53 protein-coding genes and 1 pseudogene (2 of these 54 only partly in view) are annotated in these 57,671 nt (G+C 40.6%); 18 read left to right on the top strand and 36 right to left on the bottom strand.

Annotation, left to right across the window (positions count from 1 at the left end):
• Window positions 1–784: pseudogene (locus ACMFNG_RS04030) on the top strand (radical SAM protein) (its annotated part extends 20 nt beyond the left edge of the window); the annotation flags it as partial.
• Here the strand turns inward: ACMFNG_RS04030 and lysX are convergent.
• The 6 genes from lysX to ACMFNG_RS04000 form a co-directional block, all read right to left on the bottom strand.
• Entirely contained in the window at window positions 781–1,602 is an 822-nt protein-coding gene (gene lysX / locus ACMFNG_RS04025; RefSeq protein ID WP_014835083.1) for a lysine biosynthesis protein LysX, read from the bottom strand. The pseudogene ACMFNG_RS04030 and the gene lysX sit on opposite strands and share 4 nt — an antisense overlap.
• On the bottom strand, window positions 1,571–2,950 hold the full coding sequence (argH, locus tag ACMFNG_RS04020; protein WP_011011321.1) for an argininosuccinate lyase: 1,380 nt from the start codon (window positions 2,948–2,950) through the stop codon (window positions 1,571–1,573). The genes lysX and argH overlap by 32 nt, the downstream gene beginning before the upstream one ends.
• A 13-nt stretch (window positions 2,951–2,963) precedes the next feature.
• Window positions 2,964–4,196: an argininosuccinate synthase gene (locus ACMFNG_RS04015; protein WP_011011320.1), complete on the bottom strand. Its 1,233-nt coding sequence runs from the start codon at window positions 4,194–4,196 to the stop codon at window positions 2,964–2,966.
• An 88-nt stretch (window positions 4,197–4,284) separates the two neighbouring features.
• Window positions 4,285–5,112 carry a hypothetical protein gene (locus ACMFNG_RS04010; RefSeq protein ID WP_011011319.1) on the bottom strand — a complete coding sequence of 276 codons (828 nt, stop codon included), beginning with the start codon at window positions 5,110–5,112 and terminating at the stop codon, window positions 4,285–4,287.
• Window positions 5,109–6,617, bottom strand: coding sequence for a glutamate synthase-related protein (locus ACMFNG_RS04005; protein ID WP_011011318.1), 1,509 nt, complete (start codon window positions 6,615–6,617; stop codon window positions 5,109–5,111). The genes ACMFNG_RS04010 and ACMFNG_RS04005 overlap by 4 nt, the downstream gene beginning before the upstream one ends.
• Window positions 6,614–7,723 (bottom strand): class II glutamine amidotransferase, encoded by a 1,110-nt coding sequence (locus ACMFNG_RS04000; RefSeq protein WP_011011317.1) that lies wholly within the window; start codon window positions 7,721–7,723, stop codon window positions 6,614–6,616. Before ACMFNG_RS04000 ends, ACMFNG_RS04005 begins: the two co-directional genes overlap by 4 nt.
• 356 nt (window positions 7,724–8,079) lie before the next feature.
• Between ACMFNG_RS04000 and gltA the strand changes: the two genes are divergently transcribed.
• From gltA to ACMFNG_RS03975, 5 genes are read left to right on the top strand one after another with little or no spacing between them, the layout of a single operon-like run.
• Window positions 8,080–9,213 carry a citrate synthase gene (gene gltA, locus ACMFNG_RS03995; RefSeq protein WP_011011316.1) on the top strand — a complete coding sequence of 378 codons (1,134 nt, stop codon included), beginning with the start codon at window positions 8,080–8,082 and terminating at the stop codon, window positions 9,211–9,213.
• Window positions 9,214–9,218: 5 nt separating this feature from the next.
• Window positions 9,219–10,421, top strand: a complete 1,203-nt coding sequence (locus tag ACMFNG_RS03990; protein WP_011011315.1) for an NADP-dependent isocitrate dehydrogenase — start codon at window positions 9,219–9,221, stop codon at window positions 10,419–10,421.
• 4 nt (window positions 10,422–10,425) lie between these two features.
• Window positions 10,426–12,921, top strand: a complete 2,496-nt coding sequence (acnA, locus tag ACMFNG_RS03985) for an aconitate hydratase AcnA (protein WP_011011314.1) — start codon at window positions 10,426–10,428, stop codon at window positions 12,919–12,921.
• A 42-nt stretch (window positions 12,922–12,963) separates the two neighbouring features.
• The gene (locus tag ACMFNG_RS03980; protein WP_011011313.1) at window positions 12,964–14,406 is read left to right on the top strand and encodes a bifunctional ADP-dependent NAD(P)H-hydrate dehydratase/NAD(P)H-hydrate epimerase; all 1,443 of its coding nucleotides are present in this window, start codon (window positions 12,964–12,966) and stop codon (window positions 14,404–14,406) included.
• Between the two features lie 3 nt (window positions 14,407–14,409).
• Window positions 14,410–14,580 (top strand): hypothetical protein, encoded by a 171-nt coding sequence (locus tag ACMFNG_RS03975; RefSeq protein ID WP_014835082.1) that lies wholly within the window; start codon window positions 14,410–14,412, stop codon window positions 14,578–14,580.
• Here the strand turns inward: ACMFNG_RS03975 and purL are convergent.
• The 10 genes from purL to ACMFNG_RS03925 form a co-directional block, all read right to left on the bottom strand.
• Window positions 14,570–16,684, bottom strand: coding sequence for a phosphoribosylformylglycinamidine synthase subunit PurL (gene purL / locus ACMFNG_RS03970; RefSeq protein ID WP_011011312.1), 2,115 nt, complete (start codon window positions 16,682–16,684; stop codon window positions 14,570–14,572). The genes ACMFNG_RS03975 and purL overlap by 11 nt on opposite strands.
• Window positions 16,685–16,792: 108 nt before the next feature.
• Window positions 16,793–17,464, bottom strand: coding sequence for a phosphoribosylformylglycinamidine synthase I (gene purQ, locus ACMFNG_RS03965; RefSeq protein ID WP_014835081.1), 672 nt, complete (start codon window positions 17,462–17,464; stop codon window positions 16,793–16,795).
• Window positions 17,465–17,469: 5 nt separating this feature from the next.
• Window positions 17,470–17,709 (bottom strand): phosphoribosylformylglycinamidine synthase subunit PurS, encoded by a 240-nt coding sequence (gene purS, locus ACMFNG_RS03960; protein ID WP_011011310.1) that lies wholly within the window; start codon window positions 17,707–17,709, stop codon window positions 17,470–17,472.
• Between the two features lie 67 nt (window positions 17,710–17,776).
• Window positions 17,777–18,346 carry a glucose-6-phosphate isomerase gene (pgiA, locus tag ACMFNG_RS03955; protein WP_011011309.1) on the bottom strand — a complete coding sequence of 190 codons (570 nt, stop codon included), beginning with the start codon at window positions 18,344–18,346 and terminating at the stop codon, window positions 17,777–17,779.
• Window positions 18,339–18,845 (bottom strand): hypothetical protein, encoded by a 507-nt coding sequence (locus ACMFNG_RS03950; RefSeq protein ID WP_014835080.1) that lies wholly within the window; start codon window positions 18,843–18,845, stop codon window positions 18,339–18,341. Before ACMFNG_RS03950 ends, pgiA begins: the two co-directional genes overlap by 8 nt.
• An 11-nt stretch (window positions 18,846–18,856) precedes the next feature.
• A complete protein-coding gene (locus ACMFNG_RS03945; protein WP_011011307.1) occupies window positions 18,857–19,864 on the bottom strand; it encodes an ABC transporter ATP-binding protein in 1,008 nt (335 codons plus the stop codon).
• A gap of 10 nt (window positions 19,865–19,874) precedes the next feature.
• Window positions 19,875–20,834 carry an ABC transporter ATP-binding protein gene (locus ACMFNG_RS03940; protein ID WP_011011306.1) on the bottom strand — a complete coding sequence of 320 codons (960 nt, stop codon included), beginning with the start codon at window positions 20,832–20,834 and terminating at the stop codon, window positions 19,875–19,877.
• A 10-nt stretch (window positions 20,835–20,844) separates the two neighbouring features.
• A complete protein-coding gene (locus tag ACMFNG_RS03935; protein ID WP_011011305.1) occupies window positions 20,845–22,269 on the bottom strand; it encodes an ABC transporter permease in 1,425 nt (474 codons plus the stop codon).
• Window positions 22,270–22,279: 10 nt separating this feature from the next.
• Entirely contained in the window at window positions 22,280–23,329 is a 1,050-nt protein-coding gene (locus tag ACMFNG_RS03930) for an ABC transporter permease (RefSeq protein WP_011011304.1), read from the bottom strand.
• A gap of 187 nt (window positions 23,330–23,516) precedes the next feature.
• The gene (locus tag ACMFNG_RS03925; protein ID WP_430515217.1) at window positions 23,517–26,006 is read right to left on the bottom strand and encodes an ABC transporter substrate-binding protein; all 2,490 of its coding nucleotides are present in this window, start codon (window positions 26,004–26,006) and stop codon (window positions 23,517–23,519) included.
• A gap of 312 nt (window positions 26,007–26,318) precedes the next feature.
• Between ACMFNG_RS03925 and ACMFNG_RS03920 the strand changes: the two genes are divergently transcribed.
• From ACMFNG_RS03920 to ACMFNG_RS03905, 4 genes are all read left to right on the top strand, one after another.
• Window positions 26,319–27,563: a dihydroorotase gene (locus ACMFNG_RS03920; protein ID WP_014835451.1), complete on the top strand. Its 1,245-nt coding sequence runs from the start codon at window positions 26,319–26,321 to the stop codon at window positions 27,561–27,563.
• On the top strand, window positions 27,511–28,254 hold the full coding sequence (locus tag ACMFNG_RS03915) for a dihydroorotate dehydrogenase electron transfer subunit (protein ID WP_011011301.1): 744 nt from the start codon (window positions 27,511–27,513) through the stop codon (window positions 28,252–28,254). The genes ACMFNG_RS03920 and ACMFNG_RS03915 overlap by 53 nt, the downstream gene beginning before the upstream one ends.
• 10 nt (window positions 28,255–28,264) lie before the next feature.
• A complete protein-coding gene (locus ACMFNG_RS03910) occupies window positions 28,265–29,173 on the top strand; it encodes a radical SAM protein (RefSeq protein ID WP_011011300.1) in 909 nt (302 codons plus the stop codon).
• Window positions 29,174–29,238: 65 nt separating this feature from the next.
• Window positions 29,239–30,066 (top strand): 7-cyano-7-deazaguanine synthase, encoded by an 828-nt coding sequence (locus tag ACMFNG_RS03905; RefSeq protein ID WP_011011299.1) that lies wholly within the window; start codon window positions 29,239–29,241, stop codon window positions 30,064–30,066.
• Here the strand turns inward: ACMFNG_RS03905 and ACMFNG_RS03900 are convergent.
• The 13 genes from ACMFNG_RS03900 to ACMFNG_RS03840 form a co-directional block, all read right to left on the bottom strand.
• Window positions 30,041–31,255 (bottom strand): alanyl-tRNA editing protein, encoded by a 1,215-nt coding sequence (locus tag ACMFNG_RS03900; protein WP_011011298.1) that lies wholly within the window; start codon window positions 31,253–31,255, stop codon window positions 30,041–30,043. The two genes, ACMFNG_RS03905 and ACMFNG_RS03900, sit on opposite strands and share 26 nt — an antisense overlap.
• 30 nt (window positions 31,256–31,285) lie before the next feature.
• Window positions 31,286–31,930 carry a V-type ATP synthase subunit D gene (locus tag ACMFNG_RS03895; RefSeq protein WP_011011297.1) on the bottom strand — a complete coding sequence of 215 codons (645 nt, stop codon included), beginning with the start codon at window positions 31,928–31,930 and terminating at the stop codon, window positions 31,286–31,288.
• Between the two features lie 30 nt (window positions 31,931–31,960).
• Window positions 31,961–33,349 carry an ATP synthase subunit B gene (locus ACMFNG_RS03890; RefSeq protein WP_011011296.1) on the bottom strand — a complete coding sequence of 463 codons (1,389 nt, stop codon included), beginning with the start codon at window positions 33,347–33,349 and terminating at the stop codon, window positions 31,961–31,963.
• 5 nt (window positions 33,350–33,354) lie between these two features.
• Window positions 33,355–36,396: a V-type ATP synthase subunit A gene (locus ACMFNG_RS03885; RefSeq protein WP_011011295.1), complete on the bottom strand. Its 3,042-nt coding sequence runs from the start codon at window positions 36,394–36,396 to the stop codon at window positions 33,355–33,357.
• A gap of 6 nt (window positions 36,397–36,402) precedes the next feature.
• Entirely contained in the window at window positions 36,403–36,714 is a 312-nt protein-coding gene (locus tag ACMFNG_RS03880) for a V-type ATP synthase subunit F (protein ID WP_011011294.1), read from the bottom strand.
• A complete protein-coding gene (locus tag ACMFNG_RS03875; protein WP_011011293.1) occupies window positions 36,711–37,823 on the bottom strand; it encodes a V-type ATP synthase subunit C in 1,113 nt (370 codons plus the stop codon). Before ACMFNG_RS03875 ends, ACMFNG_RS03880 begins: the two co-directional genes overlap by 4 nt.
• Window positions 37,824–37,829: 6 nt before the next feature.
• Window positions 37,830–38,426: a V-type ATP synthase subunit E gene (locus ACMFNG_RS03870; RefSeq protein WP_014835453.1), complete on the bottom strand. Its 597-nt coding sequence runs from the start codon at window positions 38,424–38,426 to the stop codon at window positions 37,830–37,832.
• Window positions 38,427–38,460: 34 nt separating this feature from the next.
• Entirely contained in the window at window positions 38,461–38,940 is a 480-nt protein-coding gene (locus tag ACMFNG_RS03865; RefSeq protein WP_011011291.1) for a V-type ATP synthase subunit K, read from the bottom strand.
• Between the two features lies 1 nt (window position 38,941).
• A complete protein-coding gene (locus ACMFNG_RS03860) occupies window positions 38,942–40,933 on the bottom strand; it encodes a V-type ATP synthase subunit I (protein ID WP_011011290.1) in 1,992 nt (663 codons plus the stop codon).
• 1 nt (window position 40,934) lies between these two features.
• Window positions 40,935–41,246, bottom strand: a complete 312-nt coding sequence (locus tag ACMFNG_RS03855; protein ID WP_014835454.1) for a V-type ATP synthase subunit H — start codon at window positions 41,244–41,246, stop codon at window positions 40,935–40,937.
• 92 nt (window positions 41,247–41,338) lie between these two features.
• A complete protein-coding gene (locus tag ACMFNG_RS03850) occupies window positions 41,339–42,031 on the bottom strand; it encodes a potassium channel family protein (protein ID WP_011011288.1) in 693 nt (230 codons plus the stop codon).
• Window positions 42,032–42,036: 5 nt separating this feature from the next.
• Entirely contained in the window at window positions 42,037–43,554 is a 1,518-nt protein-coding gene (locus ACMFNG_RS03845; RefSeq protein ID WP_011011287.1) for a preprotein translocase subunit SecD, read from the bottom strand.
• Window positions 43,551–44,390: a protein translocase subunit SecF gene (locus tag ACMFNG_RS03840; RefSeq protein WP_237718498.1), complete on the bottom strand. Its 840-nt coding sequence runs from the start codon at window positions 44,388–44,390 to the stop codon at window positions 43,551–43,553. The genes ACMFNG_RS03845 and ACMFNG_RS03840 overlap by 4 nt, the downstream gene beginning before the upstream one ends.
• Window positions 44,391–44,540: 150 nt before the next feature.
• Between ACMFNG_RS03840 and ACMFNG_RS03835 the strand changes: the two genes are divergently transcribed.
• Both ACMFNG_RS03835 and ACMFNG_RS03830 read left to right on the top strand, forming a co-directional pair.
• Window positions 44,541–45,515 (top strand): bifunctional N(6)-L-threonylcarbamoyladenine synthase/serine/threonine protein kinase, encoded by a 975-nt coding sequence (locus ACMFNG_RS03835; protein ID WP_011011285.1) that lies wholly within the window; start codon window positions 44,541–44,543, stop codon window positions 45,513–45,515.
• Complete coding sequence (locus ACMFNG_RS03830; protein WP_430515216.1) at window positions 45,509–46,237, top strand: DUF835 domain-containing protein; 729 nt, start codon at window positions 45,509–45,511, stop codon at window positions 46,235–46,237. The genes ACMFNG_RS03835 and ACMFNG_RS03830 overlap by 7 nt, the downstream gene beginning before the upstream one ends.
• Here ACMFNG_RS03830 and ACMFNG_RS03825 read toward each other — a convergent pair.
• The 3 genes from ACMFNG_RS03825 to ACMFNG_RS03815 are packed head-to-tail and all read right to left on the bottom strand — an operon-like array spanning window position 46,234 to window position 48,889.
• The gene (locus ACMFNG_RS03825) at window positions 46,234–47,232 is read right to left on the bottom strand and encodes a lysylphosphatidylglycerol synthase transmembrane domain-containing protein (protein ID WP_011011283.1); all 999 of its coding nucleotides are present in this window, start codon (window positions 47,230–47,232) and stop codon (window positions 46,234–46,236) included. The two genes, ACMFNG_RS03830 and ACMFNG_RS03825, sit on opposite strands and share 4 nt — an antisense overlap.
• Window positions 47,229–48,389: an RsmB/NOP family class I SAM-dependent RNA methyltransferase gene (locus ACMFNG_RS03820; RefSeq protein WP_011011282.1), complete on the bottom strand. Its 1,161-nt coding sequence runs from the start codon at window positions 48,387–48,389 to the stop codon at window positions 47,229–47,231. The genes ACMFNG_RS03825 and ACMFNG_RS03820 overlap by 4 nt, the downstream gene beginning before the upstream one ends.
• Window positions 48,386–48,889 carry a DUF3201 domain-containing protein gene (locus ACMFNG_RS03815; protein ID WP_011011281.1) on the bottom strand — a complete coding sequence of 168 codons (504 nt, stop codon included), beginning with the start codon at window positions 48,887–48,889 and terminating at the stop codon, window positions 48,386–48,388. The genes ACMFNG_RS03820 and ACMFNG_RS03815 overlap by 4 nt, the downstream gene beginning before the upstream one ends.
• 67 nt (window positions 48,890–48,956) lie before the next feature.
• Between ACMFNG_RS03815 and ACMFNG_RS03810 the strand changes: the two genes are divergently transcribed.
• Genes ACMFNG_RS03810 through ACMFNG_RS03800 form a run of 3 tightly spaced genes read left to right on the top strand, consistent with a single transcriptional unit; the run spans window position 48,957 to window position 51,294 of the window.
• Window positions 48,957–50,090, top strand: a complete 1,134-nt coding sequence (locus ACMFNG_RS03810; RefSeq protein WP_014835456.1) for a site-2 protease family protein — start codon at window positions 48,957–48,959, stop codon at window positions 50,088–50,090.
• Window positions 50,090–50,605: a TIGR00725 family protein gene (locus ACMFNG_RS03805; protein WP_014835457.1), complete on the top strand. Its 516-nt coding sequence runs from the start codon at window positions 50,090–50,092 to the stop codon at window positions 50,603–50,605. Before ACMFNG_RS03810 ends, ACMFNG_RS03805 begins: the two co-directional genes overlap by 1 nt.
• Window positions 50,602–51,294 (top strand): HAD family hydrolase, encoded by a 693-nt coding sequence (locus ACMFNG_RS03800; protein ID WP_011011278.1) that lies wholly within the window; start codon window positions 50,602–50,604, stop codon window positions 51,292–51,294. The genes ACMFNG_RS03805 and ACMFNG_RS03800 overlap by 4 nt, the downstream gene beginning before the upstream one ends.
• Here ACMFNG_RS03800 and ACMFNG_RS03795 read toward each other — a convergent pair.
• A complete protein-coding gene (locus tag ACMFNG_RS03795) occupies window positions 51,278–52,483 on the bottom strand; it encodes a cysteine desulfurase (protein ID WP_011011277.1) in 1,206 nt (401 codons plus the stop codon). The genes ACMFNG_RS03800 and ACMFNG_RS03795 overlap by 17 nt on opposite strands.
• Before the next feature lie 97 nt (window positions 52,484–52,580).
• On the opposite strand from ACMFNG_RS03795, the gene ACMFNG_RS03790 reads away from it, so the two are divergent.
• The gene (locus ACMFNG_RS03790) at window positions 52,581–53,192 is read left to right on the top strand and encodes an ECF transporter S component (RefSeq protein ID WP_237718477.1); all 612 of its coding nucleotides are present in this window, start codon (window positions 52,581–52,583) and stop codon (window positions 53,190–53,192) included.
• Window positions 53,193–53,194: 2 nt separating this feature from the next.
• Here ACMFNG_RS03790 and ACMFNG_RS03785 read toward each other — a convergent pair whose 3' ends face one another.
• The 3 genes from ACMFNG_RS03785 to ACMFNG_RS03775 are packed head-to-tail and all read right to left on the bottom strand — an operon-like array spanning window position 53,195 to window position 56,444.
• Window positions 53,195–53,761: a DUF257 family protein gene (locus tag ACMFNG_RS03785; RefSeq protein WP_011011275.1), complete on the bottom strand. Its 567-nt coding sequence runs from the start codon at window positions 53,759–53,761 to the stop codon at window positions 53,195–53,197.
• A gap of 50 nt (window positions 53,762–53,811) precedes the next feature.
• Window positions 53,812–55,074: a TldD/PmbA family protein gene (locus tag ACMFNG_RS03780; protein WP_011011274.1), complete on the bottom strand. Its 1,263-nt coding sequence runs from the start codon at window positions 55,072–55,074 to the stop codon at window positions 53,812–53,814.
• The gene (locus ACMFNG_RS03775) at window positions 55,071–56,444 is read right to left on the bottom strand and encodes a TldD/PmbA family protein (RefSeq protein ID WP_011011273.1); all 1,374 of its coding nucleotides are present in this window, start codon (window positions 56,442–56,444) and stop codon (window positions 55,071–55,073) included. Before ACMFNG_RS03775 ends, ACMFNG_RS03780 begins: the two co-directional genes overlap by 4 nt.
• 74 nt (window positions 56,445–56,518) lie before the next feature.
• Here ACMFNG_RS03775 and psmB point away from each other — a divergent pair, with 74 nt between their 5' ends.
• Together psmB and ACMFNG_RS03765 are read left to right on the top strand one after the other, a co-directional pair.
• On the top strand, window positions 56,519–57,109 hold the full coding sequence (gene psmB / locus ACMFNG_RS03770) for an archaeal proteasome endopeptidase complex subunit beta (protein WP_011011272.1): 591 nt from the start codon (window positions 56,519–56,521) through the stop codon (window positions 57,107–57,109).
• Window positions 57,106–57,671, top strand: the 5' portion of a protein-coding gene (locus ACMFNG_RS03765; protein ID WP_011011271.1) for a hypothetical protein. It continues 484 nt past the right edge of the window; only the first 566 of its 1,050 coding nucleotides appear in the window; its start codon is at window positions 57,106–57,108; its stop codon lies beyond the right edge, outside the window. Before psmB ends, ACMFNG_RS03765 begins: the two co-directional genes overlap by 4 nt.

Below are 57,671 nucleotides of genomic sequence, written 5' to 3'. Positions count from 1 at the left end.
GGACAGGAAAAACTTTTATCCGAATGCTGATGCTGTAATCGAACTTTTTGAAATGGCGAGGAAATATACAAAAAACGTAAATCCAACTCACGGAACAGCTTCAGGAGCTTTAGCAGTCCCAGGAATGATCGAGGAGATCTCGAGAATTGTCGAGGCAAGTGACACCCATTGGATTGGAATTCAAGTAGGAATGGAAACAGCTGATCCAGAGATAATTGGAAAATTAATGAACAACAAAATGAAGCCATTCTCTCCAGAAGAGTGGCCCTGGGTATTATTAAATGCCACTTATGTATTTAACAAAAACTATTGGTTCCCAGCATACACAACAATTCTCGGTCTCCCAGGAGATAATGACGATGCTGAAATAATGACAGCCAGACTCATCATAACCATGGAGAAGGAGCTAGAAGAAAAGCTTGGAAACAGGGCTCACTTCACAGTTACCCCTCTCGCATTTGTCCCAATGGGAGTACTAAAAGGAGAGGAATTCTATAGGGTTGAAGACATGATTACTTATGGACAGTTCCTTCACCTATACTACGCATGGAAACACATGGCTAGAGAAATAGTTAAGGGACTACCAAAGGTTATGAAAGGTTCTCCATTCCTAATTCCGTTTTACCCACTAGCAAGATTGGGTGTAAGGGTCGTGCTTAGGCAGATAGAGAAGTGGGGGAAAAAGAGAGGATTCGAAGTTAAAAAGCTCGAGCCTCTCGACATTAGAATTGAAGTAGAGGAGCACAAATGGACAACAAGGCCAATACTTGCCGAGGCATACTAACTCTTTGCATAGTTAACTGCATACTCAACTAACTTCCCAGGAATATCAGCATTCGTCGTTTCGTAAGCTAGCTTAAATTCCATGATTGGGTTAACTTCATTCACCAACAATCCCTCAGGACTTTCAAATATGTCTATCGCCAAAGCCCCTTCACCAAAAGCTTCCCAGGCTTTAACTGCTATATCCATAACTTCTTCATCATTACAGGGTTCTGCCTTTGCTCCTCTTGCAGCATTTGTAATCCAGTGATCAGAATACCTGTATATAGCGGTTATAAACTCTCCTCCTATTACAATTGCTCTAATGTCCCTTCCAGGTTTTTCGACATATTTCTGGATGTAGTATATCTTGTAGAGAGGATTCCCCATCCACTCCCTATGCTCAAATATTCCTTCTGCAGAGAATTCATCTTGAATTTTCGCCACTAATCTTCCCCAGCTACCAAAGACTGGTTTAACAACAACAGGATATCCAAGCTCTTTTGTTGCCCTTATTGCGGAGTCTTTATCAAAAGCCACGGCCCACCTGGGAACTGGAACCTTCTTTTCCAACCTTAAGGTTGCCAGCAACTTATCTCCAGCCTCATAAATTACCCAGTGCGGATTAACAACTGGAACACCTGCTTCTTCAAATAACTTTGAAATATAGAGAGCTTTGAAATGGCTTATATCTCTTATTATAACAACATCAACATCGTATCTACCTGGGAAGACAACTTCTCTATCATTTATCATTACAACTTCCCCAAATTCTTTAGCCTTATTCTTCAACATAAGCTCCTCTTTTCTAAGGATTGTAAACGTTATCCCTATTTTCATTCTGCCTCAACTCCTCAAGCTTTTTCTCATCTTTTTCAACGTTCTTTTTCGCTTTTTCTAAGAATTCAAGAACATCTTCAGGATTCGGCGAACCAACAACAGGCTTCTTTATTCCCTCTTCAAGGGAGATTGAGATGCCATATTTCGAAGACAGCTCAGAATATATTTTTTCCGTGCTCTCATGTTCCCCAATTATCGAGGCAACTTCCATGTATACCTCCCTATAGGGCCTTCCAGTGTTCATTGCAATTTTTTCTGCATAATCTGTGGCTAAAATTGGAAAGATGTCACAGTCCTTTTTCATGTTTTCTTTATTAACTTCAACCCTTTTCATTGCATCAACAAAGATTTTGAGGGTTTTTATAGTCCCGCTGAATAATGCAAAAGCGTGCTTATTTACTTCTTGCATATCCAAGTTATATCCACTAGGCAAGGCTTTTAATATGCTCATCATAGCCACTAAATGACCAATAGCCTCGCCTGCCCATGCCCTAGCAACCTCCATAGTTACTGGGTTCTTCTTTTGAGGCATCATACTACTTGTCGAAAGATGCTCATTAGGAAGCTTTATGTAGCCAAAGTTTGGAGTTGAGAATATTACGAAATCTTCCGCTATCCTTGATAGAGCAATGGAGATAAGAACACTTAGAAAGCATGAATATAGTAAAAATGTCCTGCTACTGGTTGCATAGAGAGAATTAGTGATAATATCGGAAAATAGAATTCCACCCATATACCCCCTATCTAACAGAACCGAAGTTCCCCCAATGGCTCCAGCTCCCAAGGAGGATTTGTCTACAATCCCCAATCCACTAAACAAGATCTTTGTGATATCTTCTAGTTCTTCTATTATGGCTGAGAGATAGTGAGCAAAAGTTGAGGGTTGAGCTGGTTGAAGGTGAGTGAAGAGTGGCATAAGTGTATAAACGTTTTCCTCCGCCTTCTTAATTAAGGCCTTCCTAAGCTCTAAAATTAAGCCAATTTCCTCCACAAGAGCCTTCTTTGCTTTTAGCCTTAAAGCGCATACCACATGGTCATTCCTGCTCCTTCCCAGGGGCAGGTATCCTCCCGTTTTTCCTAGCTTTTCCTTGAGGTAAATCTCTATGGCTTCATGAATATCTTCTGCTTCGATTGAAAATAAAGCTTCTTTTGAAGCTCTCAACTCCTCCAATGCCTTTAGAATTTTCTCTCCTTCTTCTTCGGGAATTAATTTTGAATGAATTAAACCTTTAACGTGGGCAATAAGGCACTCTATAACCTCCTCAACAATCTCCCTATCCTCCTCCATGGAAGAAATGTAAGAGAGAATGTCAAGCCTAGTAGACCCTAACAAGGCCTTTCTGTACATATTTCCCACCATGTCACTCCAAAGTCTTTATTGCCTCTTTAATTTCCGAAATATTTGAGGTGGAGTGGACTCCATGAAGCATATTATAAGCTAGAACACTCTGCATTCCAAAGAGCTCTATGAATCCCTTTGCAAGCTTCTGATCAAATGTGCTGAACTTTTCATAAGTTGCCATCTTTACATCGTAGAGGGCATTGTCCGATTTCCTTCCAACGACAATTGCATTTCCTTTCCACAGCTTGACTGTAACTTCGCCGTTGACAGCCTTTTCAGCTTCATCTATGAACCCTTCTAAGGCTAACCTAAGTGGTTCATACCATAGGCCATTATATACAAGCCAAGACCACTTAGAGTCCACTATACTCTTGAATTCTATAACCCACTTTGTTAAAGTTAACTTTTCTAAGTCCTGATGAGCCTTTATTAGAGTAACAGCCGCAGGGGCTTCATAAACCTCCCTGCTCTTAATCCCAACACTCCTATCCTCAATATGGTCAATCCTTCCAACCCCATGCTTACCAGCGATTTCGTTGAGCTTTAGAATTAGCTCGAGAAGCTTCATTTTTTCCCCATTAAGTGAAACTGGAACTCCATTTTCAAAGCCAATAGTCACATATTCTGGTTTGTCTGGAGCTTTTTCTATAGATACTGTCCATTCAAAGACCTCTTCTGGAGGTTCTATTGATGGATCTTCAAGTACCCCACCTTCAATGCTCCTTCCCCAGATGTTTTCATCTATGCTATATATCTTGTCACTTACAGGAATTCCATGCTTCTTTGCATACTCCATTTCCCAATCCCTTGTAAGGTTCCACTCAGCTACTGGCTGGAGAATTTCAGCCTCAGGCATCAAGGCCTTAATTCCTAGGTTAAAGCGCACCTGATCATTTCCCTTTCCTGTACAACCATGAGCTATTATTCCAGCCCCCTCCTTCTTTGCAACCTCAACTAACTTTTCTACTATAAGAGGCCTAGCTAGGGCCGTTGAAAGAGGATACGCATTTTCGTAAAGAGCATTTGCTTTTATAGCTTTACAAACATAGTTCTCGGCGAATTCCTCCTTGGCATCTATGTAGTAGTGCTTCACGGCACCAAACTTGTAGGCCTTCTCTTCTATTTTTTCGAAGTCATCCTTCTGCCCAACATCAACAGTAACAGTTATTACTTCAGCTCCCAGCTTTTCCTGCATTAGTTTTAGTATCACCGAAGTATCCAATCCACCTGAATAAGCCAACACTATTCTCACATTTATCACCAAGTGGATCCATTAAGAACAGTCTTTTAATTGTTTTGTAATTAATGTTTCAAGAATTAAAAATTAGTTGCAAATGAAACTAATCTCCAGAATACAAATTTCCATAGGGCCTCTTGCTTTTCGGAACGATGAGGGTAAAGCTATCTCCAAGTATTTCATCTTGTTCACAACCAAAGATGTTACAGAATTCAGTAACGTATTTTTCCAATATTTCTAAGTCCTCATCAGTTATTTCTCCAAAAGTAACTTCCTTTGCTAGCTGATGTTTTTCAACCTTTCCCCTTATGTATATTTTCCCTCCATGCATTCCTGTCCCAATGTACCTCATTCTATGCTTCTCTACTCCCAACCCTAACACTATTACTCTTCCACCAGCCATATATTCTCCCAAGAAATCCTGAGCTGTTTTTCCAATGACAATTGTTGGAATCTTGTCTTCATATCCTTTCATGTGTATCGCAGCCCTGTACCCAACTTCATCCCTGACAAATATTTCTCCTCCTCTCATGCCCAATCCCAAAACGTCTCCAGCCCTCCCATGAATTATTATTCTTCCACTATCCATTGTATTCCCAACGCCATCCTGGGCATTACCATACACTATTATTTCATGTTTAGCTAAAAATGCTCCCAAATCATTCCCAGGGAACCCATGTATGAGTATTCTTAGCCTAAATTCATTTAAGCTTACTCTAGTCCCAATGAACCTCTGTCCATAAACGTTTTTTAATACTATCTCCTTAATCCCACTAATTGCACACTCTCTTATCAAGTCGTTAATTTCTTTATGGTTCAATCCTTTTGCATCAATAGTTGCTCTTTCTCCTTCAACCTTTACCTGTCTTTTAAGAACCTCTATAGGTCTAACTCCAAATATATAAGGGTTCAAAACTTCGGCCGTGCTCATTCTCCCGCCCCCTTAATTCCTAATACTTCAAGCTCCCATTTCTCCAACCCAATTCCTCTTAGATGTTCCCTATTTCCTCTCAAACTTTCTATGGCATTTATGCCCATAGCCCCAAGCATTTCTTTTATTTCCAAACTCCAGGCCTTCAAAAGATTAATTAGTCTCTTTGAGGCCTCATTTGGATCCAATCTTCTCGAAAGAATAGGATCTTGAGTTGTTATTCCCCAAGGACATTTCCCCGTATAGCACTTCTGACACATTGTACATCCGATTGCAATCAAAGCTGCAGTTCCAATGTACACTGCATCCGCTCCAAGTGCTATAGCTTTGACAACGTCGGCAGCGTTTCTAATTCCCCCAGAAACTATTAACGATACCCTATTCCTAATTCCTTCCTCTCTCAATCTCCTATCCACGGAAGCTAAGGCCAGCTCAATTGGTATCCCAACGTTGTCTCTAATTCTCTTTGGTGCCGCCCCAGTGCCTCCTCTAAATCCATCTATAACTATCGCATCAGCTCCAGCCCTTGCTATTCCACTTGCTATTGCTGCTATATTGTGAACTGCAGCAACTTTAACAAATACCGGCTTTTCATAATTTGTTGCTTCTTTTATTGCGTGTATCAACGTAGCTAAGTCTTCAATTGAGTATATATCATGATGGGGAGCTGGAGATATTGCATCAGTCCCAGGAGGTATCATACGTGTTCTAGCTATTCCTTCTGTAACTTTTTCCCCAGGAAGATGACCACCTATTCCTGGCTTTGCTCCCTGGCCAATTTTTATCTCAATTGCTGCAGCCGAATTTAGGTAATCAGGATCAACCCCAAACCTTCCACTTGCAACTTGAACTATTGCATGATCACCATATTTCCTCCTAAGCTCCCTGGGCAAACCACCTTCTCCTGTACTAAACATAGTTCCAAATTCCTTAGCAGCCATAGCTATTGCAAGAAAAGCGTTGTAGCTTAAAGCACCGTAGCTCATGCCTGCAAACATAATTGGAACCTCTATTTCTATGTTAGGAGGAATTTCTGTTTTTATCTCGATATTTTCTAAATCCACTTCTAATTTTTCTGGCTTGCCCCCAATAAACGTTCTGAGTTCAATAGGTTCTCTTAGCGGATCTATAGGAGGATTGGTAACTTGAGAAGCATTAAGAAGTATGTGGTCAAAATAGACTTTGTAAGGTTTATCATTACCTGTCCCAGTTAATAAAACTCCTCCTCCCTCAGCCTGTCTCTTTATATCAGATATAACCTCTCTATTCCAATACGCATTGGGTTTATAAGAGCCCGGATAAGGTCTCACAATTAAAGCATCTGTGGGACAGAACACAACGCATCTTTGACAACCAACACACTTTGTATAGTCAATTGTAATATCACTTTTATCAGCATTCCATTTGTAAACTCCAAAGGGGCATTGGTATATACACGCACCACACTTTATACACCTCTTGTCATCTCTTTCAACCAGAAATTCTGGGAGAACATGGGTTCTCATTGGCTCTCCCCCACAAATTTTTTAATGTCTTCCTCTAGCTTACCTACTACTAGTTCACCTCCATAGGGAGTGTAAATCCTGTCAACATCTCTAAACAGATACCTTATCGGGGCTTCTTCTGAAGAGATTATCAAAAAGCTCTTTTTCTCAGCCACAGTAAGAGGCCTAAGTCTAATCCTGTCGGTAAGTCCTATCATTTCCCCGTGCCTCGCTACTATTATCGCCCAGGGGCCATTGAGAAGTATAGGAGAATATACCATTCTAAGTGCCTTGTAGAATTTTTTCTCTTTCTCTGGCATTCTATCGATTTCTTCCCACATTGGAGGAGCTAAGATTTTAGAAACAACTTCAATAGGAAGGCCTTGCCTCCTAACTAGGAGATCAAAGATATAAGTTATGACCTCCGTATCAGTTTGCAAAGTGCTGTAATAACCATACATTTCTAAATATCTCTTGTTAGTTCCATAAGAGCTAATTTCTCCATTGTGAACTACACTCCAATCCAATATGCTAAATGGGTGAGCCCCACCCCACCATCCGGGAGTATTAGTGGGAAAACGAGTATGAGCTGTCCAAATATATCCCTTATATTCTTCGATCATGAAATAATCGGCTATATCTTCGGGAAATCCAACTCCCTTAAAAACTCCCATGTTTTTCCCTGATGATATTACATAAACCCCAGGAATCGCCCTGTTTATGTACATAACCTTTTTGACAACAAAATCATCATCGTTGAGGACTTTTTCAGTTCCCTTCTTTCTAGGAGCTACAAAATATCTCATAAATTTAGGAGGATCAATTACTTTTGCCTTATCATTTACAGGAATTTCATCAACGTATACAATATCAAAGTTCGTAGAGAGAAATTTTTCCAATTTCTCTCTCCCATCTTTGTCATAAATCATTACATGAAAAGCATAATACTCCTTGAACTTTTTATACAATCCATAAACAGCAAAACCAGCTCCCAACCCATTTCCCCTAACTTTCATCTGAGACATGGCCTCTATAACCAACTTGCCATTAAACCTTCTCCCTTTCCTATCCATAATTCCAAATATTCCACAGGCGGAGATGTCCTTTTCATCTCTATATTTGAGCATCTAGAAATCCCCTCCCCCTTACCTTGTCCCAACTCACTAATGCATACATACGTGCTTTTATGTTTTTCTATATAATGTTGAAATATTTTAGGAAAATTACACTTTTATTCATACATATACATTGAGCAAATATATGTTCATCTATATCGAAAATTTTTAGAAAAAATCATCATAATTTCAAAAAATTTTCTATATACTTAGATCAAAACGAATAATAAATTTGTTCATCGTTTTCTCATAATAGTTATCACATATTCAAAATTTTGTTTTACATATGTCCACAAATGTTGAACATTGTCCCGATATTTTTGCAATATCATTATAAATAATATCTCTACGAAACATTTTCAGAGGTGATGAATACGGAAAAATACCTTGCTAAAGGTCTAGAAGATGTCTACATAGATCAAACAAATATATGCTATATCGATGGAAAAGAGGGAAAGCTATACTACAGAGGATACAGTGTAGAAGAGCTAGCAGAGTTAAGCACGTTTGAGGAAGTGGTGTATCTCCTCTGGTGGGGAAAATTACCATCCCTAAGTGAACTAGAGAATTTCAAAAAAGAGCTAGCAAAAAGTAGAGGCCTTCCAAAAGAAGTTATAGAAATAATGGAAGCACTACCTAAAAATACTCACCCAATGGGCGCTTTAAGAACCATAATCTCATATCTAGGAAACATTGACGATAGTGGAGACATTCCAGTAACCCCTGAAGAAGTTTACAGGATAGGAATTAGTGTAACTGCAAAGATACCAACAATAGTAGCTAATTGGTATAGAATTAAGAATGGTCTCGAATATGTTCCTCCAAAAGAAAAACTTAGTCATGCAGCAAATTTCCTATACATGCTCCACGGTGAAGAACCCCCCAAAGAATGGGAGAAAGCCATGGATGTGGCCCTAATTCTATATGCTGAACATGAAATTAACGCATCGACTTTAGCAGTAATGACCGTTGGCTCTACTCTTAGCGACTACTATTCAGCCATCCTCGCGGGAATAGGAGCTTTAAAGGGCCCAATCCATGGAGGTGCAGTAGAGGAGGCCATAAAACAGTTTATGGAAATAGGATCTCCCGAGAAAGTAGAAGAATGGTTCTTTAAGGCTCTTCAGCAGAAGAGAAAAATAATGGGTGCTGGTCATAGGGTGTATAAAACCTATGATCCAAGGGCTAGAATATTTAAAAAATATGCCTCCAAATTAGGAGATAAAAAGCTCTTCGAGATAGCTGAAAGATTAGAGAGGTTAGTAGAAGAATACCTAAGCAAAAAAGGAATTAGTATAAATGTTGACTACTGGTCAGGATTAGTTTTCTATGGAATGAAGATTCCAATAGAGCTTTACACAACAATATTTGCAATGGGTAGAATTGCGGGATGGACTGCTCATTTAGCTGAGTATGTTTCTCACAATAGAATTATTAGACCCAGGTTGCAGTATGTAGGAGAAATAGGAAAGAAGTACCTACCCATAGAATTAAGGAGGTAGATAAAATGAGCATTAGACTTCCACAAGAAGGAAAAGTTATTGAAGTTGTCAACGGCTCTCTAAAGATCCCTAATGAGCCCATAGTTGCCTATATAGAAGGTGATGGAATTGGGAGAGAAGTTATCCCAGCAGCGATTAAAGTAGTTGACAAGGCCGTCGAAACTGCATACAAAGGAAAGAGAAGAATTGTTTGGTGGAAGTTACTTGCTGGAAAAGAAGCCCTCCAGAAAGTTGGAAAACTTCTTCCTGAAGAAACGGTAAAAGGGATCGCGGAGGTAAAGGTCGCACTCAAAGGACCCATGGAGACACCAATAGGGACGGGACATAGGAGTATAAACGTGGCATTAAGGAAGATGTTCGATCTTTATGCAAACATAAGACCAATCAAATACTATGGAGTCCCAACTGTCTATCCATATGCCGACAAAGTGGACTTAATAATATTTAGGGAGAACACGGAAGATGTTTATGCTGGAATAGAATGGGAGGCTTATAGTAGAGAGGCTCAAAAACTCAGGGAGTTCCTAAAAAATGAATTTGGAATAGAGATAAGAGAGGACTCTGGAATTACACTAAAACCAATTTCCAAGTTTGCAACTCAAAGAATAGTGAGAAAAGCAATAAAATGGGCCATAGAAAAGGGAAGAAAGAGAGTTACAATAATGCATAAAGGAAATGTAATGAAGTTTACAGAAGGAGCATTCAGAAACTGGGCATTTGAAGTTGCTGAAAAGGAGTTTTCCGAATACGTAAGCATAGGCAAACCAGAAGAAGGCAAAATTCTAGTTGATGACAAGATAGCAGATAATATGCTCCAACAGATAATTCTCAGACCCTGGGAGTATGACATTATAGTGACTCCAAACTTAAACGGAGATTACCTCAGTGATGCTGCTGCGGCCTTAGTTGGAGGAGTTGGAATGGCAGCTGGGATAAATGTTGGAGATTACATAGCAATAGCAGAACCAGTCCACGGCACGGCCCCAGACATCGCTGGAAAAGGAATAGCAAACCCCTCAGCGGCCATTTTAAGTGCAGCACTTCTTCTCGAATATCTCGGCTGGGTAGAAGCGGCTGAGTTAATTAGAGCTTCTCTAAGGAAAACGATAGAGAAGGGTAAAGTAACTCCCGACCTAGCGAGAGGAGAAAAAGCTCTTTCAACGGAAGAATTCATTCAGGAAGTCATAAAAGAAATTGAGGGGGAATAAGTAGATGTATTTAGAAGAGAAGGATGGAATAAAATTTTACAGCTTAAATAAGTTGGAAAAGGAAGGGTTTGATGTTCATTCCCTTCCCTATTCTCTCAGAATTCTTGCTGAAAATATTCTCAGACATCTCAACAATGGAGTGGTAAGTTATGAACATATAGAAAACATCTTTGAGAGAAAGGGGGATATTCCCTTCTACCCCGCCCGCATAATAATGCAGGACTATACAGGAGTGCCAGCAATAGTTGATCTGGCCGCAATGAGAGATTACATCAAAGAAAAGGGGAAAGATCCAAGTAGAGTAAACCCAAAAATTCCTGTAGAACTTGTTGTGGATCACTCCCTAATAGTCCTCTATCACGGAACCAAGTACTCCCTCTATGAAAACATGAAGGAGGAACTAAAAGCAAATAGGGAGAGATATTCCCTTCTAAAGTGGGCATCTAAAGCTTTTGAAAATCTAAAGATCATCCCTCCTGGAAAGGGAATTATCCACCAGATAAATGTTGAACACCTCGCTAGAATAGTGTTTTTAGAAGAGGGAATTGCATATCCAGACACAGTCCTAGGAACGGACAGTCACACACCAATGGTTAATGGAATTGGAGTTCTGGGATGGGGTGTTGGAGGGATAGAGGCCGAGGCCGCTCTCTTAGGGTTACCGTATTTTATGAAAGTCCCAGAGGTCGTTGGAGTCGTTCTTGAAGGAGAACCAAGTCCTGAGATAACACCTACGGATATCGTTCTCACGATAACTGAAAAGCTTAGAAAAGTGGGAGTGGTTGGGAAATTCCTTGAGTATACTGGAAATGTCGAGGCATTATCAGCATTCGACAGAACTGTTATAGCTAATATGACACCAGAAAATGGAGCCACAGTGGGATACTTCCCAATTGACGAAGAAACAATAAAATTCATAAGATTGACTAGAGGGGAGAGCAAAGCAAAGCTTGTTGAGAAGTATGCAAAACTCAACATGCTCTATAGAGAAGAAACTCCCGAATTTGACAAAACTGTTAAGATTGACCTCTCAAAGGTCGAGCCTTCTGTGGCAGGCCCATTTCATCCAGAAGACAGGATAAGACTCAAAGATCTTAAAAACTCATTTAAAGTTGAGAAAAAAACAAAAATTAGAATAAATGGTGGAGAAGTAGAGATTGAAGACGGAATAATTGGGTTGGCTGCAATTGCAAGTTGTACAAACACCTCAAACCCCTATAACATCTTAGCTGCGGCATTAGTTGCCAAAAAAGCCGTTGAACTCGGGCTGAGAACCAAACCATGGGTTAAGACCACATTTACCCCAGGAAGTAGAGTAGTTGTTAAGTACTTGGAAAAGCTTGGGTTGCTAAGCTACCTCGAAGCCCTCGGATTTCATGTCAATGGATATGCATGTGCAAGCTGTATAGGGAACAGTGGTCCACTAAAAAGGGAAGTAGAGGAAGTTATAGATAAAGGAATAAAAGTAGCTGCGGTAATCAGTGGGAACAGAAACTTTAGGAGGAGAGTAAACTCAAAAATCGACTACACCTATCTCGCTAGCCCACCTTTGGTCGTTGTATTTGCCATAGCGGGTAAAATAACAATTGATCCAAGCGAGCCCTTAGCCTATGACCCCAATGGCAAGCCTGTATATCTTACGGACATTCTCCCAACCAAAGAAGAAGTCAAAAAGCTTGAAGAAGTTATAGGAGAAGAACTCTACAAAGAGGCCTATTCAAGCTTATTCGAGGACTCTATATGGAAAGACATAGAGACCGAAGAGAGCCCACTGTTTAAGTGGGATGAAAAATCCACATATGTTAGAAAACCACCCTTCTTTGATTTAACCCCCATAACTGATGATATTAAAGGAGCAAGAGCCTTAATAGTCCTGGGAGATAGAATTAGCACAGATGACATAAGTCCTGCAGGAAAAATAGACCCAGAGAGTCCTGCTGGCAGGTATCTCCTCTCCCTAGGGGTGAAACCAGAAGAGCTTCACACATATGGAGCCAGAAGAGGAAACCATGAAGTCATGATGAGGGGCACATTTGCCAGATTTAAGATGATCTATTGGCCCACAGGAGAAGAAATGAGTGTATATGAAGCTGCCATGAGATATAAAGAGAGAGGCATCCCCCTCATAATAATAGCTGGAAAGCAGTATGGGGTGGGAAGCAGTCGAGATTGGGCCGCCAAAGGACCAGCTCTTTTAGGCGTTAAGGCCGTAATTGCAGAGAGTTTCGAAAGAATACACAGAAGCAATTTAGTTGGAATGGGAATTGTGCCACTTCAATTCAAAGATCCAGAGGTTAGGAAGAGGCTAACTGGGGAGGAGGTATACGATATAATTGGGCTGAAAGACTTGTACCCAGGAAAAACAATCAAGGTTATAGCGAGGAAGCCGAATGGAGAAGTTATAGAGTTTGAGACAATTGCTAGAGTGGAGACACCAATAGAGGTGGAATACATAAGGCATGGAGGAATACTTAAGTATGCGTTAGAACTGTTGGGCTAAGACTTCTAAACCCTAACTTCTATTTTATTTTTGGTGTGTGATATGAAGATAGAGGATGTTTACATTTGGGATATAAATGCTAAGTGGCTCGGAATTACTCCCTATCAGCTCATGGAAAACGCTGGGGCTGGTGTAGCAAAAACAATAGAGGAAAAGTTTGGAAAGAACTTAAGGATAGCTGTTTTCTGTGGAACTGGAAACAACGGGGGAGATGGGTTTGTTGCTGCAAGGCATTTGAGCTTTGAGAACGATGTTACAGTATTCCTAATAGGTGATGAAAGTAAAATCAGAAGCGAAGAGGCAAAACTAAATTGGAACATACTAAAGAATCTTGATTTTATAAAAATCGAGATTCTAAAAGACTCCAGCCAAATAAAGGAGCTAAATCTTGAAGAATTTGACGTGATAATTGATGCCCTCCTGGGGGCTGGAACTAGGGGCGAGCCGAAGGAACCCATAAAGTCAGCCATAGAAAAAATCAACGAGTATGCTGGAAAAGCAAAGATAGTTAGTATAGACCTACCCTCAGGGTATCCAAGCAATTTAAGGGTAAAAGCTGACTTTGCCGTAACTTTCCAATGGGATAAAGAAGAATACTCAGGCTTTGAAAGGATAGTGGTGAAGATCGGATATCCAAGAGAACTCTACCACTTGGCTGGACCAGCTCACGTAAAATTCGCATTTCAGAGAAGGGGAGAGCATAAGGGACAAAATGGAAAGCTCCTCATAATAGGGGGAAGCGAGAACTACTACGGCGCTCCCTACTTAGCTGCAAAATCAGCAAGTTATCTCGTTGACTTAGTATATCTCCTAACCCCCGAAAGAGTTGCCAAAAAGATAAGCGATCCCAACTTAATTGTTAGGGAAGTGAAAGGAGAAAACTTGAGTTTGGAGAGCATAGATAAAGCTCTCGAGCTTTCAGAAAGAGTAGATGCAGTTGTCCTTGGCCCAGGATTAGGGATTAAGGAGGAAACAAAGGACTTTGTAAAAGAATTTGTTAAGAGAGTCTCAAAACCATTGGTAATAGATGCAGATGGACTAAAGATAGTAAGTGAAAACTTGGATATTCTGAAAGGAAAGGAATTTGTCTTGACTCCGCATGCAGGGGAATTTAAGACACTCTTTGGGGTTAAACCAGAAGGAGGGCTCAGAGAGAAGGCCAAGATTGTAATTGAAAAAGCAAGAGAAATTGGGGGAGTAGTTCTTCTGAAGGGAAAGTATGACATAATCAGCGATGGAGAAGTGTGGCTCTATAACAAAACAGGGAACAGGGGAATGACAACAGGAGGCACAGGAGATGTATTAGCGGGAACTGTCGGAGCATTCTTAGCCTTGAAGAACTCTTTATTAAGGAGTGCAGCTGCAGGAGCATTCCTCGTAGGTTTCGCTGGAGACTTAGTTGCCCAGGAGAAGGGGGAGAGTTTTGTAGCATCCGATGTAGCAGAGAAGATACCAATAGCACTAAAGAAGATCTTGGAGATGTGAAATATGGAAAAGAAAAAGCTGTACAGATTGCTCCTAGTTATTGTGCTAATCCTTACGATAGTCTACACCCTGGGAATCCTCGGATATCTCCCCTATGAACTGAGCTACTACATTGTAATATTCTTCATTTTTCTGTTCTTGATTCTTAGATGGCACGAGAGACTCAATCCATAATCCTATACAGCTCATTCCAGTGCACATCGGACAGCCACTTTACTGTCTTACTAACTTTTTCACCATTTATCTTCAATTCAAACTTCTCTCCTCCAATTCTTCCCAGGAGGGTTATTGGAGCTATTTTCTTCACAGCCTCAAGGTTCTCTTCTGGAAAAGTCACTATATACCTTCCATGGCTCTCGCTGAAGGCAAAGTCCAGTGGAAGGAGAGATGTTGTTATCTCGGATTTTATTCCTACATTAAACCATGTAGAAAGCTCTGCCAAAGCAACTGCTACCCCACCACGTGAAACATCATGAACAAAGCTCACTAAACCCTCTTCAATCAATTTAAGAACACTTTCTGCATTTCTCTTCTCAACCTCCAAGTCCACCCTAGGAGCAATTCCTTTAGATACCCCCAAAACTCTGTATAGCTCTGAGCCTCCTAATTCCTTTCTGGTCTCCCCTATTAAACCAATCAAATCTCCCTCTCTAGGCCCCCTCGGAATCTTTTCAAGCTTTACCTTTCCAACACCCGCAACTACAGGGGTTGGCTTTACAGGTTTATTTACGACCTCGTTGTAAAAGCTGACATTCCCACTAACATATGCCAATCCAAAAGCTTTAGCTGCGTCTGCTAGACCTTTTATCGTCTCGACGAAGCTCCAATAAACTTCAGGTCTCTCTGGAGAAGCGAAATTTAGATTGTCTACAAGGGCTAAAGGTTTTGCACCTACACTAACAAGATTCCTAACTACCTCAACTACAACTCCCATTGCACCGTGATAGGGATTTAGATAGCAGTGAGTCGGATTTCCATCAGCTGTAATTGCTAGACCGTACTCTTCGTTTATCTTCAAAACTGCCGAGTCAAACCCCGGCTTTATAACAGTTCTACCTTGAACTTCATGATCATACTGCTCCCAAACCCATCTCTTTGATATTACATTGGGACTTCTCCAAACTTTTTCGAAGGCTTCTTCTAGGGAGATTTGAGGAGTTTCAACGTCTTCTTCGATTCTATATTCTTTCATCGGCCATTCAATAGTCGGTACATTTGTTAGAAGCTCTATTGGGAGCTCTGCAACTTTTCTCCCCTTCCAATAAACTATAAACTTAGGCTCCTCTATAACCTCCCCGACAACACTCCATTCTAGCTCATACTTCTCAAATATCTTCCCCAACTCTTCAACGTCCTCAGGTTTAATGGCGAAGAGCATTCTCTCCTGGCTTTCAGAAATCATTACCTCAAGAGGAGTCATCCCGGGTTCTCTAAGGGGCACTTTGTCAGCATATATTATTGCACCAAAGCCTCTCTTGCCAACCATTTCTGAAGCGGCACAGGTCAATCCTCCCCCACCTAAGTCCTTAAGAGCTTTGACCTTTCCAGTGTAAACGGCTTCAAGCGTTGCTTCAATTAAGAGTTTCTCAGTGAATGGATCTGGAATCTGAACGGCTGACCTATCCTCCTCTTCAGCATTTTCACCCAACTCTTCGCTAGCAAATGTGACCCCGTGAATACCATCTCTACCAGTCCTATTCCCAACTATAACCAGCTTTAAACCAGGCTCAGTTACATAGCTATGAACGAGATGCTCGGGTCTCATTATTCCAATACAAGCAACGTTAACTAAAGTGTAGTTATCTAAGCTTTCATCAAATTCAGTTTCTCCCCCCACAGTGGGGACACCTATTCTATTTCCATAATCAGCTATTCCCTTAACCACGTATTCAAAGAGATATCTGTTCTTCTCCTTCTCCAAGGGGCCAAACCTTATCGGGTCAAGAAGAGCTATTGGCCTGGCCCCCATACATAAAATATCCCTAACTATTCCACCAACCCCAGTAGCAGCACCACCGTAAGGTTCAACTGCGGAAGGGTGATTGTGACTCTCTATTCCAATTACGATCCAAGTTTTATCGTCAAATTTAATTATTCCAGCATCTTCTCCCGGGCCCAAAATGACGTGCTCATTTTTTGTGGGTAACAGCTTCAACCATTTTCTGCTCGACTTATAGGAGACATGCTCACTCCACATGACCTCGAGCATGGCTTTTTCGAGATCGTTAGGCTCTCTTCCAAGCTTCTCACGAATTAACTTTTCCTCATGGGGAAACATCTTGACACCTCCTTATTGTCAGAAAAATGTAAAAATTTTAAATTTTTAAGATTTGTTTTGACTTAAAAATGTTAAAATCTAAAAGCCTCCTTCAGGGCGAGAAAAATATCAACTCCTAACCCACTCAACCATGCCCTTAAACACTTTTAACCCATCTTCACTTCCCAGGAAGTAGTGACTAGCTCTTTCTGGATGTGGCATCATTCCAAGAATATTTCCCTCCATATTTGCAACTCCGGCTATATTCAACACAGAACCGTTGGGATTAGCTTCCTCTGTAATACTTCCCTTCTCATCACTGTACTGAAACACTATCCTAACTTTTGAGGGATCATCGATGTAGTAATTGCCCTCTGCATGTGCTATTGGCATCCTCACTACTTCTCCTTCCTCGTAAAGGTACGTAAAAGGAGTCCTAACATCAACAACTTTCAAGTGGACCCACTTGCATAAAAACCTTGGTATTTTATTTGGTCTAAGAGCCCCAGGAAGAAGGCCTGCCTCAGTTAGAATCTGAAAACCATTGCATATTCCGAGTATAGGTCTCCCTTCTTCGGCGAGCTCTCTTATTTCCTCCATTATCCTTTGCCTAGCAGCTATTGCTCCAGCTCTCAAATAATCAGCGTAACTAAATCCTCCCGGAATAACAACTCCATCATAATCTTTTATGCTATCTTTATACCAAACTCTCTCAGCTTTCCCACCAGCTCTTTTTATTGCCTCGACAGTTTCAAAATCGCAATTAGTCCCAGGAAACACCACTACGGCAAATTTTACCATAATTCTCACCATTCTTCAATGGTGTATTCCCAAGTGTGAATTAAAGGGTTGGCTAACAACCTCCTACACATCTCCTCAACGTCTTTTTCTGGATTGTCACTCTCAAGAATGAACTCGAAGCACTTCGGTACTCTTAACTCCTCAACCCTGTAGCCGAGATTCCTGAGGGCATTTCCGATGACTCTTCCCTCTGGATCGTTGAGTCCTTCCTTCAATCTAACAAGAACCCTAACCCTCCATCTCATCTTTCATTACCAAGAAAATGTAAAAAAGCAGAGGTTTAAAAACATTATTTTAACATTTTTATGTTAACTACTTTTTCCACCTGGGATTATCAACAACCTTAACTTCTCCATTCTCCTCGATGACAATCTTGCTGAACCCCTTCTCAGCTATCGTTCCATAGTCATGTCCGGCATCAGCTGGATAAATTGCCAAGAATATGAATGGTTCATCACCAATATTTACCGTCCTATGAGCCCAATAGGGGGGAACATAAACTACTGTTCCAGGTTCCATTGATATCCACTTAGCATCTCCCTCGGGAGTTTGAAGAAGCATTCCCCCCTTGCCTTTTAAGGCCACATAAACCTCAGCCCTGTCCAGCTTTGCGTGGAAATGACCCTTGGTAAAGAAGAATTCCTTCCCTACTTTTCCTGGGTATAAAACTGTAGTTGCAAAGTTTAAGTCTCCCTCTTTCTCTTCCTGCTCCACTGCATAAACCTCATAAACTACAGGATCCTCCTTCTCCACAAGCTCTTTCCATGCCCTTTCATCAACAAAGTACCCCTCCATGTCGCTTAGCCTTCTTACAGATTTCTTTGCCCCCTCAATTATTCCAGTCTCAAAGTCTACCTTCACTCCAAAAGGTTCCTTATACATCGTCACCACCAGTGGTGTCTTTCTTTTTCTCCTTTTTGACTTTTTCTATCTCACCCTGGAGATAACTTGCAAAGCCTAAGAGTGAAAGCATGCTTCCAGTTATCATTGTGACAAAGGCAATAAGAGATATCCAAGAGTAAGGACAGGAGTAACCAGATATTTCAAGTGTATAAGTAACCTGGGAATCAGTAATAACCCTGGGGAAATCAGTGATATTTGTTAACGTAACACTATTGTTTTTCAGCTCAAGCGACTCGTATTTACGCCCCCAAGATACGGTTACTTTCGCATCTTCTGAAAAGAGGGTAAGGTTTCCATCTACTATCTGAACTATTGAAGATGCCTGACCAAGTAAAGATTCCCCCGGTTCAAGTGTTCCTTCAAATTTCTCCTTAGTAAATGTAGAATACATTGAAAAATACGCCAAAATAAGGGAAGTCAAAAGAAGTAAAAGACCAACAAAGAGAGGGGGATAAGTTATACCTTTCTTTAGCCCCATTTTTTGCCCCTTCAGATTTTTCCTGCCAAGTGGCACTCAACCCAGTGGTTGTGGGAATACTCAACTAACTGAGGCTCCTTCTTGTCACACAGTCCTTCCTTGAAGTACACACATCTCGGGTGGAACCTACAGCCTGGTGGAACATTTACAGCGCTTGGTACCTCACCTTTAATTGGGATTTCTTTAATTACATCTTTTCTCTCTGGAATTGGTTCTGGAACAGCCGCCAGTAATGCTCTTGTGTATGGATGAAGTGGATTGTCAATTACTTCCTTAGCCGGTCCCATCTCAACTATTCTTCCCAGGTACATCACTGCAATCCAGTCAGCAAAGTATCTTGCTGTAGAGAGGTCGTGGGTAATGTAAAGGTATGTAACACCCATCTTCTCCTTAAGTTCTTTCATTAATTCTAGGATCTCCGCTCTGATCGAAACGTCAAGCATTGAGACTGGCTCATCTGCAACTATAAATGTTGGATTTAGGATCAATGCTCTAGCAATTGCAACTCTCTGCCTTTGGCCACCAGAGAGCATGTGTGGGAATCTATTTACATAGTCTTCAGGTGGAGTTATCTTAACCATCTCTAGAGCCTTGTAAATTAGCTCTTCCCTCTCGGCCCTAGTCTCACCAATTCCATGGATCAAGAGGGGCTCCTCAAGGATGTCATATATCCTAAACCTAGGATTCATAGAGCTGAATGGATCCTGGAATATCATCTGAACTCTTCTTCTGTAAGCCTTGATCTCCTCCTTTGTCCTAAGTTCGGTAACATCCTGCCCCTCAAGATAAATCTTACCATCAGTTGGCTCTAGAAGCTTCATCACCAACTTTCCTGTTGTTGTTTTTCCACACCCACTCTCTCCAACTAAAGCGAAAACCTGCTGCTTGTAAACTTCAAAGCTCACTCCATCAACAGCTCTTACGAACCTTTGAGGCTCCCCTCTAAGTGCTCCTAGGAGCCCTCTTCTTACGGGGAAGTACTTCTTGAGGTTTTCAACCTTTAGGATTGGCTCGGCCATTTCTACCACCTCACAACAACCAGCATGCTGCATAGTGGTCTTTGTCCACCTCAATTAGCTTAGGCTCTTCCTGCTTACACCTATCCATGACGTATGGACATCTCGGGTGGAACCTACAGCCGCTGGGTGGGTTAATCAAGTTTGGTGGGCTCCCTGGGATAAATTCAAGCTTTTCCACGTCCTCATGTAACCTTGGAATTGCGGCCAGGAGTTTTTGAGTGTATGGGTGTGCTGGCTCATAGTAGATCTTCTCGCTCGGCCCAATCTCCACTATCTTTCCAGCGTACATTATCGCCACCCTATCGCTAATCTCTGCAAGAATGCTCAAATCGTGGGTAATGAATATCATTGAAAGTCCCAGCTTCTTCTTTAGCCTCTTCATCAGGTTTATGATCTGAGCTTGGACTACTACGTCTAAGGCTGTTGTAGGCTCGTCGGCAATTACTATATCTGGTTCTAGGAGGAGGGCCATTGCTATGACTACTCTCTGCTTCATTCCACCTGAAAGTTCGTGTGGATACCTGTAAACTACCTCTGGGTCGAGACCAACCATTTCAAGGTACTTCATTGCCCTGTCAAGAGCTTCCTCCCTCTCCATTCCCTTGTGGTATATTAGAGGTTCAATCATTTGGTAACCAACGGTATATACTGGGTTAAGGGCGTTCATTGCACCCTGGAATATCATTGAAATCTTCTGCCACCTTATTTCCTTTCTCAAGACATCTTCTGGCAAACCAACTATTTCCCTGCCATCAATCTTTATGCTTCCCCCCACTATTCTTCCTGGGGGTTGAGGCATTCCCATTAGTGTAAATCCAATAGATGACTTTCCACATCCGCTCTCTCCAGCTAGGCCAAGGACTTCTCCCTTTTCTAAGTCAAAGGTGACATCGTCAACTGCCTTAACTGGACCTCTCGAAGTGAAGTAATACATCTTAAGATTCTTAACCTCAAGTATCTTCTTAGCCATGTAAACCACCTCACAATCTCCTGAGTCTTGGGTTCAATATCCTATCCAATGCAGTACCTAACAGTACGAATGTGAATGCAACTAGTGCTATTGCAAGTCCTGGTGGAATGACCCACCACCAGTAACCGTTGACCGCTGCATTCGCGTTCTGGGCATCGTGAAGTATCTGTCCCCATGTCACCTGGGTTGGATCACCAAGACCTAGGAAGCTAAGTGAAGCTTCAGCTAGAACTGCACCTGGAACGCTAAGTGCCATCTGAGCAAATGCGTATGGCAAGAGCTGTGGCATCATGTGCTTGAAGATTATTCTTCCACTTCCAGCACCTAAAGCTATTGCAGCCTCAACATAGGTTTGCTCCTTAATCTGGTAGGCCATACTTCTCGCAACTCTCGCAACTCCAACCCATCCAAAAACCGTCAGCAGTAATACAATTTGCCAGAGCTGAATGTGTCCTCCAAAGTAAGTACCCAGGAGGATTAGGATTGGTAGTGTTGGTATTGACGCCATGAACTCCTGGAATCTCATCATGATTTCATCGGTCCATCCTCCAAAGTATGCTGCAGCTACACCGTAGAATATACCAACCAGAACTGTAAGCACTGCTGTTGCAACACCAATGGTTAGAGACACTCTAGAACCCCATACTATTCCTGCGAAAAGGTCTCTACCTTTATCATCTGTTCCAAGATATCCGTATGTTCTTCCCGGTAGAATTAATTTTGCATTTGAGAGATCCACAGAGGTATTCCCGGGAGTCTTAATTTCGAAGACTATGTGGTATTCTCCCTGGAGGGCCTTTGGATATTCTAACATGTCAGGTGAAATTTGAGCAAAAAGCACTCTCATTGTGTCTATTGAAGTCACCAATTGAAGTTCTTTTGAGGGATCAAGCTGTATGCCAGTTTCACCTTTGACCCAGTTGATAACAGTCTTTCTCACGCCGCTATCTCTCGCAACCTGAATAGTTGTTGTCCCTTTTATCTTTACTCCAGACAGCAAAGTTATCTCTTTGCCATCTGGTCTAACTATTTTTAATGTTAAGGAAGGTCTCAATCTTCCATCGGCCTTTCCCGAAATATTCATTAGCACTATATCCTGGGGTGGCACATCATACTTCATGTTGTATGGTATATCAATAATTAGCCCTCTAGTCGTAGATTGCACGTATTTCTGAAGTTCTTCAGGATAAATTACTTCGTGAGGGGCTTCACTAACACCACTAAATATTGAAGACCAAGTAGGTGGTACAACTTTGGGATTTTCGATCCATATGGTCTTCCACTTATCTGGTATGTTAGGTTCCGTGACGTATGGAGCAGAGACAGCAACCACTATCCAAAAGATAAGTAGAGCTAGTCCAGCAATTCCAGTTTTCTCTCTTCTGAATTCAAACCAAAAGTCTGAGAGGGATTCTTTGAGGTCTACCCATCTCATTGCAACCACCTCACATCTTTGCTGAAGCACCTACTCTTACTCTTGGATCTAGGAATCCATATGAGATGTCAGCTATTATTACTCCAGCAAGGTACAATACCACGCTGATGAAGGTTAGTCCCATTACTAGATTTATCTCCTGAGTTTCGATAGCAATCCAATAAACTCTTCCCATTCCAGGCCAGTTAAATACACTCTCCGTAATTATGGCACCACCCAGGGAACCTAAGAGCGAGAATATTGTCATTGTAACTATTGGAGGTGCCGCGGCTCTCAAACCATGTCCATAGATCACCTTCCTTTCTGGAACACCTTTTGCTCTGGCCACCATGATGAAGTCCTCTTGAAGAGTACTTATCATAATATTTCTAGTAACCCAAGCCCAGCCTCCAAAGAGCACGAATACTATTGTGGTTATTGGAAGAACCAACCTACGAGCAACGTCCAGAACATGGTCTAATCCTGTTAAATTGGGGTTTGGCATTGAATTAGATGGGAACCATCCAAGCTTAAATGCAAAGATTAGAAGCATTATCATTCCAAACCACCACATTGGAATACTCGTAGTCACTAGGGCAAGAACTGAAAGTGCCCTGTCAAACAGACTTCCGACTTTTTGAGCAGCTTTGACACCAAGCAATAGTCCCAAGATTATAACTATAATCTGGGCCGTTGTAAACAGCAGTATCGTTCTTGGGAGTGCTAAAGAAATTATTGCCTTCACATTTCTCTCGGTTCCAAAGATTGGAATTCTAGTGTTACCAAAGTCGAGAGTTATCGTTCTTTTAGCATAGTACAAGACTCTTATATGATAGGGCTGGTCTAACTTATATAGGTGTCTGTAATACTTTATTCTTTCCATTTTCCAAGCTTCCGGATCTGAAGGAGCTCTATTTTGTTGCACGAGAGATTGATATTCCGCATTCACTATTTCCTGAATTCTACTCTCCAGCTCTTTTTCTGCAACTTTAACGAAAAGTGCTGAGACTACTAGAACGACTATAGAGAGCACAATTAATGCGTTTATAGCTCTTATGAGCAGATATTTACCTAACCCCATTTTTCCATCCCCCTGCTCACTCCAGTTTTCTAACGAACATTTTTGATCATCATCTTTTTCAAACTTGTAAAACTACTTTAAATATTTTATTTCGATAAACATTTGAACGGCAAGAAAAATAAGTGGCAGCATGTTATAAATCAAAAAGAACATGCAAAAATTTTAAGAGAAAAAGGGAGAGAAAAAACTACTTCTTAAACCTTCTCAGGAGGAGTGGAACTACTGCGAGACCAACAAGTATCGCTGGTCCACAGATTCCTCCAGTCTCAGTTGGAGATTGTGTAGTAGTCGGTTGAGTCTGGGTTGGTGATGGGGTTGTGGTGGTTGTTTGAGTTGTAGTGGTCTGGGTGGTAGTAGTCTCAGTCTGGGTTGGTGTCTCTGGAGCCTCAGCAAGGTAGGCGCTCTTCATAACGATGCTGTTTCCTAGACCAACTGCTGGATCCATAACTCTGAATTTAATTCTCTTGTTGACTGGGAAGAACTCCCAGGTTTCTGCTGTAAAGACTCTGAAGCTCTCGTAGATACCAATAGCAGCACCAATCTTAGTTAGGTCCCAGTACTTAGCTTCAGAGTCTAGTGTCTGGTTCTTGTAATTGCTTGTGTAGATAAGCCATCCGATATCATCTGCTGTCCAGTCAAGTATTGGTTCAAGCTTGTCTGGAGTGGTGTAGTACTCAAGTTCAAGCATGTCAATAGCTGCCTGAATGTCACCATTTCCAAGATACTTGAGGACTTCTTCTACTGTTGCTCTGTATGTGTTCTCTGGTGTGAACTTCCAACCTACGAATCCTGGACCAAACCATGCTGTGGTGTAGTACTGTAGGATTCTGCTAATTGAGAAGAGAACGCTTCCACTTGCTACCCATCCTTCAGTGTAATAACCCCATTCATAGTTAGCTGGGTCTGAGAGGTATACTATCTGGTTGGCAGTTCTTCTGTCAACTATCTTAACTTCAACCTCAAATCCAGCCTTTCTAAGGATTTCTGCAATGTAGTAAGCCTCATCCTTTCTCTCATCTTCTTGTCTTCCAATTCCAACGATCTTAACTGGCTCTCCGTTGAAGTACCACTTTCCGTTAACCTTCTTGAGCTCATATCCCATGTTAGCTAACTCTCTAGCGGCCTTTTGCATCGCCTGTTCAATTAGCTGGAGAGCATACTCTTCGTCACCCTGTGCATCGATACCAAAGGCATCGACAACTGGCTGTAGCTTCTCGATTGCAACCGTATCACCACTTGTCCATGGAGTGTACATTGGTCCACCTGAACCCTGGAGGATGTTCTGGATGATGTAGTTTCTGTTGATGAGGTATTCCATTGCAAATCTTATCTCTCTAATTGCGAATGGGTTGAAGTACTTCTTGTCACCAACTGTAATCACATATGGATTATCCTTGTCGTGCACTGGGTTCCAGACCATGTCCCAGAATCCACCAATGTTAACGTACATGTCAATGTTGCTCTTCTGCTCATCACTAAGTCCAGAGAACGTGAATGATGGGAATGAGTACCATGAAACATCGTACTCTCCACTTGCTACACCAAGAATTATCGTGTTCTCGTTCTGGATACCATAAAGCTCTACAACATCGAAGTATGGCTCAAAGTTGTACATGTCCTCAGCAAACTCTGGCTTGACCCACTTGTCAAACTTAACATACCTTAGATAGAGGTTCTCAGGCTTGTAGACATCAATTAGATATGGCCCAGTTGAAATGAACATGTGGTTGTGAGTGTTTATAAAGTTGATAATGGAGTCATATTCCTTAATCTCGTCCTGCTCGTCATAGATGAAGTCCTTAATAACGTCAGGTATTGGCTTCTCATTCTTCAACTTCTCAAGCATTTCAGCAACCTTCTTAGCGTGAGAAGGTGTTAGCATATCAATCTGTTGAATGTCTTCAGTAGATTCACTGAATGAGAACAATTCTACACCTTCAGTCTGGTTGGCAAACCTAGCCCTGTTGCTCTCGGCAACAAGTTCGCTCATGGCATAAATGAGTTGCCATGGATAGCTTGCGTAGGGCGTGAAGTACAAGTATTGATACTTCTTGTAGGGTGGGAATGTGTAGGTGTGGTAGATGGTTACTACAAAGTAATTATCGTCTTCTTCCTTAACCTCAATACCGAGGAGCTTTTGCATTGCTTCTGCGCTCCAGTCAGCCTCGTTTGCATCGAAGTATGGATCTTGGTCTCCATCTTGGCTTGACCACTCCCATGACCAGTAGTAGCCGTACATTACATCAGCAACTGTGAGCTTGTGGCCATCGTGGAAGTAGATCTTTTGGCACTTGAAGGTAGCCGCGGTTGGAGCAACTTCTCCAGCATGATCAGGTTGCCACTTCTTGGTGGTTGTATTGAAGACTAAAGCAGTTTCTGGTACCTTTACATTTTCCTTACCTTCAACTAAGGTACATCTGTATGGGTGGTAGTCACCCTCAATACCCCAAACGTATGCTCCCTCATCCTGGGCCAACCCTGCAGCTCTAGTTGAATACACATCTCTGAAACCTGCTGAACTTGGGTTCCATGCACCCATAAATAGAGAACCAGTTGCTGAGTACATTGCTATCTTAAGAACCTTCTGATCCTCTGCTGCTACTGGCTTTAGAAGTGGGCTTACTAACATGCCCAAAGCAACCAATATTGTCAATATTCCAACAAGTTTTTTCCTCATTGCATATCACCTGCCAGGTATCTCAAACGTATGTCGCCTCAGTTTAAATATAGGGTTCAAGGCATAATTCTATACATCAGAATCAATATTTAAGGATTACTATCCTGAAACAAAAAACGCAAAAATATTTCTAGAAAAGAAAAAATTGGTAATATCTGAGGGACTACACTAGAAGAAACGAAGTTTCTCCGTGTAAGCAAGTTAGTAATGGATAAAAGGTCACAAAAGACTTACAAAGGATTTTATAGAACATTAGAAATTCAAAAAAAGTTTAAGAACCAAGATCTATCAAACCAAATCTTGGTGATTAGCATGGAAGTTGTCTTAGAAGGTAAATTTCTTCTGGATAAAAGAACAATTGAGGGGTATATTGGGATTGAAGATGGAAAAATATCAAAAATTTCGTTGAGGGAAATAAAAGGAGACCACAAGATAAAGGTTGATAAGGGGAAGGTAATACTCCCTGGACTTATAGATGTTCATGTTCATTTGAGAGATTTTGAGGAAAGTTATAAAGAAAGCATAGAAAGTGGAACAAAAGCAGCAGTTCATGGAGGGATTACGGTAGTATTTGACATGCCCAACACAAAGCCCCCTATAATGGATGAAAAGACTCTCAAACTTAGGGAGCATTTATTTAAAAGAAAAAGCTACGCAGACTATGCCCTCGGCTTCTTACTTGCTGGAAACAAACCTGTAGAGGCCGATTTCTATAAGATATTTATGGGTGCCTCAACGGGGGGAATTTATTCAAAGAACTTTGAAGAAGATTATATAAGAGCTCTCGACATAGTTTCAATCCATGCAGAAGACTATGAAATAATCCAAAAATATCCTGAAAGACCCCCAATAGCAGAGATAAGAGCTATAGAAAGAGTTATTGAAGCTGTAAAAACACATAAAAAACCAGCTCATATCTGCCACATTTCCACGGCCAAAGGACTTAAGCTGCTTCTTGACTCCAGACTTGAAATGCTGAGCTTCGAGGTGACTCCTCATCACTTGTTCTTAACTAGATCTGACTACGATAAAAATCCTCTCCTAAAGGTTTATCCTCCCTTAAGAAGCGAGGAAGATAGGATAGCATTATGGAAAAACATAGACAAAGTTCCAGTAATAGCTAGTGACCACGCTCCACACACATTGGAAGATAAAGAGGCGGGAGCAGCTGGATTGCCAGGTTTGGAAACAGAAGTTCCACTTCTTCTAGATGCTGTAAACAAGGGGTTGATAACCTTACAGGATATAGTAGAAAAAATGCACATTAACCCTATAAAGATATTTGGAATAGAAAACAAGGGATTTGAAAAAGGAAAAGATGCTGATTTTACAATTGTTGACATGAAAAGGGAGTGGACCATAAGGGCAGATAACCTCTACACTAAAGCTGGATGGACCCCATACGAAGGATGGAGGGTTAAGGGAAAAGTTATAATGACAATAATTAGGGGAGAAGTAGTAATGGAAGAAGATGAGATAATAGGAAAGCCCAGGGGGGAGAGAATTGTTAAGAAGGGTAAGCATAGAAGAAACTTGGGAAGTAGCGAAGAACATTAAAGCATTTAGATTAAGTGAAAAACTTGAATTCACTCCAGGGCAGTTCATCATGCTCTGGCTCCCAGGAGTTGAAGAAAAACCCCTTAGTTTAGCTGATAAAAACTTAATTATGGTGAAGAAGGTAGGTAGATTTACAAATGAGCTTTTCAAACTAAAAGAGGGAGATTATGTGTGGATTAGAGGGCCTTATGGGCATGGATTTAGTGGGAAAGGAAAGAGTGTAGCACTAATTGCAGGGGGAATTGGAATACCTCCCATCTATGCTTTGGCAAAATATGGCAATTTTAAAAGGAGTATCCTTATTTATGGAGCAAGGACAAAGGAAGAAATAGCTCTGCCAAAAGACATAGAAAGTTACGTAGATGAGGTAATTATAACAACTGATGATGGAAGTTACGGGATTAAGGGATTTCCAACTGATGTGTTAATGGAAAGGCGATCAGAGTTCGATTACGTTTATGCATGCGGACCAGAAATTATGCTTGCAAAGATATTGGAGATTATGGAATTTGAGAATGTAGAAGTTTCTGCAGAGAGGTACATGAAGTGTGGAATTGGAGTTTGTGGTAGTTGTGCTTTAGGACCATACCTTGTATGTAGAGATGGCCCCGTATTTAGTGGAAAGCAGTTGATTAATACGGAATTTGGGAAGTACTCAAGGACACCAGATGGAAGAATTAAGCCGTTGTGAGGGATGAAAAATGAAAAAATATACCTGGGAAGAGTTCGCAAAGTTAATGGGAATTGAACCCCAAAAGCTTGAAAATAAAGAGGCAAGAGTCTTAAAAAAGTTCGTGGAAGAGATAACCTGGCCTACTCACTGCAACTACTGTGAAGGATTAGACTTAAGTAATCCAAATCCAGTTCACCATCCAAGCTACGAGCTGACACCAGCATGTAATCACGACTGCATATTCTGCTACTCTAATGTGGCTGTAAAGCTTGGAAGAGCCCCCTCCCCTGGGTATTATGGTTGGGAGAATCCAAAGGCTATAACAGTTTCCCAGTATGGAGAACCCTTGCTAAGTCCCAGAATAATCGAGGTCAACAGGATTCTTAGAGAAAGATTTCCAGAAGCCAGACTTGACCTTCAAACAAACGGCTCGTTACTAACGAGAGAACTTTGGGAAAAGCTCGATTTTGATTTGGTAATGATAAGCCTAAATGCAGCAGATAAGGAGAAGCACAAAAGAATAGCAAACGCAGACACATTTGAACAAGTTGTAAATGCTCTAAAAATAGTTGGAGAAGATGATAGTGTTCGTTCAGTTGTCAGAACAATATTTATGCCAGGAATTAACGATGAAGATATTCCAAAAATAGCAGAGCTTGCTGCCTCCCTGGGGATAGATGAAATGCATCTTCAACCCTTGACAATTCACGAACTAAACGTGGAAAGACTGAAGAAGGCAGGATTAGATTTTGAAAGAGCTGAAAGCATAAGAGAACTGTTAAAAGCTGCGATGGAAGCAAAGAAATACATAGATGTAAGGATAAGTGGATGTATATTAGTTCAGCTTAAGCAAATGGATCCAATAACTCTCTACAGCGTTAGGAGGGTAGCCAGAGAAGTTGCACCTCTGGTAAAGAGAAGTAAGCTGGATATTTAAATTTCGGTGGATCATTACCCAGCACCTAAAAGTATTAAAAGAAAACTTGTAAAAAGCCAACCACCATGGTATTGAAGTGCTCACTCTGTATAAATGACGAGAGAATAACGAAAATTCTAACAGTGAACGGAAGGCCAATATGTAAAGAGTGCAAGGCATTTCTAGAGCACCCTCCAGATAAAATAAAAATAAGAAAAGAGCTGGAAGAGCTATTATCCCAGGTTGATAAGGCAATAGTAGCTTATTCTGGGGGTAAAGACAGCACAGTAGCCCTATATTTAGCAAAAGAAGAATATGACATAGATGTTGAGGCTGTAATGGTAGATCATGGTTTTATGGCTCCTCAGGCCATTGAAAACGCAAAGAAAGTTTCTGAATACCTTAATGTGCCCTTAACTATAATAAGAGAGGATTATTCAGAAATTTTTAAGGATGCTCTGTTAAAGGCCAAATCCCCCTGCCGGAAGTGTTCCAGAAGAACTATGGAGGCCTTAAGAAAGTATGCTCTAGAGAAAGGGTACAAATACATTATAAGTGGACATGAGTTGCCCTTTGGTCATCACCCCTATAGACTAATGAGTGGAGGAATAATTCAGATAAGACTTCTATCGCTAATGAGTGAAAAAGAGAGAATGGAAATCCTCAAGAAGCTGCCCTTTAAGCTACCAGAACTCCCAGGATACACAAGTAACTGCCTTATTCTAGGCCCTGCTCTTGAAAGATACTGGGAAAAGCATGGATACTCATTTGAGCATAGAAGAATAGCGGCTCTAGTGCGTTACGGACTATTGGACAGAGAAAAAGCTCTGAAAAAAGTAGAAAAACCAAAGGTTCCAGAGTGGCAATGGGAATTAGTTGAGAAAAAGCTTAATCTAATTGTAAGGTCTCTTTAACCTTTTCTAAGGCAACACTCAAAATAGTCTCAGGTTTAGCATCTACTTTACCCCTAGCCAAATTATCGGTTCCCCCTCCTTTTCCTCCAAGTTCACTTGCAACTTTTCTGAACAATTCCCTCATTGAGACTGGAACATTTTCATTCCTAGCAAAGACCACATATTTTTCGCTTGCTAACAGTAGTATCGTTTTCGGATTTCTCTTCACAAAATCCACCGCAAATGCTTGGGCATCTTTCATGTCCCAAGATTCAACATAAGTAACTACAAGATAATCCCCAATTTTAGTAGCCTTTTCTATGAGCGCTTTGCCTTTCCATTCCCAAATCTCTCTTCTTAACTCTTCTATCTTTTCTTCAAGGGAGTTAGTTGTGTCCAATAATTCCTTAACCCGCTTAACCAGGGGAGGATTTTTATTTGACATTAGCTCCAAAGAATTCAAGTAATCTTGCAGAATTATATTAATCTCCCTTATAGCCCTAAATCCACATGTGAACTCTATCCTCCAAAGATCTCTCGATTTCTTGTAGAACCTGAGAACTTTTATTATACCAACTTCCTTAGTTGATCTAACGTGAGTTCCTCCACATGGTGTTATGTCAACATCACCAATCTTAACAATCCTAATTTTTCCTTTTACCTTAGCCACACTTTTTCTAAGCTCTGAAGCCAATTCCTCAGGAAGTTCGTGATATTCCTCAATTATTACTGGCAAATCACTAATGATAATCTTATTTGCCTCTAACTCGGCTCTTTCAATTATGTCCCAAGTAATCTCCCCATTTACTTCAATTTTAGCATATTCACCGAAGATTGTAAAACCAGTTGTATCTAAATTATACATTTTCTTCAAAACAGCAGAAAGAATGTGCTGGCCTGTATGAATTTGCATATTTCCATATCTCCAGTCCCAATCCAGCTCAAGCTCAACACTATCCCCTTTATTAGGAGTTTTTCCAATTAGCTTTCCAATGTGAAATATTCTTCCCTCTTTTTCGATAGTATTTTCTACTATTATTTCAAAACCCTCGCCTTTGATAACTCCTTTATCCCCAGGTTGTCCGCCCCCTTCTGGATAAAATATAGTCCTGTCCAACTCGACTTTAACGTTATCTCCCTCAAATTTTAAATCAACTATTTTAGCGGTTGCCTTCTTTAGATAGGGATCAATATAGTATAACCTCTCCATAAGACTTCACCCAAACCCGAAATAAAAAAATTACATTGATTCTCTAGCCTCAAGCAATGCCTTAATTCTCTTGAGCCTGAAGAAGTTTTCTCTCTCCATTTCATCCAAATGCTGCTCAATGAACTTTATTGTATTTTTCATCCTGGGAATTATTATGTACTCTAAAGCATTGACTCTTCTCTTGGTTTTCTCAATTTCTTTACCTAATCTTTTCAAAGATTCTTCAACTTCAGCAAGTCTTATTGCCAACTCTAAAACCTCTTCAAATTTTTCAGCTGCAACATCTACTGCAGAAGACGTTGATATGAAAGCATACCCTCTCTCACTTGGCTTTCTCTTTAGTTCAGGAACTTCAATCAGTGGGACCCTAACCCCCATAATATTTCTACTTCTAACTTCTATCTCCTTGTTCGGGTTGACTCCGATGGCAATTTCCTTAAGCCTTACACTTCCCACTTCTACCTGAGCCAATCTCAAAGCCTCAAAAGCCTCCCCAATTTTCTTTATTAGCTCTCTTCTCATGCTTAAAGCTTCATCGTAAATGGTGAAGAATTCCATTATTAGAGCATCTTGCTTTTCTTTTAGAAGCTTATGGCCCCTTTCAGCTAACTTAACTCTTCTTTTGAGCTTAAGTAGCTCCATTCTTGTTGGCTTAACTTTCAGGATCTCTGGCATTATAGATCACCCTCTGCTAAAATTGTAAAGTTAGGAAGAGCGACCCCTATACTTTGGATGATACTTCATGATCATTTCCTTCTTTACCCTCTTGAGTTCTGTCTCTGGCAGTATTGCCAAGAGCTCCCATCCCAGGTCGAGAGTTTCCTCTATACTTCTATCTTCATCGTATCCCTGGGCTACGAATTCTCTTTCAAAGCGATCCGCAAATTCAAGATACTTCTTATCTGTCTCACTGAGAGCTTCTTCACCCACTACTGCAACTAAATCTCTGAGGCTTCTTCCCTCAGCGTACGCAGCATAAAGCTGCTGGGCTAGTTGTGGGTGATCTTCTCTTGTTCTTCCCTTTCCGATACCGTCCTTCATCAATCTTGAGAGGGATGGCAGAACGTCAATTGGTGGGTAAATTCCTCTCCTGTGGAGATCTCTGCTGAGAACTATCTGTCCCTCAGTAATATATCCAGTCAAATCTGGGATTGGGTGGGTTATATCGTCATCAGGCATAGTGAGAATCGGCATCTGGGTTATGCTTCCCTTCTTTCCTCTAACCCTACCAGCCCTCTCGTAAATTGTAGCTAGGTCAGTATACATGTAACCTGGATATCCTCTTCTTCCTGGGACTTCTTCTCTAGCAGCTGAAATTTCTCTCAAAGCCTCACAGTAGTTGGTCATGTCAGTTAGAATTACCAGCACGTGCATGTCATAGTCAAAGGCTAAGTATTCAGCAACGGTCAAGGCCATTCTGGGAGTAATTATTCTCTCTATTGCAGGGTCATCAGCTAAGTTCAGGAAGAGGACAGCTCTCTCAATTGCTCCGGTTTCTTCAAAGCTCTTCTTGAAGAAGTTGGCTTCCTCATAGGTTATACCCATTGCAGCGAACACTACTGCGAAGCTCTCCTCCTCACCAAGAACTTTTGCCTGTCTTGCAATTTGAGCGGCCAGCTTGTTGTGGGGCAAACCTGAACCACTAAATATTGGAAGCTTCTGTCCTCTAACGAGAGTGTTCATACCATCTATTGCAGAAATACCTGTCTGTATGAAATCCCTCGGATAAGCTCTAGCAACTGGATTAAGGGGTGCACCGTGAACATCCCTTCTATCTTCAGGAATTATTTCTGGACCGCCATCAATTGGCTTTCCGATACCGTTGAATATTCTTCCAAGCATGTCCATGCTAACGGGAACTTTGAGGGTTTCTCCAGTAAAGCGGACACGTGTGGTTTTTATGTCAAGATCCCTCGTTCCCTCAAAGACCTGGACTATTGCTAAGTTCTCTCTAGCATCCAACACTTGCCCTTTTCTCTTTTCTCCCCACTCAGTCTCTATCTCAACTACTTCACCGTAAGCTACTCCCTTGACTCCTTCTACAATCATTAGAGGACCATAAATCCTGCTAATTGTTGAGTACTCCTTAGCCATTTCCATCACGCCCCGTACTTCTTCAGGAGCTCATCAAATTGCTCATTGGTCTTATCGATAAGAGCTCTTATCTTCTCTATATCTGGCTCAAACTTCATTCTTCCAATTTCTTCTCTCACTGGAAGCTTTGCAATCTCCTCTAAAGGCACTCCCCTAGAGATTGCATCCATCGTCCTCTCATAGAAGGTCATCAATACCCTCATCATTGTTACTTGCTTTTGTGGTGGACAGTAAGTATCTACTTCATCGAAAGCATCTTGCTGGAGGTAGTCTTCTCTTAACATTCTTGCAACTAACAGAATAGCTCTCTCCCTCTCTGGAAGGGCATCGGGACCAACAATTCTAACTATTTCCTGCAACTCTGCCTCCTTCTGTAGCAACTCCATAGCCTTGTCTCTCATCCTTCTCCACTCGGGATCAACATTCTTATGCCACCAGTCTTGAACGGCATCAACATAAAGTGAATAACTTGTTAGCCAGTTGATTGCAGGGAAGTGCCTTCTTCTAGCCAGATCAGCATCCAAGGCCCAGAACACCTTTACAACTCTCAAAGTATTCTGAACTACTGGCTCTGAGAAGTCTCCACCTGGCGGAGAAACTGCACCTATAACACTAACACTTCCCACCCTATAGTCACTTCCTAGAGTCACCACTCTCCCAGCTCTCTCATAGAATTCTGCAAGTCTTGAGGCTAGGTAAGCTGGATATCCTTCTTCACCGGGCATCTCTTCAAGTCTTCCAGAAATCTCTCTCAACGCTTCAGCCCATCTCGAAGTTGAATCTGCCATCAACGCAACGTCATATCCCATGTCTCTAAAGTATTCCGCTATTGTTATTCCCGTGTAAATTGAAGCCTCTCTAGCAGCCACAGGCATGTTGGATGTGTTTGCAATAAGAACAGTTCTCTCCATAAGTGGCTTCCCCGTGTTTGGATCTTTAAGCTTTGGAAATTCTTCCAAAACATCAGTCATCTCATTACCTCTCTCCCCACATCCAATGTAAACTACAACCTGAGCATCACTCCATTTTGCCAATTGATGCTGGGTCACTGTGTTGTGAAGGAGTGTTGGCATGTTACCTCCAACGAAGTTGTGAGTTTCTGTTGTTATGTCATACACTTCCTGGGGCTCGGAGATGTAGTTCACTTCAACAACTTCATCAAAGAGGATGTGCTGAAGATGGTTCTCTGCTATCTCCTCGAGACCCACTACTTTAGCAAACTTCCTAAAGGTCTCATATGACATGTTCTCTCCACTTAAGTAGTTGTGGATTTCAATTCCTTCCTTCTTTAGTTCACTATAAGGCCTTCCTAATGCCTCGTATATACTCTCAACGTCAACTGGAACTACATCTATGCTTGTGTAGCCTCTTGCCTCCCTTTTAACTCCTAACTTTTCAAGGTTAGCCTTTCCACTTATGACAACCCTATAGTATTCCCTGCCATTTATAGTCTTCCTCCTAATTGTTGCATATATTCCAAGCTTTGCAAGTAGATATGTAAGCCCGTAAGCTCCTTCTTCAGATGCCGTTACTATTTCGATTTCTCCCTTTTCTTTATTGTAGTAACCATCGCAAGCAATATAGGCATTTATGAAAGCCTTAACTACACTTGGAGGTGAAAGTAACAACTCTTTAGGAACTTTCCATGTTCTAGCCTTCTTGTTTCCTGGAATCCCTAACTTTTTGAGAAAGTCAACTAAATACTTACTGTGGATGAGTAGTGCCTTAACAGTTCTCTCTTGAACTATTTTTCCACTAACTCCAAAGAGTTTCATGGCCAAGAAGTTTGCTCTTTTAAGTAAGGATTCATCATTGTTGTATATTGCGACAGTTCTTGGCTTTAATGTACCATCTCCTATTACGTATCCAAGGAATTCTGCAAGTTCTTCATTAAGAACCTCTGGAACTTTTATTTTGGTTACACTCGAGGTATCTAGTTTGACGTATTCACCGCCATCTATCTTCTTTACAACTGCTATTCTATCTCCTGGCTTTATATGCATGGCCATTACTTCCTCAAGAACAAGGCCATCTTTTGTTACCCTACCTGTAAACAGCTTGTGAATTGGAGTAACCTTTATTTTTCTCCCAGTTCTTGTTTTGATCTCAATCATTCCAGAAGAAGCTCCCTTGTAGACATGGGTGGCTTTTATCTCTACTATCTTACCGTTTTTATAACCATAGACAGTGATTGGTTCTTCCAGTTCTGTCCATTCTTCATTTCCTTCGACGGTTTTTCTTCCCTTTCCATCAAGCTTTTCATAGAGATCTTTAATTTTGATTAAGCCAAACTCCTTTGTGAGAATTAAAGTATCCCCGTCAACACATTTACCACTTCCGAAGGGTCCAGGAATTGCCGCAGTTCCACCTTTAGCCTGTGGGAAGAATGTATCGATAACCCTCTGCCCCGTAACGAGAGGAACTTCAGGAGGAAGCTTTTCCTTGTAAGGCCTCTTAACTCTAACAGGCCACCTCTGATACATCTTGAGTTCCTTTATTTCCCCACTAGGTGTTTTAACCTTTGCAATCACTTCTTCTATTGTATACTCTCCCTCATCCGCGATCTCTACGATCTCCCCTTCAATTCCTGGGGGTACCATTATCTTGTGAACAATTATGCTAGTTTCAGGAACTTCTCCTATTATATCCCCGCCAACAACCTTATCTCCCACTTTAACTTTGGGAGTAAAGTGCCACTTCTTGTCCCTTGGAAGGGCTGGAGCACTAATACCTCTAGCTATGAAGTGACCACTCTTCTCCCTCAACACTTCCAAGGGCCTCTGAATTCCATCATAAATTGAGGTTAATAACCCAGGACCGAGCTCAACGCTAAGTGATGATCCCGTACCCTCCACTGGTTCGCCAGGCTTTAATCCTGCAGTCTCTTCATAAACTTGAATTACTGCTTTATCACCTTCGAGTCTTATGATCTCTCCTATAAGCCCCAATTCTCCAACCCTAACTACCTCATACATCTTAGCTCCTTTCATGCCATCGGCTATAACTAATGGTCCTGTAACTCTAATTATTCTTCCTTTTGCAGGCATTTTTATTCACCTCTTTAATTCCACTCCTATTGCTCTTCTTACAACATCTCTTAGGATATCCTCCCCATAGATTGAGCCAAACTTATCTGGGATTTGAAGGATAATAGGAAATTTAACTTCGGGAAGGGAACCAATTCTTTGAGCCAGTCTTTCCGTTATGAGGATAATTCCTACATCATCTCTTTCCAAAAGCTCCCTAAGTTTGTTCCTAGCCCTCTCAACAGATTCCAAAGATTCATCATATTCATAGGCTTCGTGAACTCCTGCCAATCTGAACCCTACCACAGTGTCGGAATCTCCCATTACAACTATTTTCATGTAACTTCACCCACTATCTCCTTAATTCTTTCTGGCCTAACTCTGTCTGCAATCAACCTAACTATTGCTTTCAGCTTTCTAATTTCGTTTTCCTTTTGAAGCATGTATGATAATGCCACGGCGACGCTTAGTGGATAAAACTGTGACTGTTCCTTCATTCTTTGTTGGATATATCTCCTAAGTTGCTTTTCGACAGTACTTATATCTCCCTTTTCAACGGCCTCTCTAGAGTTCTTAACGACCTCCGCATACTTTGTCTTTTCTAGTTCGGTTAGGGCCATTAGAGGATCTTCAGCGCTTATCATTGCTTCCAATACATTTCTACTAATTGACCCTCCTGGGATTAACATGATCTTCAACTTTTCGGCGTTTATTCCTGAGGCCTTTGCCCTTAATATTAGAGATATGTTCTTTGAGTCTATTAGGGAAGATACAAACTCAGAAAGTATTACTTTTTCCTCTCCTTTTCTTGAGTTAACATAATTTAGGAGCTTTTGGTAATGCAGGGAATACATTAGATGCTCAAACTCAGGCAGGTTAATTTCCTTTAAAATAAGTTTTCTTACAGGTTCTTCATACTCTGTGCCCTCTAGGATAACCAATATTTCCTCCATGGTCTTTGCTTCTACCATCGCCTTTACTTTATTTAGAATTTTTCCAACGGGAATAACAAAATCTTGAGCTGGTAGACCAGTTATTTTAGCCTTAACTACATTTACAATATTCCTAACATCCCACTCTTCGAGCATAACTTCAAAGAACCCTCTAACTCTCTTTGGCATTATTTTTTGAAACAGAAGAATAGTATCTACAAAGCTTAAATCGAGAGCTTTTTCAATTTCTTCAACAGAGTATGATTTTAATTCACTTAATCTTTTTCCATAATCCGAGTCTTCAAGATTGACAACAAAATTTTCTAACTCCTTACTTTCCGCTAACTCAAGAAGTCTTTGATCTGAGAGTAATCTTGCTTCCATAGCTCTAATTCTTGCATTTGGGTAAGAGTATGGGGTATACTTCCATATCAAGCTTCCTGTTTTGTAGGCTACCCATGCAAATACAGCAACCAATGTTGTATCTAGAATCATTGTTATTGTTGAAATCTCCATTTTAGATCACCCAAAGAGTATTTCAGCAATTTTAGATCTCAATTCACTTTCAAGTCTAGCCATTCTTGCTTCAAAAGTGTTATCGACTCTCATATTTCCGTCTTTTGTCTCTACAATAACCCCTCCAATTGTTTGAATTGGACTTCCGATTTCGATGCTAACATCTCCGAGTTCCCTTCTTATCTCTTCTATCCTTGACGATATCAAAGCTAGAGTCTTTTCATTTGAATGCACGCGAATTTCCTTGACGTCAAGCTCTTTTATTGCTTCTTTAAGAAGTGCTAGAACTGTCTCTAAATATTCATCCTCGCTTAGGTTTGAAAGCCTCGAGGTTACCTCTTTAAGAACCCTTGATATATACTCTTCCTGCAGTGAGAGCTTTTTTCTTCTCACTTCCAGTCTTGCTGTAGCTATAATTCTCTGCTTTTCAAGTTCAGCCTGAGTTTTAGCCTTTCTTAATATCCATTCAGCTCTACTTTCTCCTCTTTTTCTGGCCTCTTCTTTGATTTTTTCTGCTTCTTTTCTCGCTTCATCAAGAATATATTTTATCTTCTGCTCAGCTTCCCTGTTTATTTCTTGAATTATGACCTGTGCCCCATTCATTTTTCTTTCCTCCAAGGTTAAATAAATAGAGAGATCAGAGGCTCATTATTAGGAGTATTGCCCCTACAAGACCAAAGATAGCCATTGTCTCTGCCATTGCAGCAAATATCAAGTTCTGAGTGAATGTCTTTGGATTCTTACTTACAGCTCCAATACCAGAGCTAGCTATAATTCCCTGGGGTATTGCAGACAATCCAGTTAGGCCAACCAACAATCCAGCTCCAAAGAGGATAGCACTCTTTATCAGATTCTCAGTTGTTGGTTCTGCAAACTTAAAGCCCCCTCCTCCTATAACCCCTGCAGTCATTCCAATTAGGAACAATGTTATCAATCCATATATACTCTGAGTCATTGGCAGACCTTCTAGGATTAGGGCGTTTCTGAAGTTCCTTTCATCTTCAGCCACTGCTCCTGCTGCAGCTGCTCCTGCAATTCCAACTCCAAATGAAGAGGCAGCTCCTGCAATTCCTGCTCCAAGTGCCATTCCTAAAGCAACATAAACTATAGGATCCATTTCATTCACCTCCAGGCTTTTCTATCTTCAACTCAGAAATTTCTCTTCTAGCAGCAAAGGGTTCAAACCTACGGCCTTCACCTGAGTAAAATGTTCCAAAAAACTCAACATAGTGCAAACGGAGAGCGTGAACAAATGCCCCAAGAGCGTTTATCGCAGTGGAGAATATGTGTCCTCCAATAAAGACTATTGCTCCAACAATAATTCCCAGGGGAACAGGCCCTATCTTGAATCCCCATATCATTTGAACCATTATGTTTATCACAAGAGCTATTCCAGCAGTTGCTAATGCCAGGGCCATTAATCTTGCGTAGCTCAGCCAATTCCCCACAAATCCGAAGAAATCTGAAATCACTAAAAGTAAGGCCATAAGTCCGTTGTTTTTGAATTCGCCTATTATGAATAGTACTGCTCCCGCACCAAAGACTGACATCCATGCTAATTTTGGTAAATCAATTCTCGAAGATATGGCGAACAGAGTAACGCCGAGGATTATTAGTATCCAAGATAACTGGTCAAGGATTGCGCCAACTTTGTCTCCATTTTTCCACTTCACGATAAATCCAAGGACATAACCTGTGAATAAATGCCCAAGTCCTATTGCCAAAGCTATGATTAGGACTGTCAATGCCTCCTCCATAGCATCCATTATCCTGGGAACTTTGAATCCCGCCATATCAAGAGCATTGCCAAAGTAGCTTCCAAAAAGGGCACCTAAGAGCATTGTGAAGACCGAAGACCACAACATTATCTTAGCAAACTTCCAAGTTCCATCCTTCATTTTTGAATGTCCCTTTACTAACAATGCCGAAACTATTCCCAGGAGCAAACCATACATAAAGTCAGTGAGCATGAACCCAAAGAAAAACGAGTACGTAAATGCCAATATTGGGGTAGGATCAAGTTCGTTATATTTAGGAACACCATACATCTCGGTTAACATTTCAAACTGGCTTATGAATTCGGGATTCTTTAGCTTGACAGGAACTTCCTCTATCTCATTAGGCTCGGGTTCTCTAATGTTAATGTAGACTTTTCCCCCCGTTAGATTCTTTATTCCTTCAACAACCTCTTCAACATTCTTCTTTGGGAGCCATCCTACTAAGGCGACTGTAAGTTCAGTTCTTGCTAGATAACTCAAATAGTTGGCCTTATCCCTCTCATTATCCATAAGTTCCTTGTAGAAGACTAAGTCTTCGTAGTATTTTTCTGCAAACTCTCTTCCCTTTTTCCTTATCTCTTCCAATTTTTTCATTTCTTCCTTAAGAAGCTCATTATATTTTGGAATTAACTCTCTAGGATGCCCTCTCTCCCTGGGAATTTCAACCTTTTCAAACCCATATTTGGCTAAAATTGAAGTAAGCTTACCCTGGAACTCTTTCAGGGTAACAACAACCAATAGAGAAATTGTCCCAAGATCTCTTCTCAGGATAAAAACTTTGTCACCAAGCTCATTTTTTAACTCGCCAATAAGCTTTTCAACTCTCTCCCTCTCAATTTTACCAACTTCAATAGCCAAGAAACTTCCAGGAATTAGATATTCAATCTCGATGTTCAATGAAGAGAGTAACTCAAGGGTGTTAATAATTTCCCTAATATTGGCAATTCTATTATTAATCGCTGTTAGCTGAGTTTCAACTTCTCTAATTTTAGGCTCAACTTCACTAAGAAATTTCTCCACATCCTTTACTAGATCTTCTATCCCTCTATAGGTATACACTCTCTTTTCTCTCTCTTTTGGAAAAATAAACTCCTTAATACTGGTTTTTCTGGGAGGAAGAAATCCTTTCAGGGTATCTACTAACCTTCCCATTGTAATGCTGTAAGATGTGGCCTTCCTATAATACTCGTTTGGAGCATCGTGTTGGATATCCTCTATTGGAACTTCTTCAAGCTGAACGACTCCCCTTTCATGGAGATAAGTCATTATAATATCTCTATATCTCGCTAAAGAAATTAGCTCAATCTTAACCATCTCTTCTGGTTTGAACATACTACACCCCTCTTATTATTCTCAAACATTCAGAAACAGCCGTTTCAAACTTTTCCTCAGCTTTTACCTTTAATTCTTCAATTTCTTTTTCTCCTTCCTCTCTGATTTTCTTAGCTTCTTGTTCTCCTTCAGCCTTTTTTGATTCAATTATCCTCTTTCCCTCTTCTTCAGCTTTTTTCAGAATTTCTTCCTCAAGCTTTTTTGCTTCTTCCCTAGCATTTTGGATAATTTTTTTAGCCTCAACTTTTGCTGCTTCAATTCTCTCTTCAGCGAGTCTTTCTGCCTTAACGATCTCCCTAAGTATTTCCTCCATGATCATCATCCCCATTTTATGATGATGAAAAAGCCAAAAGTTGTTGCTGAATACGATTTATAAACATTGAGGATAAAAATTTGAATAAAAGTTCACTCTTCAGACTCTTCAACCTTTTCTTCCATTATCTTTTTAATCTCTTTTAAGGCAGAATCCTTTGCAAAAACGACAACAGTCCCTCTCTTTGGTAGGATTGTTTCTCCTGAAGGAATTATTAAGTTTCCTTTCTCATCGTAAATTGCTATGATAAGGGAATCCCGTGGAAGGTTGAGATCCTTTACTGCCTTTCCTGCCACCTTGCTGTTTTCATCTATGTGGAATTGAATTATTTCTGCACCTTCTCTTGGCAATAGAACCCTATCAAATCCTGGGGTTATAACTACTCTAAAGATGTAATTTGCAGCAATATCCTCGGGAGATACAACTACATCAAAGTATTTTTTGAGGTCTTTAACTTCCTCAAATATCTTCTTCTTCCTGGGATCAGTTATCCTGAGTATCGTCATTATTCTTGGATTCAGATGTTTTGCCAAGATACAAGCCAAAATATTTGCATCATCTTTTCCCGTTAAAGCTACAAAGGCATCTGCATTTCTAACGTTTGCTGACTCCAAGATGTTTTGATCGGTTGCATCGCCCTCAATTACAAGCCCCGAAACAATGTCAGAAACTGCTCGAGCCCTATCTTTGTTCATTTCTATTATAGCAACGTCATGACCAGAGTTTTCTAGCATTTTAGCAACCAGAGTTCCAATTCTACCTGCCCCCATGATTATTACATACATTTATTTCACCTCCTTTCTCCAATTAAGACTTTTGCAATCTCTCCATAAGCAGGCCTCGTAATGAATATTCCAACTAAAACACCAAGAATTGTTGTAAAGGCAAATCCTCTAAGTCCACCAACGAAGAACTTAAAGAGAAAGCTCATGGCAACTATAGTTGTTGTAGCTGAAGCTAGGATTATGAAGAACGCTCTACCCATCCTTCTCAACACTCCACTCCTCTTTACTCTTCTTCTGCTTTCTTCCTCTCCTAAAAGTTCATCCGTTATGACAATTTGCTGATCAACTCCAGTTCCTATTGCCGCAATAATTCCCGCAATGCTTGGCAAATCCAAGTTCCAACGAATGAGTGCTGCAATACCCAAGATAATCAACACTTCACTAAAGCTCGTGAACATTACGGGGATGGCTATCTTAATTTTTCTGTAATGTAAGAAGACTATTAACCCAACAACAAGCAACGCTGCAATTCCCGCAACTAGAACTTGCCTCTTGAAATTCTCTCCCAATTTTGGAGAGATGTAGTCAATTCTCTCTATTGAGAGCTTTACAGGAAGTGATCCGCTCCTCAAAACTACAGAAACTACTTGAGCATCTTGTCTAGCTTGAATGTCAGTTTTAGGTGCTGTGATTGATATCATGACTTCAGTACTTGGATTCCCAGTAGCTAATCCCTCTGAAACTCTGTAAGGTCCATATAAGCCAAGAGATCTTTTAATGAAATCATAAACGTCTTCATCACTTCTCATACTTCTTGTTTCAACTTCAAAGCCCATCTCTTTAAGAGCTTTTGAGAGATTTCCATCCACATCAAGCAATATTATTCTCTCACTCCCCTTAGCAATCTCAGCAATCTCTTCTGGGGTAACATTAGCATAGGGCACAACCTTAATGCCAAAGGCTTTCTCTATTCTTTCGACAAGTGTCATATCTCCTTCCAACATGAATGTTTTAGAGAGCATTGCCTCGTACACTCTATTAGAAACAACTAAAGTTGAGTTCACAGGAGGATCTAGGAACATATCCACTGGATATCCCGCTTTTCCTAAGGCAAGTTGGGCAAACTTTTCTGCAGCTTCCTTTGAGAGTCTAAATGGAACTACCCAAGCACTGTGCTGAGGATCATAGCTAACGCTTCCAACATTCAAAATGTCTTTTCCTGTTGCAAAAATAATACCCTGAAATTCAGCATAGAAAACTCCCTGTCTTTCAATAGTCTTTATTAGTTGATCAGCTTCTTCTTCCGTTACATTAGCCACCTTAACAATTACAAACTGATCTCCCCAAGGTTCAACAACTATATTCTTAACACCAAGCGTATTTAACCTCTGCTCCAATGCAATTTTAACTTGCTCCATTGTTTGAGAATCCACAGGTTTTTCGAGCTTTACAGTTATGGATATTCCTCCACTAATGTCTAAACCAAAAGTTAAACCTCTCGTAGCTAGGGCTGTTATTGAGATCAAGAGGAAGAATATGAGAACAATGACCCTAAAATTAAGTAAAATTCTCCTCCACTTCATTCCTTACCCTCCCTCTTAGCTATGTATAAACGCAAAACTCCTGCATTTAAAATCCAAGTGTTCATAAAGTCAGCAAGCAATCCAAATATGAGAACTGAAGCTATATCATCAATTACCTGAGCTGTTGAGAATATCCACAGCGATGCCAAAGCTCCCAGGGTTGTAGTGCTCATCGTAAAGCCTGTTTTTAGGGAGGAGTAATAAGCCTCCTCTACGGTAAACTCCTTCCTCCTGAGTAGTCTTGTCGTTAGCAATATATTACTATCAACCGAATAACCAATTAACATTAATAAAGCAGCTATAGTAGCTTGACTGAGCTCTATTCCAAAAATGTTCATTAAAGCTATGGCTATAATCATATCAGAGAAGGCAGAGAATACAACAGTCATAGATGGGACGGGAACTCTAAAGAACAGGAAAACAACAATAGCCATCCCTATGAAAGCATAAACTATAGCCTTTATTCCCTGCTCCCTCACTATTTCTCCAAAAGTAGGCCCAATAACTACAGTCTGAGGCTCCACATCGGGAAACATTTCTTTCAAAGCTTCTCTGACTAAATTGACATCATCCCCCGCAGATACATAAACCCTAACCCCGCTCCCACCAACACCACTAAATTTTTCTACTGTAACATCAATTCCTGTTTTTTCTTTGATACTTTTCGCTATTTCGTCAGGACTAACGTTTACCCCTTGGAGGGTTATTACCGACCCTCCTCTTAGCTCTATTCCCTCTTTGACAAAGCTACCTGTCATTACATAGTTTGCAATGATAATGATTATGGCAATTCCAAAAACAATTAATGGGTATATTATCATCTTCTTTGGATCCATCTCCACAAGAAGTTTTAACTTCTCTTTTATCACATTGTCCACCTCTGGCACTCACATTTTACATTTTCCATTAAATGTATTTTGGTCACTTATCAGCAAACTCACAAAAGTATTTAAATACTATAGAGGCCCTATAAATTCGCGAGAAAAATGATAGCTCTAGGGATCGAGGGGACAGCTCATACGCTTGGGATAGGGATAGTTACGGAAAACAAAGTACTTGCAAATGTATTTGACACTCTAAAAACAGAAAAAGGTGGAATACACCCAAAAGAAGCTGCTGAGCATCACGCCAAGTTGCTCAAACCCCTATTGAGAAAAGCATTGGAAGAAGCAGGAGTTAGTATGGAAGACATAGATGTAATAGCGTTTTCCCAGGGGCCAGGATTGGGGCCTGCATTAAGGGTTGTCGCAACGGCTGCAAGAGCATTGGCAATAAAGTATAACAAACCCATAGTGGGAGTTAACCATTGTATTGCACATGTCGAAATAACCAAAATGTTCGGGGTCAAAGATCCAGTGGGGTTATATGTTAGCGGTGGGAACACTCAAGTTTTGGCATTAGAAGGGGGGAGATACAGGGTTTTTGGCGAAACACTTGATATAGGAATAGGAAACGCACTTGACGTATTTGCCAGAGAACTGGGATTAGGATTCCCAGGAGGACCAAAGATAGAAAAACTTGCCCTTAAAGGAGAGAAGTACATAGAGCTCCCCTACGCTGTTAAGGGAATGGACTTAAGCTTTTCTGGCCTTCTGACTGAGGCTATCAGGAAGTATAAAAGCGGAAAGTATAGGGTGGAAGATTTAGCATACTCTTTCCAAGAAACAGCATTTGCAGCTTTGGTTGAAGTCACAGAAAGAGCATTGGCACACACAGAAAAAGAGGAGGTTGTATTAGTAGGGGGAGTTGCAGCAAACAATAGGTTAAGAGAAATGTTGAGAATTATGGCAGAAGACAGGGGAGTTAAGTTCTTCGTTCCTCCCTATGATCTCTGCAGGGACAATGGAGCAATGATAGCTTATACAGGACTTAGGATGTACAAGGCTGGAATTAAGTTTAAGTTGGAGGAGACCATAGTTAAACAAAAGTTTAGAACGGACGAGGTCGAGGTAGTATGGTAGACATTATTAGCCTTGCATATAGGATACTAATGTTCTTGTTCTTTGTTGCCACGACTTCTTTTATAGTTATAAAGCTCCCCAAAGCACCAAAAGAGTTCAAAAAGTATATGGAAATGAGCTTATTGCTTTTCGGAATAATAACTATTGGAAGATTAATTGATATTATAGCCCTATTTCACGAAATTCCCTACTATACAGAGATTCACATGATCACACATGGTGGGGGAGCGGGTGGATTAGTAGTTCTTTACATTATCTTTCTGCATCTCTTAGAAAAATTTTCATTTCCAGAGGTTTCTTTTGATATTAAACGTGGCAAAGCATACCTCGTCAAGAATTTTGAAGAAATTAAGGGGATTATAGATGCAATTCATCCATCTAGCATACTCGCGATAGCCAGAGAGATTGAGAAATATAAGGACATAACCACCCACATAGTTTGGGTGACAAATGTCCCTGAGAAAGGGGTAAATCCCACTGCTCTACATGTTCTTCTCGACCTATCAATTAGATTTGCAAATGAACATGAAAACGCCCTTATCATTCTAGATTGCCTGGAATTCCTAGTGTTATACAATGGGTTTGAATTAACATTTAAGTTCCTCCTCTCTCTTAAAGACAACTTACTCATTAGAGGAGCTACGTTGATTATAGTGGTAAAGCCAGAAACATTTAACGAACAACAGCTCACACTTTTAAAGAGAGAATTTCAAACCCTCTAAACTCTTTCTTTAATTAGAAGAATTCCTCCAATGAGGGTGGGAAACCAAAACGAAATCAACCTATCCAAAAGAATTGCAGATACTGCAACACTTTTTTCAATCCCAACTACTAGGAAAAGGGCAGACTGAACAACCTCGCTAACTCCAATTCCCCCTGGGACTATACTAATCATGGCCATGGCCATTGAAGCCATTTTTACCAATAAAACCTTAACTAAGGAAACTCTCCACCCTATGCTTAAAAACACAAAATAAGTCCTAAGGATATCCAAACTCCAAAGCAGAAAGCTCCAAAGTAAGGGAATTATAACATCCTTTCGCTTATTGGCGATTCCTAATAATGTTTCCTTAAATTCCCGTATAGCAGATCTAACTTTTGCTTCCACAATTTCCCCATCCCCAAGTTTTTTTGGGAAAATTCTCTTGAAAATCCCCACAATTTTCATTATAATAACCAGCGCATATCTTTCTTTTAGGGAAAATATAAGAGTTATAGCGAGTATTAACATGATAAGAAGGGAGGAAAAGGCTAATACAGCAACTAAGATATTTTCCCTAAGTTTTAGAGCATAGAGAAGAGCAACAACCATGAAAGCCATTACTGGAATGACATCCAAAATTCTATCGGCCATTACTGTAGCTAAAACCCTAGGATAACTCTCATTCTTTCCCATACCTCTAGTTATATAAAAGGCCTTCACGGGTTCTCCTCCAGTCCTAGCTCCAGGGGTTAAGTTGTTGACAAATATTCCAACAAAAATACCGCCAAGAATTCGAATGAACGGAACTTTAATATTCGCCTTCTCCAAAAAAATTCTCCACCTCACGGCCCAAACAAGAACGGAAAGGCAATACATCAAGAAGGCAATTCCCAGGTAATTAAGATCAGCAGAAAAGAGCAATGTTAGAGTTTCTCTAATTCCTGCCCACCAAAGAAGAACTCCCAATAATCCAATCCCCGCTACCACAGTTACATATCTCTTCTTTATCTTCATATTTCTCTCACCTTTCTTAACTTTGCAATAAAGAACCCCTGAGTTAGATGTTTGTGTGGGTAGAATCTCTGAACCTCATCAATTCCTATTCCAGGAGAACCAATAAAGAGGCTCTGCTCTTCAAGCTTCATACCTTTTTTGAGCATAAACTTTACATTTCCTTCATTTTCCTCATAACTTAAAGTGCAAGTGGAATAAACTAATATCCCACCTTTTCTTAGACTTTTTATTGCAGCCCAGATAAATGCCCTTTGATATCTTGCAGTGGCCTCAATATCCTTTGGTGTTCTCAATTCCCAAAGCTTTGGCCTTACACCCAAAGCAGTACACGGAGCATCCAAAAGTATCTTATCTGCCTTAATTCCGAGCTCTGGAAGGTTTCGAGCATCCATCTGAATTAATTTTACGTTTTTTACTCCTAATCTTTTGAGATTTTCTTCCATCTTCTTTAATCTGTTCTTTGATTTGTCTATGGCTATTATCTCCCCCCTATTTTGAAGAAGCTGAGCTATATGAGATGTTTTACCCCCAGGAGCAGCGGCCATGTCTATTATAATTTCCTCTTCCTTAGGCTCTAAGACTCTAGAAGTCACCATTGATGGCAAACTCTGAGGATAGAAATAACCCTTCTCAAAAGATTTTAGCTCACTTAAGCTAGGCAGCTTAAATTTTGGGAGAGTTACTTCAACTGCTAACCCTCTAGTAGCTTCTATCATTTCCCTGTAGTCCATTTTCGCTATTCCAATTCCAACTAAAAGTCCTCTTGGGTCTCTAATTTGAACCATATCCCCTTCTTTTATTCCTTTCTCAGCCTTGAGAACGCCTGGAGCATAAAGCATGGCTCCTTGATAAACGCTCTCTGCTGCATACTTATTGGCAACCACTGTTGGCAGATTTGGATTGTAGTCGTCAGGAAAGTTCGGCCCCTCCCTTACAAAATACAAAGCTTCTTGAAGGTAGGGGCTCCTTCTTGGACGTAAGCCCTCCTTTCTTAGTTCTTCAATGAGCTTTTCCCGACTAATCTTTAGGGTATTAACCCTAATGTAGTAGTGTTCAACCGGCTCTCTAAGCCTTTTCATAATCTCTTCTGCTTCCTCCCCGAAAAGTTTCCGATAATATTCCTGAAGCTCTGGAGGAAATGCTTCTAAATAGCTCATAGCAAGTTGTACCTCCTTGCCAGCTCAATAAACCTCTTTATTTCTCTTTTAACTTCCTCCTTGTCGAAACCAAGATCAACCTCAAAGTTTATCATCTCCTCATCACTGTTTACTATCCTATCCCAAACTTCATCCCCTGATATGGGATGTTCAAAATTGTAGAAATCTTCCAGAAAGTTTTCAGCTCCATAAATGAAGAGTTTTTCGAAAGCTCTTATGACATCTTCTATGAACTCCTTTGATAGCTCTTCTTTTGGGAACGCAAAGACAAAGTAAAATCCTTGAGGAGTGGCCCCCACCTCCCCTCCAGGTTTAACGGCAAATGCTGGGTGAGGATATTTCATCTCCTCCCACTTTCCATCTATGTACAGGTAAGCATTAAAAACCTCGCTAACCTCCTCTACTGTAAACCCTTTTAACTCCTCTTTTAGCTCCTCTCTAAGCTCAAAAATGTCTCCCCAAATTCTATTTAACAATTCATGAACTTCCTTCAACATCATTACTAAAACCCCTCCCCTAGCTTAAAACTTTTTAACTTCCTTAAAAACTCTAAGAGGGTGAGAAAGGTTGAGTACTTTAATAACGGCAATCATGATAATCTTAGGATTCTGGGCCATTATCTCAATTTTAGGAGCTACAGTGCTCAAAGGAAAGGAAGGTGTTGAAATAGCACCCTTCCAGCTACTGTGGAGGACAAAGAAGTTTCTAAACTTCATAGACAATGTTGGTAGCAAACACAGAGGATTTTGGAAGTTTTATGGAGATTTAGGTATAATTGTTGGGTTTGTAGGGAGCATAGTCGTTTTTGCTTATTTTATTAAGCAGACCCTTCTGATATTATTCCCTCCAGCTCCTCAACAACCTCTCCCCTCCGTTCAATTGGTAATTCCAGGAATTACAATACCCTTGGGATATGGGCTCCTGGGTCTCGCTGTAGTTATAATAGTCCATGAGCTAAGCCACGGATTTCTTGCAAGAGCTGAAAATTTATCTCTAAAATCCGTTGGACTAGTCCTTTTCTTCGTGATACCTGGAGCTTTCGTTGAGCCAGATGAAGAAGAGTTAAAGAGAGCCCCCCTTAGGTCGAGGTTGAGAGTTTTTGGAGCAGGTTCTATGGCCAACATTATCACTGGGCTTGTGGCACTAATTTTAATGAGCGTTGTAGGCCTTGCATTTGTCCCAGGAGGTATAGTAGTTGGAGGAGTCATAAAAGATAGCCCAGCAGATGGAGTTTTAAAACCAGGAGATGTCATCGTGGAAATAAACGGTCATCCCGTGCCTACCCTAGAAGATTTTATAGAGGTAATGAACAAAACAAAACCTGAGGAAGTAATTACTCTTACAGTTCTAAGGGACAATGAGAGAATTAACATTTCCCTAAAGCTTAGTCAACATCCAGGAAATCCGGAGAAAGGATTCATAGGTATGTACCCAGGCCAAAACATAGATTCCAGAATAGGCCTCAAAACTCCCCTATTGGTTCTATTCCTGAGCTTATACTGGATATACGTACTAAACATTGGGATTGGACTAATGAACCTCTTCCCATTAATCCCTCTGGATGGAGGAAGAATGATTATGGATACTCTAAAAGAGTTCCTCCCCGAGAAACCAGCGAAGGTAATTGGATATTCTATTATGGGAATTGGGCTGATTCTATTGGGGATAAACATTGTTGTCGCAATTAGGGGGATGATATGATGATTCAGATAGCCATAGCGGGGTCAAGTGATAAAGAACCTCTCAAGACAGCCGTAGAAAAGGCAATTCGGTTTGCAAAAGCCCTCCCCATCGAGGAAGTAATCCTCCTAACTGGGGGAAGAGGGGGCATAATGGAAATCGTGAGTAGAGAGTTCTCAAAGAGGGGAGGAATAGTTGTAGGAATTCTCCCATATAGCGACAGAGGGAATGAATTCAACACCATTAGAATAAAAACAGGATTAAATCCAGTGGAAAGGAGTGGAGTACTTATAGAGTCCGCAGATGTTTTGGTAGTCCTTGGAGGAGGAGTTGGAACAATGATAGAGGCCCTCATGGCATACAACCTAGGAGTCCCAGTAATAGTCTTGACTAACACGGGATATGCAAGTGATAAACTCGAAAAATTGGCAGAGGATGGATATTTCGACCATAAGAAAATAGTAAAGATAACTTTTATAGATAATCCAGAGAAAGCGGCACAAAAAGCCGTTGAAATTGGGAGGGAAAGAAAATGAGGTTGATTTCCTTTGACGTATGGAACACTCTATTAGATTTAAACATAATGCTGGAGGAGTTCTCATACCAAATAAGCACTCTAGCTGGACTTTGTATAGCGGATGTTGTGGAGAAAGTCGTGGAAGTGAGAGAAGAATTCAAAAAGCTAAGGGCTCAAGAGAGTGAAGAACCTGGAAAGGCTCTATTTTTAACCCAAGAAAAATTAGCTGAAAAGCTGGGGGTTGATATTGAGGTAATTAGGAGAGCCGGAGCTAGAGCGACAATAAACGTTGACGAAAGAATTGTCCTAGAAGGTGCAAAAGAAGCATTGATGAAGGCTAGAGAAAATTTTGATACTGTTGTCGTGTTAGGAAATGTCATGTTCTGGCCTGGGGCTTACACAAGGGTAATATTGGAAAGATTTGGTCTAATGGAGTTTATAGACAGAACTTACTTTGCCGATGAGGTTGGCTCTTATAAGCCCAGGAGAGAGATGTTTGAGAAGCCCCTCAAAGACTTCAACGTAAAGGCAAAGGAAGCTCTTCACGTGGGTGATACTTATACGGAAGACTATGTTGGAGCAAGAAGGATTGGCATGGCCGCAGTGTGGATAAACACAGAAGGAAAAGAAATCAAGAAGTTAGAGGAGAGAGGATACGAGATTCCAAATATAAAATCACTTCCTGAGATCTTTAAAGAGCTCCTCTAATTTTTCTGACTAAATCTTCAAGCACCCCAAGGAAAATTTCTACTTCTTCTACTGAATTATAGACGTGGAACGATGCTCTAACAGTCCCATTTATTCCAAGCTTCTTCATTACTGGAAGAGCACAGTGATGGCCACTTCTAACCATAATTTTATGCTCGTCAAGAACTGCAGCAACATCGTGGGGATGGAGAGGAGGAACATTAAAGCTCACAACTCCTGCATGTTTGTCTAGATTCCTAGGTCCATACCATGGAATTTCGAGCTCATCTAACCCTTCTGTGGTTCTCTTTACTAGCTTTCTTTCCTGCTTCTCTATTTTCTCAATTCCAATCTTTTCTATGTACTTTATCCCCGCAGCCAATCCTATTGCTCCACCAATGTTTGGAGTACCTGCTTCAAATCTCTCCGGGGGCTCAGTCAACTTATAACAGCAGAGGTCAACGTCCTCTATCGTTCCTCCTCCTATCAATGGAGGGTCAAAGACATCGAAGTACTCTTCACTTATAAAAAGAACCCCAATTCCAGTAGGCCCCATTGGCCCCTTGTGTCCTGAAAATGCTAGAAAATCTGCATTAAGCTTCTTAACGTCAACTTCCATGTGTCCAACACTTTGTGCCGCGTCTACAACAAATATAGCCCCCTCCTCCTTTGCCATTCTTCCAAGTTCTTCAACTTCATGGATAACACCTAGGGCATTTGAAACATGTTGCACTGCTACTAGCTTGGCCCCTTTAATTTTCTTTTCCGCATCGCTTAAGTCCAAGTTACCCTCATCATCTCCCTCTATGAACTCAAGCTTCAATCCCAACTTTTTTGCTAACCTTTGCCACGGTAAGAGGTTTGAGTGGTGCTCATAGGGTGTAGTCACGATTTTGTCCCCTTTTTTGAAGGTATGCTCAAGTCCCAGGGCCACCAAGTTTAAACTTTCGCTCGTATTTTTTGTAAAAACAATCTCCTCAAACTTCGCATTTATGAAATCAGCAACAACCTTTCTTGACTCCTCATATTTCTGGGTAGCCATCTGGGAAAGCCTATGTACTCCACGATGAACGTTAGCCCTATATTTTAAGTAATATTCATCCATCGCTTCAATAACTGGTTTTGGAGTTAGAGAGGTGGCAGTGTTGTCAAAATATATCACTTCCTGGGTCAAGGGAATATCCTTTCTAACATCGTCGGGAATCTTCATGCTAACCACCTTGAAAAAATTTTCATCAAATTTAATAATCGTTTCTGGACAATTATGTGGAATTTTTGTTCTGAAAATGGAACAAAACATTTTAAAAATGGAACATCACATTTTCAGGGGGATAACAATGAAAGCTAATGCAAGAGAGATAGCGTTTACAGCTATAATGACAGCTTTGGCCCTAGTGTTCCAAGTGCTTCCCCTAAAAGTCAGGACTCCCTGGGGAATGAGCATAGATTTAGTTGCCGTTCCAGTGGTGTTGCTATACTTATTGTTTGGATTTAGGACTTCAATGCTAGGACTAGTAGCAGTGACTTTCGGCCTCATGATAATCTCTGGCCCCAACTCCCTGGGAATAGGCCCAATAATGAAGTTCTTTGCAACTCTTTCAGTTTTAATCGGGTTAATATTTGCAGAGAAAGTTGATCCAGAGAGAACAATCAAGTACCTCTTAGCAGGATTTGTAGTTGCAAGCGTGATAAGAAGCGTGCTTATGATACTTCTCAATTACTACTTTGCCCTCCCAATATACCTAAAATTCGTGCTTGGATATGACATAACCTCTGGACAAGAGATAATAAGGATAGTGGAAGAGATGATGCACATGCCATTCTGGCTAGCAATTGCACTACCCAATACCATACAAACAGCTGTAGATGTGTTCGTAGCGTATTTAGTTGTGGGAAGAGTGAAAAAGATAATTTTCTAACATTACTTCATTCTTTTAATTTTATTTTCTTCGTTCAACTGGAACACCGATGTTGAAATCTCCTCAAGTAACTTAAGAGCTGCTGGTGAGTGAGACTCCACAACGTCCCTATTCACAAAGTAAATTGCAACTCTATTCTCATTTCCTACATATGTAGAGATCTCTTTAAGCAATCTCAAGTTTTCTAGAAGATTTCCTAAAAGAATAAGCTTGTGAACTCCTAATACCGGGTTTATTATGGGTGGATTAACTTCTTTAATTATTTTGGTATATTCTCTCGCTTCTATAACATACTTCCCTACCTCTAACTTTCCAAGAAGATTTCCAATAACCTCATTACCCCCGGCCTTTATCACGTAAACTTTGTCAAAAACGGTCAAGTCATATCCCCAAACTTTAAGCTTATTGTAGTATTCAAAGAGGGTATCCAAGATATCATCAATAACCACGGGCATCCTCGACTCTTTGATTATCCCATAAAAAAGAAGTTCGGGCTTTGAATATGAAGAATGCTCAACTAAAACTGTTTCCCCTAACTTAAGCTGTGAAATGAATTCATTAATTTCCATTCTATCACCTCTCTTACGTATTTTTTCATCCCTACTTAAGAATATTTCCCTTAAACTATTTTAAGATTCGTTGCAATTTTTGGAAAAATTGCGCCACTTATCTCCTCCACTCTTTTTCCAACTTCCAAAATGTTATTTAACATTGCAAATATATTTCCGATAAGCATATTATCTTTGAATCCCATCACCTCCCCATCCTTAATTATGTATCCAAGTCCAATATTTAGGGAAAAGTCTCCAGAAACCGGATTTGCAGTATGCTCACCATACACCCTCCTTATAAAAACTCCCTCCTCAGGCTCAGTATTTCCTGGAGGTATTACAAGGTTACTTGTTCCAATCCCAGGGAGAGAAGAAAAGCTCCTCATAGCATTTCCCCCAGTAATTCCAAGGAGTCTTCCATACTTCTCGTCTGCAAGGAAAGAGCTAACGAGGCCGTCTTTAATTAAATATTTTTTAATTCCAGGATTGCCTTCCCCATCAAAGCTAAAGCTAGAAACTCCGCCTTCAATTGTTGGATCGTCAATGAGACTAAAGTTCTCTTTGGAAACCCTCTCACCAAGGCTTGAAAATCTACTTCTCTTATAGTATACGTTTTTAGCTGAAAAGTTTGGAATTAAAATTGACAGAATAGATAATAGAGCTTTCGGTTCTAAAATAATCTCCCCTTCATAGCTTTCCAGCCTTTTAGCTTTAGAGCTTAGCTCAAACTCCCACAGAGCTTTCCTTCTTACTTCTTCCACAACATCATCAATTTTCGGCATTAATCTGAATGTTTTTTCTTCCCCTCCAATTCCCTTATTTTTCTTAAAGACCTCAAGGAAAATTCCAAGGTACGTATAATCCTCCCTGAGATTAATTCCATTGGAATTAACTACATCTCTCTCCCCCTCTCCAAATCCTATTGACCCCTGGGAATTTGCCTCGACGTCTACAAGGAAAAGCAGATGTTCAATAATATCCTCCACGGTTAAATTCGCTATTCTCTTGTCGTAAATTTTCACAGCATTAACTTTTTTAGGAGTTGGAAGACCTGGGTGAGTTACCTTCCCAACCCTAGCCAGTTTAAGTGCTCTTTTAATCAGCATTTCAACGTCCTCTTTTGTTGGAGTCCCAGTAACATAAGAAAATCCTAAATGTCCCCCATAAATAACCCGTAATCCAATCCCACCTGAAATTGTGTGCTTTCCTATTTCAACTTCTACTTTTTCACGCTTTTTTGCTTTAACCGACGTTATCCAATACTTTTCAGCATAAATTTCCCATTCTATATTCAACTCTTCTAGCTTCTTGATTAGGTATTCGGGAATCATTGAAGACCACCTACAATTGCTTTCAATAAAACATGCGGCCCACCATCATCAACTGGAACCCATTGGCCCTTTCCACAGTATCCTGGAAATTCTATGCGTAAGTCATTTCCAATAGCTCTTATTTCTTTTAATATTTCAAGTATCTTCCCAGAAAGCGCAACATCTCTGAGCTGATGTTTAATTTCTCCATTTTCTATTAAATACCCCTCTTTTGCTCCAAATGTAAATGTGCCATTCACTATGTCAACTTCTCCACCCTTATCTCCCAGCATGTAAACTCCCCTCTTCATTTCTTCAATCATTTCCTCAAATTTCCAATCTCCCGGCTCTATGTAGGTGTTTGACATTCTAACAAGAGGTCTACTTCCATAATCTTCAGCCCGTCCATGACCATTAGGAGGCATTTCCAAGACCAAAGAACTTTCTCTATCAGTAAGAAAAGAATTAAGAATCCCGTTCTTTATTATTTCGACTCTCCCCCCAGGCTGGCCTTCATCATCATAGATATAAGATCCAAATTTTCCCTCCAGGGTGGGATCATCAACTACTGTCAGCTCTTCTACCCCTACTTTCTTTCCAAGTAGTCCCACAAAGATACTACTATTATCTTTAATCGCATCTCCTTCAGCAGCATGTCCTATGGCCTCATGAATAAAAACTCCCGCAAGCTCTGGATCTATCAATACGTCCATTTTTCCTGATGGAGGGGACTTCGCAGAAAGCAAACTCACTGCTTTTTCACTGATTTTCTTTGCCCAGGAGTAAACGTCATAACTTTTAATTATTTCGAACCCTCCAGTTCCTCCAACTGACTTCCAATAAGTTTGCATTATATCTCCTCTTCTAGCTACAGCTGAAAGCGTGAGAAGAACTCTCGGGATCTTCGTCATTATCTGGCTTCCTTCAGAACTCAAGTATAACTTTTCAACTATCTCTTCATAGTATGAAACCTTAACGCTCTTAATGTATTCTCTCTGCATTTCCTTAGCTAATTTCATCCCTAAATCTACCTTTTCCTCAAGAGAAATATCAAACAGAGGTAATCTTTCTTTTATCTCGGCCTTATCAACAATGGGATCCCCTTGGTAAATTGTAACGTTATAGTCAGAAAATTTAGACAACTTCATGGCGTTTTTAATTGCACTCTCGAACTCTTTAATATCGCTTGTTGAAGAAAACCCCCAACCTTTGCCTAGAGCTCTAACACCCATCCCTACTTCGGAATCTTGGCGAACTTTGCTCACTTCTAAATTCTCAACATCCACAGTGGAGAATGTGTATCTTTCAATTCTTATGTCGAAGAATTTCACACCATAACGTTCAGCATAAGCTTCCGCTGTTTTGATTATTTTGTCAACATCAATGTTCATCCTCCAGTCCCCCTTCTCCCTATAAAGAGAGAACTTAAAAAGTGTTCCAGCTAAAATTTTGTTAGGTGGTGCATATGGAGAAAAAGACTGGAACGACTACGGTAGGTATTAAGGTAAAAGACGGCGTTGTGCTTGCTGCTGACACTCAAGCCTCCCTTGATCACATGGTTGAGACACTTAACATAAAGAAGATCATCCCAATCACAGATAGAATAGCAATAACGACTGCTGGTAGCGTTGGAGATGTTCAAATGCTTGCTAGATACCTAGAGGCTGAAGCAAGATACTACTACTTCACCTGGGGTAGACCAATGACTACAAAGGCCATGGCGAACCTCTTGAGCAACATACTGAACGAAAACAGATGGTTCCCATATTTGGTTCAGATAATCATTGGAGGATACGTGGATGAACCAACAATAGCAAACCTAGATCCCTTTGGAGGCTTAATATTTGATGACTACACAGCAACAGGTTCCGGAACCCCCTTTGCAATTGCAGTTTTAGAAGAGGGATATAGAGAGGACTTAACTATAGAGGAGGCAAAAGAACTTGCAATTAGAGCGGTAAGAGCAGCTGGGAGAAGAGACGTCTACACCGGAAGCAAGAAGGTTCAAGTGGTCACAATAACTAAGGACGGCATGAAGGAAGAGTTTGTAGTATGAAGGTAAAAGGCTTCCTTATTTTTCTACTTCTTTTCCTGGGATTAAGCTCTCTTAATCCACCCGACATTATTCTTGAAAAAGCTAAATGGGTTAAGAGCGAAGTAGAGGCTATAAGAGGACTCTCTTTTGAGACAGAGCCTAAATTCATAATCATAACTAGGGAGGATGCAAAGCTACTCTTTGGGCCAGCGAAACCTAATGAGAGGCTTAAACTCTGGGAAAAAGTATACAAGTTGACTTTTATACTTCCTCCAGAGGCAAGCCTATTTAAAGAGGAAAAGGAAAGTAAAGCAGGGTGGATTGCTACAACAGTAGATAGCAAAGTCTACATTATCAGGGAAAATTTCATGGTCTCCGAAGATGTAAGCCTCAGAACTTTAGCTCATGAACTAGTCCATATCCTCCAAAAATCACTCAATGCAACTTATTCGGGCAAGACTTTGGACTCAACATTGGCCATGAGAGCCCTTATTGAGGGAGATGCAGATTTAGTTGCAGACATGTTCTGCATAAAAAACGGAATAAGGATATATAAGATAAGAAATGTCTCCAGAGAAGATCT

The organism is Pyrococcus woesei (assembly GCF_050496105.1).
GTDB lineage: Archaea > Methanobacteriota_B > Thermococci > Thermococcales > Thermococcaceae > Pyrococcus > Pyrococcus furiosus.
This window is presented reverse-complemented; position numbering and strand designations above follow the sequence as displayed.

What these genes read in the sequence shown, in the direction of transcription:
- ACMFNG_RS03880 (WP_011011294.1), bottom strand. Translation starts at nt 36,714, where the DNA reads ATGAAAATAGTTGTAATGGGAGATTCCGACACTGTGGTAGGGTTCAGA.
- ACMFNG_RS03895 (WP_011011297.1), bottom strand. Translation starts at nt 31,930, where the DNA reads ATGCCAGAGATCCTGAAAGTTAAGCCAACAAGAATGGAGCTACTTAAG.
- ACMFNG_RS03780 (WP_011011274.1), bottom strand. Translation starts at nt 55,074, where the DNA reads ATGATTCCCGAATACCTAATCAAGAAGCTAGAAGAGTTGAATATAGAA.
- ACMFNG_RS03790 (WP_237718477.1), top strand. Translation starts at nt 52,581, where the DNA reads ATGGAACATCACATTTTCAGGGGGATAACAATGAAAGCTAATGCAAGA.
- ACMFNG_RS03850 (WP_011011288.1), bottom strand. Translation starts at nt 42,031, where the DNA reads ATGTATGTAATAATCATGGGGGCAGGTAGAATTGGAACTCTGGTTGCT.
- ACMFNG_RS03855 (WP_014835454.1), bottom strand. Translation starts at nt 41,246, where the DNA reads ATGGAGGAAATACTTAGGGAGATCGTTAAGGCAGAAAGACTCGCTGAA.
- ACMFNG_RS03825 (WP_011011283.1), bottom strand. Translation starts at nt 47,232, where the DNA reads ATGAAGATAAAGAAGAGATATGTAACTGTGGTAGCGGGGATTGGATTA.
- ACMFNG_RS03820 (WP_011011282.1), bottom strand. Translation starts at nt 48,389, where the DNA reads ATGAGCTATTTAGAAGCATTTCCTCCAGAGCTTCAGGAATATTATCGG.
- ACMFNG_RS03805 (WP_014835457.1), top strand. Translation starts at nt 50,090, where the DNA reads ATGATTCAGATAGCCATAGCGGGGTCAAGTGATAAAGAACCTCTCAAG.
- ACMFNG_RS03930 (WP_011011304.1), bottom strand. Translation starts at nt 23,329, where the DNA reads ATGGGGTTAGGTAAATATCTGCTCATAAGAGCTATAAACGCATTAATT.
- ACMFNG_RS03775 (WP_011011273.1), bottom strand. Translation starts at nt 56,444, where the DNA reads ATGAACATTGATGTTGACAAAATAATCAAAACAGCGGAAGCTTATGCT.
- ACMFNG_RS03815 (WP_011011281.1), bottom strand. Translation starts at nt 48,889, where the DNA reads ATGATGTTGAAGGAAGTTCATGAATTGTTAAATAGAATTTGGGGAGAC.
- ACMFNG_RS03920 (WP_014835451.1), top strand. Translation starts at nt 26,319, where the DNA reads ATGGAAGTTGTCTTAGAAGGTAAATTTCTTCTGGATAAAAGAACAATT.
- ACMFNG_RS03860 (WP_011011290.1), bottom strand. Translation starts at nt 40,933, where the DNA reads ATGTTCAAACCAGAAGAGATGGTTAAGATTGAGCTAATTTCTTTAGCG.
- ACMFNG_RS03890 (WP_011011296.1), bottom strand. Translation starts at nt 33,349, where the DNA reads ATGGCTAAGGAGTACTCAACAATTAGCAGGATTTATGGTCCTCTAATG.
- ACMFNG_RS03845 (WP_011011287.1), bottom strand. Translation starts at nt 43,554, where the DNA reads ATGAAGTGGAGGAGAATTTTACTTAATTTTAGGGTCATTGTTCTCATA.
- ACMFNG_RS03935 (WP_011011305.1), bottom strand. Translation starts at nt 22,269, where the DNA reads ATGAGATGGGTAGACCTCAAAGAATCCCTCTCAGACTTTTGGTTTGAA.
- purS (WP_011011310.1), bottom strand. Translation starts at nt 17,709, where the DNA reads ATGAGATGGAGGGTTAGGGTTCTTGTTAGATTGAAGGAAGGACTCAAC.
- ACMFNG_RS03885 (WP_011011295.1), bottom strand. Translation starts at nt 36,396, where the DNA reads ATGCCTGCAAAAGGAAGAATAATTAGAGTTACAGGACCATTAGTTATA.
- pgiA (WP_011011309.1), bottom strand. Translation starts at nt 18,346, where the DNA reads ATGTATAAGGAACCTTTTGGAGTGAAGGTAGACTTTGAGACTGGAATA.
- ACMFNG_RS04005 (WP_011011318.1), bottom strand. Translation starts at nt 6,617, where the DNA reads ATGAGAACCCATGTTCTCCCAGAATTTCTGGTTGAAAGAGATGACAAG.
- ACMFNG_RS03865 (WP_011011291.1), bottom strand. Translation starts at nt 38,940, where the DNA reads ATGGATCCTATAGTTTATGTTGCTTTAGGAATGGCACTTGGAGCAGGA.
- lysX (WP_014835083.1), bottom strand. Translation starts at nt 1,602, where the DNA reads ATGAAAATAGGGATAACGTTTACAATCCTTAGAAAAGAGGAGCTTATG.
- ACMFNG_RS03840 (WP_237718498.1), bottom strand. Translation starts at nt 44,390, where the DNA reads ATGGATCCAAAGAAGATGATAATATACCCATTAATTGTTTTTGGAATT.
- ACMFNG_RS03835 (WP_011011285.1), top strand. Translation starts at nt 44,541, where the DNA reads ATGATAGCTCTAGGGATCGAGGGGACAGCTCATACGCTTGGGATAGGG.
- ACMFNG_RS03980 (WP_011011313.1), top strand. Translation starts at nt 12,964, where the DNA reads ATGAAGATAGAGGATGTTTACATTTGGGATATAAATGCTAAGTGGCTC.
- ACMFNG_RS03870 (WP_014835453.1), bottom strand. Translation starts at nt 38,426, where the DNA reads ATGAATGGGGCACAGGTCATAATTCAAGAAATAAACAGGGAAGCTGAG.
- ACMFNG_RS03900 (WP_011011298.1), bottom strand. Translation starts at nt 31,255, where the DNA reads ATGGAGAGGTTATACTATATTGATCCCTATCTAAAGAAGGCAACCGCT.
- gltA (WP_011011316.1), top strand. Translation starts at nt 8,080, where the DNA reads ATGAATACGGAAAAATACCTTGCTAAAGGTCTAGAAGATGTCTACATA.
- ACMFNG_RS03925 (WP_430515217.1), bottom strand. Translation starts at nt 26,006, where the DNA reads ATGAGGAAAAAACTTGTTGGAATATTGACAATATTGGTTGCTTTGGGC.
- ACMFNG_RS04000 (WP_011011317.1), bottom strand. Translation starts at nt 7,723, where the DNA reads ATGCTCAAATATAGAGATGAAAAGGACATCTCCGCCTGTGGAATATTT.
- acnA (WP_011011314.1), top strand. Translation starts at nt 10,426, where the DNA reads ATGTATTTAGAAGAGAAGGATGGAATAAAATTTTACAGCTTAAATAAG.
- ACMFNG_RS03940 (WP_011011306.1), bottom strand. Translation starts at nt 20,834, where the DNA reads ATGGCTAAGAAGATACTTGAGGTTAAGAATCTTAAGATGTATTACTTC.
- ACMFNG_RS03945 (WP_011011307.1), bottom strand. Translation starts at nt 19,864, where the DNA reads ATGGCCGAGCCAATCCTAAAGGTTGAAAACCTCAAGAAGTACTTCCCC.
- ACMFNG_RS03950 (WP_014835080.1), bottom strand. Translation starts at nt 18,845, where the DNA reads ATGGGGCTAAAGAAAGGTATAACTTATCCCCCTCTCTTTGTTGGTCTT.
- ACMFNG_RS03905 (WP_011011299.1), top strand. Translation starts at nt 29,239, where the DNA reads ATGGTATTGAAGTGCTCACTCTGTATAAATGACGAGAGAATAACGAAA.
- ACMFNG_RS03975 (WP_014835082.1), top strand. Translation starts at nt 14,410, where the DNA reads ATGGAAAAGAAAAAGCTGTACAGATTGCTCCTAGTTATTGTGCTAATC.
- ACMFNG_RS03830 (WP_430515216.1), top strand. Translation starts at nt 45,509, where the DNA reads ATGGTAGACATTATTAGCCTTGCATATAGGATACTAATGTTCTTGTTC.
- ACMFNG_RS03990 (WP_011011315.1), top strand. Translation starts at nt 9,219, where the DNA reads ATGAGCATTAGACTTCCACAAGAAGGAAAAGTTATTGAAGTTGTCAAC.
- ACMFNG_RS03785 (WP_011011275.1), bottom strand. Translation starts at nt 53,761, where the DNA reads ATGGAAATTAATGAATTCATTTCACAGCTTAAGTTAGGGGAAACAGTT.
- ACMFNG_RS03795 (WP_011011277.1), bottom strand. Translation starts at nt 52,483, where the DNA reads ATGAAGATTCCCGACGATGTTAGAAAGGATATTCCCTTGACCCAGGAA.
- ACMFNG_RS03910 (WP_011011300.1), top strand. Translation starts at nt 28,265, where the DNA reads ATGAAAAAATATACCTGGGAAGAGTTCGCAAAGTTAATGGGAATTGAA.
- psmB (WP_011011272.1), top strand. Translation starts at nt 56,519, where the DNA reads ATGGAGAAAAAGACTGGAACGACTACGGTAGGTATTAAGGTAAAAGAC.
- purQ (WP_014835081.1), bottom strand. Translation starts at nt 17,464, where the DNA reads ATGGTAAAATTTGCCGTAGTGGTGTTTCCTGGGACTAATTGCGATTTT.
- ACMFNG_RS03875 (WP_011011293.1), bottom strand. Translation starts at nt 37,823, where the DNA reads ATGGAGATTTCAACAATAACAATGATTCTAGATACAACATTGGTTGCT.
- argH (WP_011011321.1), bottom strand. Translation starts at nt 2,950, where the DNA reads ATGTACAGAAAGGCCTTGTTAGGGTCTACTAGGCTTGACATTCTCTCT.
- ACMFNG_RS03800 (WP_011011278.1), top strand. Translation starts at nt 50,602, where the DNA reads ATGAGGTTGATTTCCTTTGACGTATGGAACACTCTATTAGATTTAAAC.
- ACMFNG_RS04010 (WP_011011319.1), bottom strand. Translation starts at nt 5,112, where the DNA reads ATGAGCACGGCCGAAGTTTTGAACCCTTATATATTTGGAGTTAGACCT.
- purL (WP_011011312.1), bottom strand. Translation starts at nt 16,684, where the DNA reads ATGTTTCCCCATGAGGAAAAGTTAATTCGTGAGAAGCTTGGAAGAGAG.